Below are 57,671 nucleotides of genomic sequence, written 5' to 3' on the forward strand. Positions count from 1 at the left end.
CGATCAGCTATATGCTTTTTAACTATAAATTTCATGGTAGCACATCAGTAAGTAGCAATGCCAGTGCGGTAGATATGTCTTTTGCACCAGATACCCTGCGTCAGCCTACGTATTTCTCTGGTGTACTGGCAAAAAACATTAATTTTAGAGAGGCTATTTCTGCATTACATGATGTAGTAGTATCAGATCTTCGATTTAAGCCCAAAGACAAAACAGCTTACAAAGAATGGGCGGCCAGTCAGGAAGCCCTATGGATGGCAGAGTTTGGAACAGAGTATAAAGCCAATATAAAAGCCAAGCTAACAGAGTTACGCGAAGAGCTATCTTCTCTGCATCAGAATAGATCCAGGTTGATGGACCCTTTTTACAAAGCCCAGCGGAAATACTTTGATTACCTCTACCAGAAAGACCGTGACTTCTGGTTTGTGCTAGATCCTGTCATTACGGTTCACCCAGACGAGATCTTCTTTGAATGCTTCAGTCAGGATGAGTCCACGTATGGCAAGCTGGGATGTAACTATGAGGTATTCAAAAATATCAATGAGTTTGAATGTGGCACTACTAATATAGATTACTCTGCAGACCTGTATAATGAGTTCCAAAAAATACGTGATTATAAAGAAACCAACTTTACAGTTGATCCAGGGGGATTCCAGGTGCAAACAACCAACGAAGACGCTTACACAGAAGTAAAGATAGATTTACCAGACAGTTGGGTAAGAGGGTTTCTTCAGGTTAGTTCAGCCATGACCTTGCCTGCCCATACATTTGAGCTACATCCTATGGATGTGCACAATATCTGTTTCATACTACGCAGACAGAAAGAAAAGCTGGGACCACGTTCTATCCGATTTGTCCTTAAACCTGGTGAGCCTGTCAAACTAATCTTTGAACCCTGGAATCATGAGTTGGTTTGTCGTCGTTCGATTTACCTGGGTAATGAACCTGCTGAAATCCGGTTGTGGGGTCGCCGTCGCCTGCTGATTCTGGAACGGCTAATCCCCGTAACACAGAAATTCATTGTTCATATGTTAGGCAATGGTATGCCATCTTTCTTTATTGCAGATCTTGGCTACATGAATTTTACATTAGGTTTATCAGGATGGACAGCCAACGACTGGTCTCGTGCTGGTAACTTTGATCTGATGGCTCCACGTGCAGAAGTTGACAATTTTACCAAAGAACGTATCTTTAAAGCTCTTCGAGAGAATTGGCGGGAATCATCGACGTCTCTTTCTCAACGTCTGGGGCTGGATAAGAAAATAATTGAAGGAGCACTTTCTGCTTATACCCAGGCAGGACGTGCCATCTATGACCTGAATCAGAAGGTATACAGAGTAAGAGAATTGAGTCAGGAGCCACTTCCTATGGATAAACTTCGTTTTGATAATCCACGTGAGGCAATTGCAAACGAGTTTGTAGCCAATAAAGCGGTTAATGTACAAGCCACCCAAACACCAAACGGTTTAAAATTAAATGGTGTGGTAAAGGACAAAAATCAACAATATAAGCCAGAAGTGATTATTGATAAAGATGAACGCATGGTTCAGGCCACCTGTACCTGTAATTTCTTTGTACAGAACAAGCTATATAAAGGGCCATGTGAGCATATCCTGGCATTACGTATTGCACATAACAAACAAAGCTGGTGGACAAAGTTTTTGAACTAAAAACCTTGCTTTTTAATTTGTGTCTTTACATATTTGAGGCATAGACAGTAGACTAACAAAGTCATAAAGACCTTGCAACCCGATTGATGTATCGTCAATCATGTTTAGAGTTTACCCACGCATCATGAGCTTGCTCTTGACTAAGCGGATAATGCACTACTGTAGCTATTGCGGTTCTATTTCAGGAAATCAATGAGTCTACAGTAGTGCATATCCGCATCGAGTTGAGCAATCCCATCCTAAGTATTGTACGAAGGTACTTTGTAGCTACTGTCAAAATCTTTACAAAAACAAAGCCCTGATTATGAATCAGGGCTTTGTCATATAATAACATTATAGTTCTTGTCGTAAGTTGGAACACCTCTTGCTTTCACATTTCATCTACATACCACACTATCTGATACTATTTCAGATTACCAGATAGTATTTACTCTGGTAAAAACCTATGCATTGTCCAACATTTTCGTACTATGTATTGGATGTAGTAGCCTTTTACTCAATTTTTTCCAGTATATTTTTTGTTAGCTGAGGATCTTTGAACTCATAATCAGGATTAATAATATCGTCTACCTTACAGTTGAGAACCTCTGCCAGTGCAATTAACACATGTACATCATTATCTTTTTCCTGAATAACGCGATAATACTTACTTTGTGTGCAACTGGTTTTTTGCATTACTGATCGGCGTATAAGTCCAATCTGATCATAAGGTAAACGTTGCAATCTTTTTAAAATATTCCATTTTAACTCTTTTTCCGACTCTATTTGCATATTTGACAATATAATAACAGTATTAGAAATAATATAGGCAATTATTGTAATATATTCATTTTATACAATTTGATAAATATGGTTAGTAGGGTATTTCCGATAAAAGTAAATACGATTATTTACACTTTTTCATAAATACAATTCAGACTTTGATTATCAATATTTTGAAATATTTTCCCCAATAGTATAAACAAGTCCATAAAAGATAATTCACTCAGACAAACCTACAGCCAACAAATTGATAATCAAACACATATACTCACCTACAAATTTCCAGTGATACTACTTGCCGTAGGACAAAGCATTTTCGTATCTCTTCCCACTATTCACCTATTCCAAATATTTCTACTGGAGTATAGATAAAATAGGACTTCTCCCAGAAATTTCAAATCTCCTATAAGACATACATACGAAAAAAAGACAAATATGGTTTGGACTGTTTTAAACGGAATGAAAAATGTTCCTGCCTAATTATTAGGATATAACAGACATAAACGGAAAAAAAGAAATACATTTTAAATTATTGGAGCTAATTCTTATTGAGAAAACACTAGCTCCATAGTGACATTCAGAGAAGGTGTACAGGATAGAACTAATCAAACGCCAATTTTATCTTTTTTATTAATTGTGACATTCTTCTCTACATACTGAATAATCATATCTGCAATATCAATACCGGTTGCAGCCTCGATTCCTTCCAGGCCAGGTGATGAATTTACCTCTATAACTAAAGGCCCCCGATGTGAAGGAAGCATATCCACTCCCGCAATTCCTAATCCCATAGCCTCCGCTGCTGCAATAGCAGTTTCTTTTTCTGCTTTTGATAATTTAATTGGCTCTCCCTTTCCACCTCTGTGCAAATTAGATCGGAAGTCGCCCAGTTTACTCTGGCGTCGCATAGCTCCTATTACTTTGCCATTTACAACGAATGCCCTTATATCAGATCCATTTGCCTCACCTACAAACTCCTGTACCATGATATTAGTTTTCATATCATAGAAAGTTTCTATGATTGATTTAGCCGCTTTACGGGTTTCAGCCATCATCACTCCAATTCCCTGTGTCCCTTCCAGAAGTTTGATTACAACAGGCACCCCTCCTACCTGAGAAAGAATAGAGTCTATAGCAGATGAATCTGTTGCAAAGGCTGTTTTAGGTAGTCCAACACCTGCTTTTGACAGAATCTGAAGGCTACGTAGCTTATCACGTGAGCGTGTAATAGCCAATGATTTTACAGCACTAAATACCTGCATCATCTCAAACTGTCGCACAATAGCAGTGCCATATTGTGTTACAGAATGGCCAATACGGGGAATCACTGCATCTATACTTGTCAGAGGCTTACCTTCATAATGAACCATAGGGTTACCACGTTCAATAACAGCATAACACTTAAGATGGTCCAATACCAGTACCTCATGGTGACGTTTTCGGGCAGCCTGAACTAATCGTTTGGTTGAGTATAGATCCGCGTTACGGGACAATATAGCAATGCGCATAAAGGTTCTTTGTGATTAAATTAGCTGGTTAACAGATCTCTGCAATAGAGATTATCAGCAAGGCAAAACATGGATAGTATTTGCGTAATTGAGCTAAGAAAGATAAAATATTATCTTCAAAGAAAGAAAAACCTGAGGAGAAATGAATGAGAATTTTATGAAGGAATTGTTATGATTTTACCTACCTTTTACATCTATCGTACCATTCTACAAAATACTATTATTCATTCTTCTGCATCTATGTCTAGTCCCATAAAATCCGGATTATTTTTTTCAGAATCAGACTGTCCCATCTTTTGATGATAGGACACATCGATAAGAGCTACATCTACCAGAAACCTGTTTTTTAGCATTTTGCGTCCCAGTAAAACCGGAAATCGCATATTCTCACGATCGGACAAAGAAAACTCTACCAGTATCCTTTCGCCAAATAAAATGATGTATGTCTCTATAAAATACCGTTTCTCAACATGCCCGGAAGAACTTCTTACTTTCTTCTTACGAAATCGGGAAGTAATATATCTCCGATGCTCTATTACAGGTATATGAGAATCAAGAATATGAAAGCTGATATAACGCTTTCCTTTTTTTTTATATAGCTTAATCTTAGAACAATGGATAGCAGATGAATATGCTCCTGTATCTATCTTAGCACCAATGTTTATTGCACCAAAGTCTGGTAAATCTATCCTATCAAAACGCCCGATAATCTGCCGCAATCCTTCCATTCTGAAAAATAAGAGATTAATATAGTTGCTTGTGAACGTATTTTCAACTTAGTCTATCACAATTAGCTTTTTATACCGGATGCCACCTGTAAAGAAGTGTCTAAGAAAATAATACGTGGACTGGCATTACGTTCCAGGTGTAGAATAGCATCATTAAAATAACCAAACAAACGTTCGGCTCTTTCCGGTGTTATTACTTTGGCAAAGCCTTGTACAAATGTCATTTCCTCCCCTTCCAAACGGATTAATTGTGGTTCATTGTAGGTATAAACCAAAGACTCCCTCACCATATTTATACCATATTGCAATACATTCTTCTGAGCTTCCCGTGGCATTGCGGCCAGTTTATCAGCATTCTTTACAATGTCTGTCAGTCTCTTTTCCAGTTGAAAACACAAACGCATCCAGTCTCTGAAAAGCTCATGCTGATCATTTTTTACTTCATTGCTCAAACGTATCGCTTCATTGAGATTTCCATCGGCCAAATGAGCAATCTGACCAGCACGCTGAGGTTCTACCCGTAATTTAGCGATTAACACCTGACTAATCTCCTGATCTGTAAAAGATCGCACCCGAACCATCTGTGTACGAGAAATGATAGTGGTCAGCAACCTGGCAGGGTCCTGACAAACCAATAGAAATAATGTTTTTGGAGGAGGCTCTTCCAGTATCTTCAGCAAAGCATTGGCACTAGTTATATTGAGCATCTCCGGCAACCACATAAACAGGACTTTATAATCAGCCTCATAAGGTTTCAAACTGAGTCGTTGAATAATCTGACGGCTTTCCTCCGCAGAAATCTGAGGCTGGCGATTCTCTGTACCTATATAATTAAGCCAGTCCGTGAGAGAGGCATAAGGATTACCAGCCAAAAAGAGACGCCAATCCGGCAAAAAGTTTTCACTCAATGGATCTTTGGTTACTTTTTTAGTAGCCGCTACAGGAAAGATCTGGTGTAAATCCGGATGAGCTAGTTTACCAATTTTCCGGCATGAGGGACAAACCCCACAAGCATCATCCGGTTGCTTGTCTTCACAATTAACATACGTTGCATAAGCCCAAGCCAAAGCCAGATTTGCACTCCCTTCATTACCAAAAAATAACTGTGCATGATGTATATGCCCTGTCTGCACTGACTGGATAAGAGTTCTTTTTATATCTGCAAGTCCTGGAATCTCTTTAAAAAGCATTCGAATAGTTATTAATCATGCAAAAGTAAAAATTGTAGCGCCAGTCTGAAACGAAATACCTGTATTTATATACTACATCTTTGCCTTTTGCTCTTCTGTAAGATCTTCAAGTGTTACCTCCCTATACATATCCGGAGTATAAACTACCCTTGCAAAATTCTTTGTAACAAGGTCTGTTTCCAGAACCTTCCCACTTTTAAACTTAGCAATCTTATTCCGCCATATTTCATTCTTTCTGTAGAACTGATTATTCAACTTTATAAACTCATGTTCCCTCTCTTCTACATGATAGGCAAAGTCAAATTCTTCTGAGCATCGCAACTCTCCTTCCAAACATTTTTCACTAAGCCAGAGGTTTAGTTGAAAGGTGGCATTTGTAGTATTTTTAAAACAATAGTCCCGATAATTAAAAAATACAGTAGCTCCACTTCCAAAAGGTAATACCCGATTATGATCCGGAAATGGATCGAAGCTATGGTGATATCGTTCTGTCACTAGTAACGGACTATGAATAACCAGCCAATGCAACAGATTGGAGATCTGGCATAAGCCACCGCCAATCCCTGCTCTGGCCTCTCCAAAGGTTAGCTCCATTCCTAACTTGTATCCTTTGCGTTTGGTGGGTATTCCAACCAGATTACAGAAAGAAAATGTTTCGCCAGGCTTTATAAGGATATTATTGATCTCTTGTATTGCAATCTTAAGATTCTCTACTTTATTGTACTGAAGAACAAGATCTGCATCTCCTAGTTTCCGAATCAATACAGACTGGTGCTTTTTTACCCGAAATGGCAGCTTATCGTTCTGTTTCTGAAAAGCATAAGATTCCTTATTACATTTCCACCAGATGTATCTGCGTATCCTCTTTTCCCACACAGATAAGAAATACAAAGCAGGATGGTATTGGCTAAGCAGTTTTCTTCGGGCCATTATATAGACAATCGCTTCTGTATCCTGTTATTATTTTTCATGAGTAGCGTAAAACACATAGGTCAGTATTTCACGATCTTCTGGAGTAAGTTGTAGGGCTTTGCGTTCCAATACCCGTTGTGCAACATCTAAAGCCCTATCCAAACGATAGATATCCAGCCCCTCAGCACCACCCCAGGTAAAGGAAGGAACATGCTTTGGAGGAAAATTGCCGCCAAAAATATTTGCACTTACTCCTACTACTGTTCCTGTATTAAACATTGTATTGATTCCAGCTTTGGAGTGATCTCCCATTACCAGACCAACAAACTGTCGGCCTGTATCCATAAAGTCGTTCTCCACATAACTCCATTGCTTTACTATTCCATAATCGTTCTTCAGATTGGAAGTATTGGTATCAGCTCCCAGATTGCACCATTCCCCTAAGATTGAATTCCCCAGATAGCCATCATGACCTTTATTACTAAATCCAAACAATATACTGTTGCTTACCTCACCTCCTATTTTACAATGAGGACCAATAGTAATCTCTCCTCTCATTTTAGCGCCCAGTGCAACAATGCTACTCTCTCCTATAGCAAAAGGCCCCCGAATAATACTTCCCTCCTGAATGTCGGCATCTTTTCCTATATAAATAGGACCATTTTCTGCATTCAGGATGCAGGCCTTTGTTTTGGCTCCTTCTTCCAGAAATATGTGAGAAGGATTATACATAATTGTATGTGGGTCTGTTATTTCTCTGGAAATACGCCCTTCAGTAAGCCATGTATAATCTGCACGAATTTGAGAGCCGTTGAGCAGAAAAATATCTGACAGCTGACGTACCTGAGTTAGGGTACCAGTATATGGATGAACGGTAGTATTGCCGGCTGCAGTGATAACATCTCTACAATCTTTCAACGAATAAGGTATTCTCAGCGCTATCAGCACATTTCCACACTGTAGCGACTCTCCGGGAGCCAGTTGCCCAATAGCTGTAACCAAATTCTGATCGGGGCATAATGATCCATTTATCAGCAGGTTATCTTCGCCCCAATCACTTATATATTTTTTCTGCAGAAAATCTTTTGTAAGATAACTTACTTCACCTTGTAAGAAATGTAGCCATTTTTCAGCAATTGTGACAATTCCCAAGCGAATATGGCTGATTGGACGTGTAAACGTGAGTGGTAATAATGCCCCATGAACAAGTGGATCGTCAAAAAGTATATAACTCATACAACAAAAATAAAGGAAGAATTAGAGGAATAAGACTTAAATAATGGATTTTTCTAACTTTTTTAAAAAAGTTTTTATCCTCACTTTATCACTCATTTATGCCAATTCAGGCATATTTTTTTACTATTTAGGTTTACTTTCCATAAGGATCAAATACAAAATAAGTGTATATGAATAAAAGTGGCCTGAAAAACATCACAAAACACTCAAACAACTGATTTACAGAAAGTTTAACACGTTTTGTTTTTACGTTTTATGGCACGTTATTAGTGAAAAATCTATCACAGAGAAGGCTACTCTGATTACTTGATTCGTAACATTCACACGCAATAAATCGTTAAGGATTAAAGTTTTTTTTACAAATAAACGAGATAATTTTACCTACGTATTTACTCTAATGACATAATTGCTATGGAGATGACTCTTGATTACATATCGGTTTGTATATTTTGCATAATATGTGTAGTAGGAATGGTTTGGCATGTATTAACTGCTAAAAAAACCTCCAGACCTGACAATAACAGTGGTGATGGTGGTGGTGGCATTCCTTCCGGATTTGAATTTCCTCCCTTTGACCCACCCAGTGGACATGGTCTAAGCCTTGATGACTGGTTGGTCGACAGAATGCCCAAAGATATGGAAGAAGAAAAGTCTTTAACCCATTTCTTTGAGTTAATGGAAAATTAAAATCTCGGTACTGAATCTATACACCTCATTTTGCTAACAGCCAAGTGGGGTGTTTTTGTTTTGTATATTCTATAAAAACTTAGGAAACAAATCCTCAAAATTGGAAATCCGGTTTTATATTTGTCCTATGAAAAAAATTTCATTACTATTCTTACTCTTATGGGCTCTATTTCCTGCTTCAGCCCAAAAAAAATCTAAAAAAGACTATCTGATTACAATCTCTACAGAATTTGGCACAATGTACGCTATTCTGTATGACCAAACACCAAAACACAAAGCCAATTTCATCGCTCTGGCAGATACTGGATTTTATAATGGTACTCTGTTTCACCGTATCATCGAAAACTTCATGATTCAGGGTGGAGATCCTACCTCTAAAAAAGCCAAGCCCGGTGACATGTTGGGTGGTGGAGATGTAGGCTATAAAGTACCTGCAGAATTTAATGCTACCCTATTTCATAAGAAAGGTGCATTGGCGGCGGCTCGTGACAACAATCCTGAAAAAGCATCCAGTGGATGCCAGTTCTACATTGTCCAGGGAAAAAAATTCACAGATCAGGAACTAGCGACTCAGGAACGGCGGGCAGGTCGTACATTAACTGACTCACAAAAACAAGTGTATAAAACGCTGGGGGGCACCCCTCATCTGGATGGAAATTATACTGTCTTTGGTGAAGTTATCCAAGGGCTAGATGTACTTGATACCATTGCCAAACAACCCCGCAATGACAAGGACCGCCCTCAGAAAGACATTGCGATGCAGATAAAAGTAGAAAAACTCAAAAAGAAGAAAATTACGAAGAAGTTTGGGTATACATATGAATAATACAATGTGAGTCTTTTCTCATATAACTAAAGTAATTATTCAACCTTATCCAACTCTAAACTTCTTTCTATGCAATTTTACTTTATCGATACAAACAAACAAGTTACAGATGCCTGGAGTAAAGTATTCGAAGGCATACCTAATGTGTCTGTCCTTAATGATTCTATTTTCGAGCACCCATGTGATGCCATTGTCAGTCCCGCCAATAGCTTTGGCTATATGAATGGTGGGATTGACTTTGTAATCTCTAAAAATCTGGGATGGCACATTGAGAAAAGACTACAAAAGATCATTCGTGAGAAATATTATGGTGAACTACTGGTCGGACAAGCAGAGATTGTATCAACCGATCATGCCAGTTTTCCGTATCTGATTTCAGCACCAACTATGCGTCTCCCAATGACGATACTACGCACTCCTAATGTATATCTGTGCATGAAAGCCATAGTAACTCTGCTTCAATATGGAAAGTTTGCAGATGGGCAACAGATAAAAGATAAAGTTAACTCAGTAGCTATTCCAGGTCTTGGAACAGGTATAGGACAGTTTCCTCCTATATTATGTGCCAGACAAATGCGCATTGCATGGGAAGATGTCATGAATGAGAAACATACCACTGAAAAAGGCTGGGAAGAAATGCGATCTAACTACGCCTATTTTTATACAGGTGATCCAAAAGATCTGAAATACCCTATACCTTAAAAGGAAAACCAGACACTTATTTATATTCAAGCATACATTTATCCATGAAAAAGATCCTTCTTACCGGCTCCAATGGTTTATTAGGCCAAAAACTGGTTCAGTTAATACTGGATCAGGGGCAATATGAACTTATCGCAACAGCACGGGGTGAGAACCGCCTGCCTATTCTGGAATCAGGCAAAGGAACTTACCGCAATCTGGATGTTACCAATCGGGAAGAAGTGCTGCAGGTAATGACAGAGTTCAAACCTGACTATGTAATCCATACTGCAGCAATGACCAATGTAGACCAATGTGAATCAGAACGTGAAGGATGTTGGAAACTCAATGTTGATGCAGTACAATACCTTGCAGAGGCTTGTACTGCTCACAATGCATTTCTATTACACCTTTCTACTGACTTTATCTTCGATGGAGCAGCTGGCCCTTATGATGAAAATGCAGAAGCCAAACCATTAAGTTATTATGGAGAAAGTAAACTTGCTGCTGAGGAAATCCTGTTGCAAAGCACTAGTCTTCGCTGGGCTATTGCCCGTACAATCCTTGTATATGGCATTGCCCATGACATGAGTCGTAGCAATATTATTCTTTGGGTAAAAAACTCACTGGAAGGGCAGAAATCCATCAAGGTAGTAGACGACCAATGGCGTACTCCAACTCTGGCAGAAGATCTGGCAATGGGCTGTTACCTGATCGTAAAACATGAGGCAACAGGCCTATTTAATATATCAGGTAAGGATATGCTGACCCCTTGGGAAATGGCAAACCAGACTGCAGACTTCTTTAACCTGGATAAATCCTTTATGACTCGCGCTGACTCCAGTACATTTACACAGCCAGCCAAACGTCCGGCAAGAACTGGTTTTATCATTACAAAGGCTGAACAACAGCTAGGCTATCAACCACATTCTTTCACAGAAGGCATTGCGATTGTAGCTGAACAAGCCAAAGCTTTTAGTAAGTCTAACTGAATTAAAAGCATAGGCCACTCTGGATTGAGAGTGGCCTATGCTTATTATCTATCTAATCTGTTCTATTATTCCTAAAATTCTTCTTCTACTTCTACATTGGTTACATCTTCCACTCCATTAGAATCAGTTTTATGACTTCGGAGTTTTTCTTTATGCTTTCTGAGTTGCGATTTCATTGTTTCTAATGCCAGATCAGTAGCCGCTTCAAACGTACTGGCTTTTTCCTTGACAAAAAACTGATTGCCTGGCACATTTATGCGAAGTTCGAAAACTTTATTCTCTTTATTATCGCATTTTTCCAGCCTTAAAATCACTTCACCGTCAATAATTCGACCAAAGAACGTATCCAGTTTCTCTGCCTTTTTCTGAATGAAGGCCAACAGTTTGCTGTCAGCATCAAAGTGAAGAGATTGCATCTGCAGTTTCATACGCATAAATAATTAAAGTGAAACAATTAATTTAATCAATGTACAAATGCACAGGTATGCAAATGTGCAAATAATTGATTCATAGCTAATTTCTCATCAGTTTGTATGGTTAACTATGCAACGAGTTACTTACAAATTTGCGTTTGTACAAATTTGTACATTTCCTTATGCCTTGGGGTGCGCCTGCTCGTATACTTTTTTCAGCTTTTCGAGCGAGTTGTGCGTGTAAACCTGAGTCGCAGCAAGGCTACTATGACCCAGAAGATCTTTAATTGCGTTTAAGTCAGCTCCTTTATTTAGCAGGTGTGTTGCAAATGTATGCCGCAATACGTGTGGACTTCGTTTGTCCACAGTTGTTGCAGTCAGATACTTACGCACGATCCGATAGATTAACATAGGATATGCTTCTTTTCCTTCTGTTGTTACTATCAAATGTTTGTCTGCACTACCATTAAACTCACGTTCTTTCTCCTGTTGATACAGTTCTATGAGTGGAAGTAAGCTGGCATGTAATGGAATAATACGTTGTTTATTTCGTTTACCTGTAATTTTTATCGTACTTTCTACCTTGGAGATCATGCTATCATCCAAACTCAGCAACTCGCCAAGTCGTATACCCGTGCCATATAACATCTCCATTACCAATCGATCCCTAAGTCCCTCAAAACCATCAGGAAACGGAAAATAATCCAACAGCGTTACCAGTTGTTGCTCTTCCACAAAATGAGGTAGTTTTTTACTTTCTTTTAAGGAACGAACCTTAAGCATAGGGTTTTGGATAATAGTCCCTCTACGTAATAAAAATTTATAGAATGTACGAAGGGTAGCAATCTTTCGGTTTATAGAGGTAGCATTAATCTGTGCATCAACCAGACTTACAATCCAGGAACGAATGATAGGAAATGTAGCCAATTCCGGCTGTGAGTATTCATAAGATGACTGGAGAAATGTAGCAAATTGCTCAAGATCGGTCTGATAAGCTGTTATAGTATGCGGACTACACCTTTTCTCGTATTGTAGATATTTTAAAAATAATTCAATCATGCCAACTCTCAATTAGTAGCGTCTTCTTCGTAGCACCAACATACAAAAGAAAAAATAAAAATGCTATTCTTTGCGTTTTTATTTTCCACAAACACAAAAACCCCACCTTGGTCGGGTGAGGTTTCATTTGCAATAGTATCTTTGGTAATTCTATAGCTTAGATTTCTTCCTGAGATCTCATTCTCTCGCGATAAGCTGCACGAATTACTTCATTTCTTCTACGTACAGAATTTTTTTCAAAAGCAGTTCTAGAACGAAGTTCTTTCAGAACACCAGTTTTTTCAAATTTCTTTTTGAATCTTTTCAGCGCTTTGTCAATAGATTCGTTTTCTTTTACCTGAACAATGATCATAATATTTTATTTTATAAAAACTATATTTTGAATAGAAAACTCTTTTCCTAAAAAACGGGCTGCAAATCTAACTATTTACTATTAGAAACGCAAATATATGTGTCCAATATTTCATTAGTTAAAAAGCATTTTCTTCTCCCTGGAATATATTGGTCACAGTCTGTACTATGATTTTAATATCCAGCCACAAGCTCCAGTTCTCCATATACCAAGTATCATATTCTAAACGCTTGCGCATAAGTTTAGGATCTGACCCTGTTTCTCCACGAAAGCCATTTACCTGTGCATGTCCAGTAATTCCAGGAGTAACAAAGTGGCGAATCAGATACTTTTCAATCATTTGAGAGTATTCCTCCGTGTGCTTCAGCATGTGAGGACGTGGTCCTACTACTGACATATCACCCATTAACACATTAAAAAACTGAGGCATTTCATCCAGACTGGTCTTACGCAAAAATGCACCAACTTTGGTTATCCGTTTATCCCCCCGTGTTGCCTGTTTGCTATTTGATTCGTTGTTTACATACATAGTCCGAAACTTATAACAGTTAAACAGCTTATTCTTGCGACCAGACCGTGGTTGCTTGAAGAAAATAGGCCCTCTGGAATTTATCTTGATAGCAATACCAATTATTAAGAATAACCATGGGAACACCAGTAGTATAACAGCCAGCGAAAACACAATATCAAATATACGTTTTAACGTTCGGTTGCTCCATACTTGTAAAGGTTCCTGACGGAAGGTCATAATAGGTACAGTATCGTAAAAGTCGATATTTACTTTACGCTGCATCAACCCTCTGAAATCCGGAGCTATTTTAAAATAGATAAAATGCTCATCTGCAAAGTCTGCCAGATCTTTAATCAATTCTGTATCATTCAATGACTTGGCATAGTATATCTCAGTGATCTGATTTTCTTTACAATAATCCTTCAGATGTTCGAGTCTTCCTTTTATTACCAGACTAGGTAGTTCAGGTTGGTCATCAAAGAATCCCATAAACTTGGTTTCTTTTCCTTTATTACCAATAATATAATGGTATAGATCATTTCCTGCATACCCAGCTCCTACTATTACAACCCGGTTTTCATTCTCTCGTAATTTTATACCATATCTCAATATGATGGAAATGACTACCCGAAACAAAAATGTAGCCCCAAAACTAAAGAGATACGCAGCAGAAAGGAACGCCCGTGAAAGGTCATAATACTTATCCCGGAAACCTATAATAAAGACAAAAATAAGCAGTGCATGAAACGCGAAGGTATATACCAGTGTAGAAAAGAACTTACGTGTCTTTAATAAGCTTCTGTAAATATTTACATCACGCAGTAATACAACTCCAAGTGACGCAGGTATCCAGGCCAACTGGAATATTCTTAGAAAATCAATATAATAGTTAGAATAATCAATAGAATAATGATGCCGCCATTGATAAGCAGACCGGCAGGCCGCATCCAGTAAGAAGAAATCAACAATTAATAAAACGAGGCCAATGAACTTAGAATAAGGGGAGTTCCTTTGCATAGCTAGTAATAATTTTCAATCAATATCGTTTAGTGGTATCTTAGAAAAGGAAGTAATCATTCTATGAAATAAATCAGATACCAAAGTTAGTAAATTATTTATTACCAGACATTAACACAATATTATACAATTTCAACTTTTACTTGTTGTTTATGAAGTATTTATAAAAAAAGCCGCTTACAGTAAGCGGCTTTTTTATAAAAAGAAGACTTATATTATAATGTCCGTTTAGTCTCCTTATTTTCAAAGCTTTCTATTGTATCACCAGTCAGAAGATCATTAAAGTTTTTCACGCTCAAACCACATTCATAACCAAACTTCACTTCATTAACATCATCTTTGAAACGCTTCAAGGCATCAATCTCTCCTGTGTGAACAACGATACCATCCCTGATAACTCGTATCTTATTATTTCTCTTAATAAGACCTTCCTGTACATAACATCCGGCAACAGTACCTATTTTCGAAATTTTGAATACTTCTCTCACTTCGATTGTACCCATAATCACTTCTTCTACCTTCGGTGCCAGCATGCCTTCCATAGCATCTTTCACTTCATTGATGGCATCATAGATGATAGAATACAGACGAATTTCGATCTCTTCGTTTTCGGCAGCTTTACGTGCATTAACAGATGGACGCACCTGGAAACCAACAATTACAGCATCTGAAGCTGAAGCCAGCATAACGTCGGCCTCGGAAATTTGGCCCACACCTTTATGGATAATACGAACCTGCACTTCATCTGTAGATAATCGCAGTAAAGAGTCAGCCAAAGCTTCCACAGAACCATCCACGTCACCTTTCACAATCAGGTTTAATTCGCGGAACGAGTCGAGTGCCAGACGACGACCAATTTCATCCAGGGTAATATGGCGACGGGTCCGTATACTTTGCTCGCGTAAAATCTGCTCACGTTTGTTTGCGATCTCACGTGCATCACGCTCAGATTCCATCACATTAAATTTCTCACCAGCCTGTGGTGCACCATCCAAACCTAATATCTGTACAGGAGTAGATGGGCCAACTTCTTTCACACGTGCACCCTTGTGATTAAGCATTGCTTTTACACGGCCATAATGTGCACCTGCCAACAGAATATCCCCTATTTTCAAGGTTCCGGCCTGTACCATTACAGTAGCAACATATCCACGGCCCTTATCCAGAGCAGCTTCAATCACAGACCCTACAGCTTTCTTCTTCGGATTAGCTTTCAGATCAAGGAGTTCTGCTTCCAACAGCACTTTTTCCAACAGCTCATCAATACCTTTTCCACTTTTGGCAGATATTTCCTGGCTTTGGTATTTACCACCCCACTCTTCTACCAGAACGTTTTCTTTTGCCAGCTCCTCTCTGATTTTCTCAGGATTAGCATTAGGCTTATCAATCTTATTAATAGCAATTACAATAGGAACTCCGGCAGACTGCGCGTGGTTAATAGCCTCTTTGGTTTGAGGCATCACATTATCGTCAGCTGCTACTACAATAATAACAACGTCTGTGATTTTTGCACCACGGGCACGCATAGCAGTAAAGGCTTCGTGACCAGGTGTATCCAGAAACGTAATTTTCTTGCCAGATTCTGTAGTCACATCATATGCACCAATGTGCTGTGTAATTCCACCTGCTTCACCAGCAGCTACTTTTGCTTTCCGAATGTAATCCAGCAATGAGGTCTTACCATGGTCAACGTGACCCATAATGGTAACAATAGGTGCACGAGGCTTAAGATCGTCTTCAGCATCTTCTTCATTGCTGATCAGATTACCTTCAATCTCTTCCTCTGCCGAGATAAACTTAACATCATAGTTAAATTCATCCGCAATAATAGTAATAGCTTCAGCATCCAGACGCTGGTTGATGGAAACGAACATACCCAGATTTAAACAAACTGAGATTACATCGTTTACAGAAACATTCATCAGAGAAGCCATGTCATTTACAGATACGAACTCTGTTACACGCAGGATATTGGTTTCCTCTACCTCCTCAACCATTTCATCACGGTTATCACGGGAACGGTTCTTTCCTTTACCACGTAGAGGAGTACGTCCACCCATTTTAGCCAAGGTTGCTTTCAGCTGATCTTGTACTTCCCGATCTGAAACTTCCTCTCTCTTGTTCTTATTCCGCTTATTTCCCTGCTGTCTGTTATTGTTGCTATTGTTGTTATTACTGTTATTGTTGTTACTGTTATTACCAACAGGTTTATTTTTTGATTGTCCTGTATTGGTGTTATTATTATTGGTGTTGGTATTTGTATTGTTATTGGTATTTGCAGGTTGGCCTTTTGGTTTTCCTGTATCTGCAGTATTTGCGGTATTCTCAGGATGCCCTGATTTTAACCGTTTACGCTTGCGTTTCTTTTTCTTCTTATCATCATCACTTGCAGCGCCTGCGGGGTTATTGTTGCCAACAGGGCCACCTTTTTTACGCTTATCTTTGTCCAAAGGAAGTTCTATCTTACCTAATACAGATAAACCTCTCAAGGTTTCCCCTCTTGCCTTTACCAACTCAACTCTTTCTTCAGGCTGAGATTGTTCTACAGGATTGCTCTTTGGTTGAGGAGGTACTGACTTCTCAATAGGCGTTTCAGTCTTTGGTTCGATTTTAGGCAAGGGAACTTCTTTAGGCTTTTGTTGTTGAGGAACTTCCTGAGCCACTACAACAGGTGTTGCCTCTACAGGTGGTACTACTTCTTTTACAGGCTCTTCAACCTTAACAGGTTCTACTTTCTGAACTTCTGGTTCCACTTCTTTTACTTCAGGCACTTTCTCCACTACAGGTTGTGATACAGGAGTCTCTATCACTTTTTCTTCTACAACAGGAGGTTTTACTTCCTCTACTTTGGCCTCCACTATTGGTTCTGGCTCCACTTGTGGTTGTGGCTGAGTTTTGGGAGGAATAGGATTTCCTTTTTTATCTAATTCTATTTTTCCTAGTATTTTCACCCCAGGCAAAGTGATACGTCCTGTATCAGGGCGCACAGTAGAAGGCTCCTGAATGGCAGGGGTTTCTTTGGGCACTTCTTTGCTAACAGGTGTTTCTTTTTCTGAAACATGAAGTGGAATAAAAAACTCTTCTTCTTCTGTCTTGTCACGACGTTCCGGACGGTTGGCATCCAGAATCAGATTTTCATTATGTTTCTTACCAATAGTAAGTTCAGAAGCTTCTTTTTTCTCTAAAGCTGATCCTTTGAATTCTTTTGCCAGTATTTCAAATTGCTCAGAAGTAATTTTTGCATTCGGTGAATTTTCTACTTTAAAGCCACGCTGCCCCAGCACATCCAGTATAGTGGAAGTTCCTACGTTGAGTTGTCTGGCAACCTGACTTAATCGCATCATTTTTTCTTCTCCCATGAGTTATGAATAAATGTCTTGTCTTGTTTTAAGGTAATGTGAATAAAAATGAATGTTACAATGACCGCGTATCGCTGAAAAGCAGAAAGTTTCACACTGCTTCTCCTAACAAAATACTATCCCTGAACGCATAAAAACTGGGCAACTTTACTGGTTAAGAAACAAAAATCAGAAATACCCTCTGAATTATGGAAACGCCTCCTTGCCAAAGAGGAGAATAATGAGCGGATATTTTATTAACTATTCAGATGATTGCAATGAGGGATAACTTTCATCTTGAAAAGATACTATATTTTTCCCTCATTACAATCAATTATTTCTATTATTAGCTTTCCTCTTCAAATTCCTGTCTTAATATCTGAAGTACATCATCAATTGTTTCTTCTTCCAGATCTGTTCTGCGAATCAGGTCTTCTTTGCTAAGAGCCAGCACGCTACGGGCTGTATCCAAACCTACACGACGAAGTTCGTCGATAACCCAACGTTCAATTTCGTCGTCAAACTCCTGAAGATCAATATCTTCATCTCCTTCCTCATCTGTATCACGATATACATCAATCTCCATGCCTACCAGTTTACCAGCCAGTCTGATATTTTGTCCACTCTTACCAATTGCCAGAGAAACCTGATCCGGACGCATATACACAGCCACCCGACCTTCTTCTTCATCAATAGTAATACGACTGATTTTTGCTGGGCTTAAAGCACGGGAGATATATAGTTCAATGTTATCTGTGTAATTAATAACATCAATATTTTCATTGTCCAGTTCCCGAACAATAGTATGAATACGAGATCCTTTCATTCCTACACATGCGCCAACCGGATCTATCCGGTCATCGAAGCTTTCGACAGCAACTTTTGCTCTTTCTCCTGGCTCACGCACAATCTTTTTAATGGCTATAACCCCATCAAACACCTCAGGAACTTCACTTTCAAATAATCTTTCTAAGAATACAGGAGAAGTACGAGACAGAATAATCTTAGGAGTGCCATTCACCATTTCAACACGGTGTACAATAGCTTTTACAGAATCCCCTTTCCGAAACCGGTCTTTAGGAATCTGTTCTGTACGAGGCAAGGCTAGTTCATGACCTTCTGCATCCAGCAGAATAATTTCTTTGCCTAATATCTGGTATACTTCTGCAACAATTATTTCGCCAACAAGTTCCTTATATTTCTGAAAAAGTAAATCTTTTTCCAGATCCTTTACTTTTTGGATTAGTGTCTGGCGTGCTGTTTGTACTACACGACGTCCGAAATCTTCCAGCTTAATAGACTCAGCCACTTCCTCATCCACCTCAAAATCAGGCTCTATCTTCCGGGCATCTGACAGTGATATTTTATCATGATCCCAGATATCCTCTGAGTTATCGTCTACAATTTTGCGAAAACGCCAGATCTCCAAATCACCATTGTCTGCATTTATAATGATATCAAAGTTCTCATCGGCGCCATATCTCTTGCGGATCATTGTCCGAAAAACATCTTCCAGAATGCGGATCATTGTCGGACGGTCAATGTTTTTGAGTCTCGCAAACTCCGCAAATGACTCAATCAGTTCTTTACTTTCTTTGCTCATTGTATGTTAGTCTTGGGTCATGAATCTTGGATGTATAATACAATCTCTTTCTATTTGAAAGATACCAGCACAAATGCTTTATCAATATCCAGAATGGCAACTGTTGCCGTGACAAGTTCTTTTTTCTTTTTATTAGCTTTATTTACAATTTCTTCCTGAAAAGTAATATTCTCATTATCAACAGCCTCTAACTTTCCTTCTCTTGTAACTCCATCCTTGAGGTGAATACGCACCTGACGTCCTATATGTTTGGGATACTGACGCACCAATTTTAATGGCTGATCAATACCTGGTGAAGAAACTTCCAGTACATATCCTTTAGGAAATAATCCCTCCTCTTCTATTTTCTTGTCAACATCACGACTTATATCGGCACAGGTATCAATTCCTATTCCATTGTCTCCATCTAGTGTAATTGTTACTTTAGGAGTAGTTCTTGAACCACTTACATAAACATCAACAACAAAGTACGGAGATTCACTTAGTTGTGTTTCTACTAATTGGCGTATGTGTTCCTGGTCTTTCATGCCCTTTGATCTGGTACTGGCTATATTTATAGCTTATCATTCCACGAAGCAAAAGAGGGGACACATGCCCCCTCTTGCTTAATATTTCTGCAAATATAAACTAAATATTAGCTATTAGCAAATATTTTCTATACAATACATGGAAAATAACATATCAATAATAACTTAATGCCTTATCATTCAATATCTATACTAGTAAAAGTAACGAAAATATAAGCATTAACATACGTTGTGTAAACTATTGATAGTATTGACATATAAACGTCAGATTGGCTAATACTTTGTCACTACCAATAATTCTTCCGTATTTTTAATTTTATTCTTCAGCAGCAAAGGAGACGCGTTTTACCTTCCATCCCTTTCGGGTTTTGGTCATGTAAAAGGCTACAGATAACAGTTCATCTTCACTGTCTCCATATACACAGTAATACAGGCCCTTTTCGGTATCTGAAGCATCATGACATTCTGTTAATTTCCGTTGCTTACGAAAAATAGTTCCCATCAACTTATCAACGGACTCTTCATTGGCTACTTGTAAAGCCTTGGCTCTGTTTTTAGTGCGCCATGCATCAAAGAGTGCTTTGGCTGCAGCCTGTGGTGTGGCATATGTTGTCTGAGCTTTTACAGGTAACGCACATAAAATCAACAGACTATATACAACTATTTGCCAACGCAGGTTGTGTATCCATAAAACACCCATAGCCTGACAGAATTTGACCAATTCCTTTGGCGTTACCATGCTGTCTAGATAAATTAAAGAATTCATAGTATATCTCTACTCTTATTTAGCTGTGTAAGTAATCTCATTGGTTACGGGAGCAAACTTTCCGCTGATATAACCATCTGTGCCTTGAAATCGCAGGCGAAGAGTAGTTTCGGTAAGCTCCAGGATTTCAGCATCATTTCCCAGCAAAAAACCTATCATAGCATTGCTATTATCTTCTTTCAGCACAGGCAGTCCGGTTAATGTGAGTTTCTTACCATCAGCACTGATTTGCCAGTGCAAGTTTGGCAAATTCTGCATCGATTTTACACACATTTTTGTTCCCTCAGAGTAAGAAGCATTCCAGTCACTGCTTAAGATAAGTTCGTTATCTGCATAACACGAACCTGGTTCTACAGGAATCTTATAACCTGATCGATTGATAGCTGTCACTACCCAACGTTTACGTCCAGTTCCTGATAACTTCTGAAAGGCAAGATTCACCCTAAGCTTAGGATCTATCTTCAGATTGGCATTGGCTGAAGGCTGTATTTTAGTAGCCGTTCCAGATGTTGGAGTCTGTGCATAGAGCACACCGGGTGCAATTAAAACGAGGATAAGTAGTAAAAAATGTCTGGTGTACATGGTTGTATCTTGTAGGTGCTACAATTTAATAAAGGCAGATTAGCCTGAGATGTATACAAATGTAGAGACCAACCCTATCTCACTCAAGACATGAATATGTGTGTTTTAAGAGTTCTTTCAGAAGGACAAAGAAGAGAGTTGTTCTTCTACGAGGTGCTTTTCCTTTTATTTACAGGCTTCCTTGAGAGGTCCATAATTACTTCTTCTCTTTCAGTTGTTTGAGCATTTGTTTGCCTTGTTCAAAGTCAGGATTCAACTCAATAGCTTTTTCAAGGTTTTGTATACACAATTCCATCTTCTCCATATTGCCATAGGTATCCGCCAAGGCTACATAGTTTTTCCAATAGGAAGGATATTCTTTTGTATTAAACTGAAACACTTCAATGGCTTCCGGATATTTCTTCTCGTAATAGAATTTGTACCCAAGCTTATACAGTATGTTCTCATCTGGTTTTATGATTGCAGTTTCCTTGAACTTACGGTATTGATCCAGACCTGCTTGCACACCTTTTACATGGGCGGTTTCCCATAACAGTGTTTGTGGGGAATTATACTGATCATAGCCTAACCAATCGTAGAGGGTATACTTCCCTCCTAATGTAACATCAACCAGTCGATCCCGAATGTTCAAGCCATTGTCACTATTGGTAAAATAAACGAGTGCCATTTCTTTTTCAGGCACTAGTAGTGTATACGCTTTATAGCCTGGATTATCACCCCAATGAAAGCCTACGATACCTTGCGACGTTTTTTCCAGTCCCCATCCTAATCCCCAGGATAAAGCGGGTTGGGCATCTGACAGGGAGATTTGCGGGGTAAGCATGGCGGTAATGGATGACGACTGCAAAACAGCAGGTTTGAGAATCGCAATCAATAACCGGGAGTAATCTTCTGCTGTTGTATAAAGTGAGTAGGCAGCATTAGCTTCTTTGGATTGATTTCCCATTACTGATTTTCCACTCCTATCGTATGCAGTTGCTATCCGTGGTTGTATAACGGAAGTCCAAACCATGTAGCTATTTTTCATTAAAAGAGGTGTAAAAACTTTAGTCTGAATGAGTTTATCCAGAGGCATTTGGGTGATGTGCTCAACTACTTTTTGCAGAAATACATATCCTTCACCTGAGTAACTAAACTTCTCTCCAGGTGTAAAACCAATTGTTAACTTATCATCCCGCCAGTTAGGGAAACCTGTAGTGTGACTAAGTACCATACGGGCAGTAATGGCATTGTACCGTTTGTCTGTTAACCCTTCATACGGTTTGTCAAGATATTCATGCAAGGGTTTATCCAGGGAGATTTTTCCTTCTTCTACAAGTTTTAAAATGGCAAACGCAAAAACAGGTTTTGTCAGAGAGGCGGCTTCAAACAGGGTGTTTGTTGTTACAGGAGCTTTGGTTGCTTTATCCTTGAAACCAAATGTATGTGAGTATACAGTTGTAGAGTGATTCACAATGGCGAGAGATAGTCCCGGAATGTGTGCACTGTCGAGAAGTGGTGTTATTTGCTGTGTTATATTTTGAGCAGAGAGTATGGTCCCATTCAGAGTTTGAATGTCTTTGTTGGCTGTCTGGGAAAAAGATAGATGAGTCAGGCAAAGCAGCAAAAAGCTTTGCGACAAAAGTGAAAGTTTTTTCATAGTAGTGGAGTTGTAGGTATTGTCTTACAGCAAGATGCATATAATCTTATAGAGGTTGCATACAGGTAGACAGAAAGTAAACTATGCTGTCTTCTTACTACTAAAAATGCCATTTCATTTCTGATTTTTACCAGAAAAAAGTATTTTCAGATGAATTTACACCCTCAAGATTTCTTCCTGAAAAACACCTATGGTATACACCCTTGTGGTATATTACAAAAGTTGGAATGTCCAGTTACTGGACGAGTATGGAATGACTATCACTGTACTCACAAAAGAAAAAGCACCTAACCAAACGTCATTCTGGTCTTTTCTATTTCCCAGCATGTGTTATCAAACTGCCTTTCTGGAGAAGAACTTAACCATTCAGAAAGAAGAAGGCCAAACAAGTGTGTTATATGATGAGCATCCTGTTGGCTATATCAGCTTCCCGACCTTGTCCTTATCAGGTTATATATGCACTATTTATCTGGAAGATCAGGAATACCGTCTGATCAGAAAAATATTTTCTACCGAAGAATTCCGAATTGTAAAACACAAATCAGATCTGGTTATAACGTTTACACACATACAATTTCAGGAAGATACTAGTGTACTATCAGGATTGTTTAATTTTTCGGATACATTTAATCTGGCTCTGGGTGTATATGATCCGTCTCTGAGTCAGGAGAGTATCCTACAACTCACCTTGCTAGCTGGGTATTGTATAAAATCCGTGTATAGCTCAACCTGATGTAAATTTTCGCCAAAGCAAAACAGGTTCGAACTATTGTTTGAACCTGTTTTGCTTTGTTATTATTTTTTGTCCTTCTGAAAGAATCTTGTGACAAATAGAGCCTTCTATGGTTTATGAGAGCGAAATACACTCCAGTTGGAAAGGCCGCCTATCCTTCACAGGATTCTTTCAGAAGTCCAGAAAGAACGTTTTTCTTTTAGAATAAACAGTATAAGAAGGAAGTACTCTTACGTTGGCAATATTGAACAGTTGCTCGGACCTGTCATATATATTTTACTATATGCCGGTTCCTATTTTGCTTTGGCAGTAACTCCCAATTGACTTAGAATCTCAGTTGCTACCAGTTCGGATGAGGCAGGATTTTGCCCTGTGATCAGTCGGCCATCAGTTACCAGAAAAGGTTTCCAGTCTCCACCACTTTCATAGTTACCTCCTTTTTCTTTTAGCATGTCTTCCAGTGGGAACGGACATTCCTGAGTAGAATTTCCGGCTACTTCTTCACTATTGGAATAACCTGTCACTTTCTTGCCTTTAATTAAAGGGGCGCCATCTTTGCCCTTCACATTTTTTAGCGCTGCCGGAGCATGACATACCAGAGCTACAGGTTTGTTAGCTGCATAAAATGATTCGATGAGTTGGATAGACTGTGTGTTCTCAGGCAGATCCCACATAGGACCATGTCCACCCGGATAGAAGATAGCATCATAATCACTGGCTTTAACCTGTGTGAGGGCAAGCGTGTTATCCAGTTTCTTCTGGGCATCTGCATCCTGCTGGAATCGCTTCACAGAGGCTGTTACATAGTCGGGAGCAAGGCTTTTAGGGTCTATTGGGGCTTTACCTCCTTTAGGTGAGGCAATCACCACTTCGATATCCTGTCCAGATAAAAGGTAATACGGAGAGGCCAATTCTTCAAGCCATATTCCAGTTTTGTGTCCTGTGGCTTGTATTTCACCATAGGATGTAACAACAAAAAGTACTTTCCTGGTTTTCATATGTGTTGAGGTATGTTTTGTGTGTTTTGTTTTACGTTGGCTATATCCCTGTAAGGCTATAAACAGAGACAAGACGATACATAAAAAAGCTGTACTACGTTTCATATTCTGGTAACTAAGTTTGTTTTACTGGGGCAAAGTTGGTAGATCTATATGTGTCTGCGAAGGAGCCAGATCACAATTTTTCTGTGACGTAGATCACATGAATAGTATAAGAAATAGTAATCTGTATGTGGTAAAATGTACTTTTGCAGATCAGATATTTAGCAAGTCCTCTTTTAATATCCATGAGTATAGTATTAAGGCAACATATTGAAGAAATTGTAGCAGTGACAGATTCCGAATTTGAGTATACACAGTCACTCTTTACACATAAAAAGTTAAAGAAACACCAATATCTGGTACAGGAAGGCACCCTGGTTACACATGAGTACTTTGTGCTGAATGGCCTGCTAAAGGCTTCCTATACTAATGAGGCAGGCAAAGAACATATTATACAGTTTGCTATGGAAAACTGGTGGGTTACCGATTATCAGGCGTATATCACTCAAAGACAGGCCACACTGAATATTGACTGTATTGAAGCGTCCGAACTACTCAGCATATCATTTGAGAACAAAAAACTGCTTTGCGCTGAACTACATAAAATGGAGTATTTTTTCCGAATGAAAGCTTCTTTGGGATATGTGGCTATGCAACAGCGTATTTTATCTTTGCTCAACAACGATGCCCGATTGCGCTATGAGCAACTGATGCAACAATATCCTACACTCCTTCAACGGGTACCTAAGTTGCTGATTGCCTCCTATCTCGGAGTATCACGCGAAACATTAAGCCGGTTTTCAGCATCCTGAGCGCTATACAGACTACTTCAACTAATCACAGATATATAATATGCAAACACAACAAAAGCATTTTGTGTGGTATGGCAGTGCGGGAAGTGAAGGCGGACCTTTTATGATTTCTTCTGTTGAAGACTATGCTCAATGGAAAGGTAGCGACGAACTGTTAAGCGAACGATTCCGGATTAGATACGATGGCCCACTGGTAAATGAGCTTTCACCGGATTTTGAGATGGTACAGCCTATTTACTTTTATAGTGAAGCCTCTTGTAAAGAGTTTGTACTGTCATTACTCAAAGAGTTGTATGAGAAGCAACCTCAACTCGTGATGCAGGTGAAAAAGACTGCCTGGGACGAGGTAATGAACAGAGAGTATAACACGCTGCCACCGCATGCCACACCTGATGTTATAGAAAAATGGATGGCTGCATGGCTGGAACATATTGGGCTGCAATACAACTTTCTGCTGGAGGATAAAACCAGCTTTCGTCTTATTATGGAAGCGTATACCGATTACACACAGATCTGTGAAATGTATCTGAATCAGGATGAGATCGCTATTGCTCCATTTGGGAATGATGCCCAGGCTCTCTTTTGGGATCTACGGCCTAACATAGTCACACTGGCTCTTGAACCCACAGGCAGTGAAGTGTTATTTGTAACTACGCAAGACATACACAAAGCCAAAGCGCTGGAAGTGATTGCCTCCAGTGATAAATCATATGAAGTAGGTACTCTAAACTTTCCTACAGGACGGGGTGTGCTGGCATGGTCACCGATGACACAAGGAGACCTTGGAGCTGCGGCAGGACTGGAGCCGATTGCAGACTTGAATCCACCTGTGCAACTCAATTCTCTGAACATTCTGGGTGTAGGTACTGTCTTTAAAGTAAAAGCAGGCAAGTATGCTGTCACCTGGGGCTGGGACAATGTGGACGAGAAGGAGTTTGCCTGGATAAGAATTTCATTGAAGGAATAGTTTTGCCTAGGGTGAGTACATATTGCTAGCCGAACTGAATTATATGCAGAACACGTTTTGCGGTACGTTCAACGCAAGTGACATGGAGAAGAGGTTATTTGATTTGTTTGGAGGAAAATAGTTTTTGCCTAGAGTTCACCGCAAAATTGTTAATGCGTTGAATTAACCGCACGAAATTCTTTTGAACAGAATAAACCGCAAGCATTCACTTTGACCTGAACTCACCGCAAAAAATTTCATACGCATAATTCAAGTCAAATCCGGAGCGAATGCTGAATTACGTTGAGCCAATGTAGATAGGGACGACCACGCCGAGTCGTGACAGGCTGGCGGTTGGATTTGGAAAGCATAACCTCAGATTGATTCCTAACAGAATTTGTGGGAAACAAGGCTACATCTACATTTTCAATGATGGTTTGTTACCTCAATCACAATCTGTGGGAATGTGGGCGATCTGCCAATCGCCCCTACATTGTCGAATTAATTCAATCATTGTCTGCATTATCCAAGATAACTCATCTCTATAACTCAGGCATATTAGAAGTACTAAAGCTGCCACTAGTGAATTTTAAGCGATGTTGATGGCATTTTGAGAGGTATCACTATGTATGTAAAATAAGCCTTTAACATAGGCCTTGATTGGCTATATATCTTATTGGTATAGTTAAAACAGTAAATACCTGATAATAAGTCCTGTTACACTTGGTTACACAGAGTTACACCGTTAGTTACACATCTAAGTAATTGTAAGATAGGCTAGTAACACTGGTTACACTTGTCTCTCATATACGCATATTTAGTATAATATAATACTATATATAAAAGGAAGTATAGCTGTTGCTCTATTGTTACCAGGAACTTTGGCAAAAAATAGCAAAACTCCGTAACCAGTGTTACCTGTTTGATTTTCAGTGTATTAATATGTAACCTTGTCTGTAACCATGTGTATCCTGTGTAACTTATCGGAAGCCCTATCGGACATTGATGCGTTCCCGAATCGTTGTCAGGCTTTCTTCATAGGAAGCGCCAATGGGGATTTCATGGTCAGCTATCCAAAGCTGATGACGGGAAATTTTTTCAATTTTAGAAATAGCAATAATATAGGATCGGTGTACCCGAATAAATGTCCCTTCCGGCAGCATCTGAAGAATATCTGTCATAGTTTGCCGGCTTAACAGCTTTCGGCCTTTCAGTGTAAAGATCAGATAGTTTCCATCTGACTCAATGTAGAATATATCATCCAGCAACACTTTTTCTTCTTCATACCCTGTTTTGACAAAAATAAACTTCTCTGAATCGCCTTCCCGAAGTGTCTTTATTTCCAGGGCTTTTGTACACGACTTGGTAAATCGTACCAATGAAAAAGGTTTAAGCAGGTAATCAATAGCATCCAGTTCAAAACCCTGCACGGCATATTCGGAATAAGCGGTAGTAAATACAACCATCGGCACTCTTGACAACGTCTGCACAAACTCAATTCCTGAGATATCAGGCATTTTAATGTCTACAAACAAAAGATCTATTCGGTTTTGCCGGAGAAAAGGAATAGCATCGAAGGCGTCTGTAAACGTGGCAACAAGTTCCAGGAAAGGCACCTTTGAGGCATGTCTGGATACAACTTCCAAAGCACTGGGTTCGTCGTCAATAGCAATAGCGGTAAGTTTCATCAATTATTTTATCTTGGAAAGTTTCCATTCCTGATCTTCTCTTTGTCCCTGTATACCATCAATGCTGCCATTCGCATCTCTCGAAAATGTATACTCGTTTTGAGGAAGCTCATACAAAAAGAATGTAGTATCATCTGTAAAATGCATCTCCCAGGTATTGCGGGAAGTACTATTGTGGTATAGAAGCTTTTCACCCTGTTTATATACTGTAATAGTCTGATCAGGTGCTTCACTCCAGGTATAGCTTCCAATATAAGCATCTGTAGTAGCAGAAGCCACTTTTATCTCTTTTTTCACTACCGGATTATAAAAATCTTTCCAGGTATATACAGAAGCTACACTGTTTACCAATTCCCGGATTAGTCCGAAGTTATCGGAATTACACATAATTACGACTCCATTCCCTCCCTCTACAGAACCATAATATACAGACGAAAAGCCTTCATTCAAACCAGTATGCTGAAAATAGGCAGCCTCCTTTCCTTCCCTCATAAAAATGAATGTACCCAAAGCCGCATCGTAACGAGGCAAATAAGGTGTAAGCATACGACGTGTCATTTTGGGCGACAATACCTTACTGGATTTGCCTTGCAAGGATAACTGCATCTCCAGCACAAACGTAGCAATATCCGTTGGGGTAGTCCATAAACCCGCTGCGGCTTGTTCAGGATAGATATGGAACAAACTTCCTATTGGCTTACCATCATACCGATAGCCTGTAGCCAGTTCATGTTGTAATTTTACAGCAGGGGGCTGAGCAAAGGTACTGTGTACCATCCCTAAGGGGTTCAGAACCTCTGTCTGCATGTACTGAGCATACATCTTTTGGGCCACATCTTCTACCAGAAGTTGTGTAAGGGTAGTGCCTCCTCCTGAGTACTCCATTGTGGTGCCGGGCTCTGCCATTAACCGTATGGCTGGAGAGTTGGCAGGTGGTAGTCCGTCCAGTACCTGTAGCAATGAAGGACGAGGCTCCTTGTCTGTGTAACCAGCAAATCCATGTACTGAGAGCCCGGCAGTATGGCTTAGCAGATTGCCAAGAGTAATTACTTTTCCGTGTGCCAGGGAATCATACGGAAACTTCCAGCATTTGAGGTACTGATTAATATCTTTGTCCAGTGCTACCTGCTGATTCTGTACCAGCTTCAGGCATCCTACGGCATTCAGCGACTTGCTGATTGAGGCTGCCTGAAACAGTGTATTTTCTGAAACAGGTCTTTTATCCGTGGTATCTGCCCAGCCATATCCTTTTGCCCATTCGATCTGGTAGTTATGGATTACGGCTATACTTACTCCCTTTACCTTGTAAAAACGCATCCGTTCAGCCAGTGTCCAGTTGGGTCTTCCATCAATCTGCATCCAGGTGCATAGACTCTGCTCTACCTGTTTGATCCGTTTTTCGATCTCAGGAGTATAGCGCCTGGCAGACTGGGCTCTGACTGTTGAAAGCCCTCCTATGAGGAGAAATGACCAAAGGGAGAATAGCGTTAAGTATGTTTTCATAGTTGTAGTTACTAAATAGCTGTAAGTGATCTGATAGTCTGGTATCACTGGATTACCAGTAACGTAAAACCAGAGAAGCAAAATAATCTTGTCCTGACTGTTCTATAGTGAGTGTATATCGATCCGGATAAAGTAAATCCAGTCGCTTACGTACATTTTCCAGGCCGACTCCCGATTTATTTTCTTCCGGATCATTCTCCAGCTTGGCGTGCATCGAATTATGTACTTTAAAATATAGGTGAGTAGCATCTAGTGTCAGCGTGATATAAATCCAGGACGGTTGCCGGAAGCTGATACCATGTTTGAAGGCATTCTCAACAAAGGGGTTCAACAACATAGGAGCAATGTATATTTCTTTGTCTGGCTGTTGAATGTTTATTCGTATTTCGATAGGGTGCGATTCATCCAGACGCATACGCTGTATAGCAATGTAATTATACAAGTATTCTGTTTCCTTACTTAGAGGTATGCGTTCCTGGTTATTTTCATGGAGCATAAACCGCATCATATCACCTAGCTTCTGAATGCCATCGGATGTTTTTTCGGCATTCTCACGCAGGGCAGCAGCATATAGCGTATTGAGAGCATTGAACAAAAAATGCGGATTAATCTGTAAACGCAGTGCAACTAACTCAGCTGATTTATGTGAAATCTGTGTCTGTAACTGGATCTTTTCTTTGGTAAAGACTTGCCGCAGATACATAATCACCAGAGGTGCAATCAGCAATATAGCCAGAATAGCTACGACCCTCTTGTTGCGGCTTATTTCCAGATCAAAATCATTGGCGGCAATCCAAGTCATGGCTGTACCCGCCAAACAGATAATAAAGTAAATAACCAAATGCTGAATAACCAGATTCCAGGCCGAATGTTGAATGGCAGGAAGTAATCGGTCATAGCAGAACTTTTGCAGAATAAAAACCAATAACCCCAGCACCAGCATATAAAAGAAATACCGGAATGTGCCATCAGCCAGGTTTGCCATAGGCATATCAAACAAAAACTCAGGAACTTCACCTGTTAATGAAAAACCTAGTATTAGTGAAGCCAGACAAATTAGTAGGAAATACCCAATGTATACCTGATTGCCTTTCTGGTCTTCGCTGAGCTTGATATGAATATAATAATAGAGCTGGGCTACACATTCGTAATATCCAATGATGGTGAGCATCGCCACTGTAGAGGATATGACATTGCGTTGGCGATACAGAGAGTAAGCTCCTGCTCCAATAATATTCCCATTATCATCATGATAATATTGCGGAAATTGCCGAAGGTACAGATAAACAAAAACCCCTGCTCCCGCTAATATCAGCGTAATAACCAGAGAAATGAAGGTTTTGTCATCCTGCTGTGCCTCTTTGATTTTTGGGAAGGTATGGTAATGAAGTACATACCAGGCTGCAACAAAAAAAATAGTGCATCCGGCAATAGGCACACACGTATTTACCCCAAAGTTATACCCTTCAATATCTGCCAGTTGGTAGGCAGATCCGCCTTGTGATTCAGGCTCAGACAGAAACTGAAGCAGATTCTGGTATTCCTCAAAATAACGGCGTACCAGATAAATGATAGTGGCAATAAAAATAAAGAGGGCTTCATAAAACCTGACCTTGTTGAGCGTGTGCATAGTACCATTGATTTTTCATCAAAACTATATGCGGAGAAGGGATCTGTGGCAAAAATGGGATGAAACTTTAGAAAAATGGGATGAATGCATCTGTAGAAAGGGTAATGGATAAAATTTTTGGGATGACTCATGTTTTCTTTTCTTTCCAAACACGGAACCTCCTGTTTGATCGCACATTTTTGATAAATTATTATCTTGGCATTACAAATCTCAACCCAACCTCTATGCATCAAACCTTACTCTTATGTATTTCTTTATTACTGGCAGTTTCGTTATTTGTAATGCTTGGGCAGCGCCTCCGCATTCCTGTTCCGATCTTTCTGGTATTGAGTGGTCTTGTCGTAAGCTGGATTCCGGGAGTACCACGTATATCAATTGATCCGGACCTAATCTTTCTGATCTTTCTGCCACCCTTATTGTATGAAGCCGCCTGGTATACGTCCTGGAAAGAATTCTGGCGGTGGAGACGTATCATTGTTGTACTGGCTTTTGGTCTCGTTGTATTTACTGCCTTTGCGGTTGCCTATGTTTCACAGGCTCTGATTCCGGGTTTTACCATGGCACTGGGATTTCTATTGGGAGGCATCATTTCGCCACCGGATGCTGTTGCAGCTTCTTCCGTCTTGAAAGAGATTAAAGTTCCCAAGAGGGTTATTAACATTCTGGAAGGAGAAAGTTTGGTCAATGATGCAGCCAGCTTAGTTGTATTTCGGTTTGCCCTTGCAGCTATAGTATCTGGCTCGTTTATCTGGAAAGATGCAGCAACAGGCTTTTTTTCAGTTACAATTTTTGGCATTGGCGTTGGATTAGGCGTTGCAGGTATATTTTATGTGGTTCATCGCTGGCTTCCGGCTACTACACGTATCAATATTCTAATGACCTTTATGGCTCCTTATGTCATGTATCTGGCAGCAGAGGAACTCCATGTGTCGGGTGTAATGGCAGTGGTAAGTGGAGGGTTATTCCTGTCCTATCACAGACATCAGATTTTTAATCATACAGTTCGCATTCAGGGAGCAGGCATGTGGGCTACTGTAGTATTTGCGTTGAATGGGTTAGTTTTTATCCTTATCGGTTTAGAGCTGCCTGTCATTGTCAATGGGCTGGATGGCTATTCCAAAGGAGAGGTGATATGGTATGCGATTGTTATCACATTGCTGGTTATTGTTACACGTATGGTAGTGGTGATGTTCACCTCTATTTTTACACGAATAGTAGGGGGCGTGATTCCGGTAGCCGAACGAAGACCAGGCTGGCGTGGACCTATCATTGTAGGTTGGGCAGGTATGCGAGGAGTGGTTTCTCTTGCGTCCGCTTTATCCATTCCGCTTACACTGGATACAGGAGCAGCATTTCCACACCGAAATCTGATTCTGTTTATCACGTTCATAGTTATTCTGGTTACACTGGTATTCCAGGGGTTAACTTTACCCTATATTATCCGAAAGGTCAATTACGCGGATCCGGATCATCTGGCTTCTGAACACGAACAGATTGCAGCCATCCGAAAAAAACTGCTTCAGGTAGCCCTGATACAATTGGAAGAAAATCATTCAGACAAAGTCATTACCAATGAACTGATTGCCAACCTAAAAAACCGGATGGAGGATGATCTGTACCTGCAAAGTAACCATTTGGAAGCGGTAGTACTTGATGAAGAGAAAATGGCGGAATATAATGAAGTCTTTGCGGATATAGTAGCCGCTAAACGAAAGGAGTTGTATCAGTTACGCCACAGAAATGAGTTTGATGACGAGGTAATCCGAAAAGAAGAAGCCTGGATTGATCTGGAACAGGAAAAGATTAATCATTCTGTACACTAAGCTGTTATCTCCAGGATAACGTATTGATAATGGTAGGAAAACAAAAATTCCCCGATGGAAACCTTCGGGGAATTTCAGTAACAAACCACTTACAACCTAAATTTTATTTTTATATCTAAACCAGACGTTTCGTCTGAGGATATGTCTGCTTGACTAACACTACAAAGGTACTACATTTACACCCCCTTTGTAAAGTCATAATTTACTGATTATCATACATGAATGCTTTCCTGCCAGAATTTTGAAAGCCTACCTTGAAAAGCAGGTAAATAACTGATAAATAAGCAGATATAGTATCATAAGGACATACAGAAAATAATCTGTAGCAGAAAAGTCATACAGTTTTTATGTATTTCCCCTGTATTTCTTTCATTTACCACCTCTAACATACTGATAATAAACCAACTAACTGAGTACATTTTCTTTTCAATGCAAGCATTTTACTTTGCTCTTTTTTCTTCATCTGTCGTTCTGTTGTCCTTACTGGTATAGTTGCCTGTTCCGAAATTATATACAAGTGTAAATACCAGCCGACGGGTAGCATAACGATGTGCCAATTGGTTATCTATGATTTCTTTTTCCCGAAATACCAGTTTGTATGCATGTGTATAGAAAATATCATAGAAGGTTAGTCGGGTATTTAGCTTATCCTTTAGCCAGCTTTTCTGTAATCCAATATCTGCTGAGCCGAAGGCTTTGCGTACATACAGGCTACTACCTCCCTTTGACTGATACCGATAGGTAAGATCTGCCGTAACTCCCTTAGGTAAAGTAAAAACATGGCTTCCATTGATACTAAAATCTGTGACTCCTATCGCATACACCTTTCCCAGATAAGGCATCTGTTGTTTTAAATAATAAATACCCAGGTTATGTGTCATCTTCCACCACTGAGTAAGGTTAGAGCCATAGCTGGTTTCCAGATTGGCAAAATCTGCATAAGGCAGGTTGGTGCCCAGATACAGCAACTCATTAGTGGTTCGGTTGTATTCCGGATAGCGAACCATATAATCTTTTTCTCTACCGGCTGTTATACCAACTGTAAAAGCATGATAGGCATACGACAGATTTGCCGATGTTGTAACCGAAGGACGCAGGTATGGGTTGCCTACCCAGTAATTGAGAGGGCTATAGTAGAAACGAAAAGGATTTAACTGACTAAAATCCGGACGTGTAATACGTCGGTTTGCATTCAGACTAATGCGGTGATCCTGTCCTAGTTGATAGCTGGCATTTATTCCGGGTAGCCAGGTAATATACTCTCGTTTTCGTACAGTATTTTGTAAGACAGAGTTCGCGATGGTACGTGTATATTCTGTACGGAGACTTACTCTTATGTCAAGTTTATTACGTTTATGCCCATAGGAAATATACCCAGCGTGAATGTATTCGTCATATGTAAACCGATTGGTACGTCCGGCATCAGGCACAAATTGTTGCTCTGTATTCAATGTATCATAACGCAGATCATTGTTTGTACGCACTATAGCCAATTTAGCTCCTGCCTGCAAATTACCAGATTGCATATTTCGGGAATAATCGGCCTGTATATTCCGAATCGCTATGGTATTTTTTAAAGTTGTTTTCCAGTAGTTTGTTCGTTCATTCGAAAACTGATTCCGAATCTGGATGTCTTCATTTTGTCGATTCTGGATATTTGTCAGTGAGCCAAATAAATTCAAACGGCTGTTTTTCGAAAAGGTGAGAGTATAAGCTGCATTCAAGGCGTCATTGAGCTGTACTGGCACTGATTTATTAGTGGTTTGGCGGATATCCAGGAGCTCATACTGTACAGGTTCCCGAAACGAAAGCTGATTAACTGTAGTCGCATTTCGATTGGCTCTATATGTTTTAAGAGAGAGTTCAATAGTATGATGAGGATTTATTGTATAATCAACAGTTGCCTGAAGGTTCCGGTTATTATTGGTAGTACGTGTGTGGGTATGAGTAGCCATGATGTTTGTGTTAGCCAGATGTTGCAGGGCAGTATACAGATAGTAGTCGTCGCCTGCTACATAGCCCGTTCTGAGCGTATAGGTAGCTTCTTTGGAACGGTAAGCAACATTCAGTGTATTGTCTGAGGACGAGTACATATTCTGACGAAATGCGGAATTGAGGAGGCCTTTCCAGCCCAGCGACTGATTTTGTCTTAACTTAATATCAATAATGGCTTTGTATTGACCATCGTATTGGGCAGACGGATTGGCGATAAGGTCAATGGACTCAATCATATCAGGGGATAAGGCTTTCAGGTAAGCCAGAGATTCCTCCGCACTCATCGGTACAGGTTTGCCGTTGATAAAAATAGCTGGCGTGTTTCTCCCTGATACCAGAATGGAACCATCCGGGTCAACAGTGACTCCAGGAGCTTTACGTAAAATATCCAGGATGTTGGTGGAAGACTTAAACAGACTATTGCCAGCTACCTGAAGTACTGTTTTCATGGGTTCATAGCTAATAGCATTTCTTTCCCCTTTCACAATTACTTCCTCCAGTTGTTTGGCATCTTCTGCCAGAATGATAGTTTCGAGCTCTATCGTTGTCTGTTCGGGATGGATATTAAACTGACCTACATATGCCTGATGACCCAGCAAAGACACCTGAAATCTATAATGGCCAGTCTGTAGCCCTCTAAACTCAAACATACCTGTAGAATCTGTTTGTACACCTGTCAGAAACAACGAATCTGCCGCTGTAGATAGTCTCACTGTAGCAAGATAGACAGGAGTATGATTGCTGTCCATGACCTGTCCACGAACAATAACCTGGGCATGAAGTAAAATGGTGCTCAATAATAGCACAACAACTAGAGAAAGGAATTTAAGCATACGTCACATTTGTTACATTCGAAATTGAATGCCCAAATATGTAGTGAATGCCTACTCTCTATGTCCTGATCTTAGATTCCGGGCGTACGGATTTATAAATCTGTACTGTTTCAGGCGTATTAACGTACCAAAGAGGCATCCGATCGTTTTGCCAGATCCTCTTTATACATAAGTGGTGTGGTAGCTTTGATCTTCTTAAATGCAGTATAGAAAGTGGATTTGGAATTAAAGCCTACTTCATAGCCTATAGCTTCTAAGGAAAACGGATGCCCCTGGGCTATCATCCGACAGGCTTCTTCAATCCGATACTCATTCACATAGGATGTAAAGTTCTTTCCCAGATTGTCGTTCAGTAATTGTGACAACTGATGAGCAGGTATGTTTATCGATTTAGCCAGTTCACTTAGTGTGAGGTTGGAATTTTTGAATAATCCCCCTTTAACCATTTGCTGCTCCAATGTTGTTACTAAATTCATAACTGTAGCATCATCTACCTTCCTGACCGGATTTTTTGCCGGAACCACATAAAATTGTTCGGCAGTCCGGCTGTGATACAGGTGTATAAAAATCATTGCATATAATACCAATGAGAATATAATAGCTCCACCATAGTAGGTTTCACAAATATCTCGGATTAAATAGGCCATCATAAACGATAGAAATATAGCCACGTTTACTGAATAAATAGCCAGCAACCACTTCTCAGAAGGTTTAAGTGCATCACTTGTACTACGAATACGGGCAAAAAGACCGCTTACAACTACTCCAGATGCAATGATATACAACGTCCATACAGCATACACAACCTGAATACTAGATTTCCTCCAGAATTCGGGATTGGGAGCATAACGGTACACTACTCCCATAAAAACAATAGCTGCAAGCAAGGCTCCTATCTGGTATTTCCAACTACGGGGGACTTGTGTTAACTGATCAATAGACGATTTAAGAAAGAAAAATAACGCTGGCCCGATCAACAGGCAGGATGAAATTCCAATCTGCCGATAAATTTCAGGTAGATCAGAATCAAAATATATTAATACAGCCTTACCAATACGCAGACTCAGTGCAGCCAGCAAACATCCCAGGAAAAAACTGGAAAGATTTCTTCGTTTAGCCAGAAACATAAAATAAATGGCCAGCAGAATACCATTAAAAGCTCCCAGAGCTCCAATAAAGAACAGGATATATTTACCATCATGCATATACTTGAGGCAGGTTACTTATAACAAAAAGTAACCCAATATACTAAGCTGAATAATGGCAAAAAAGCAATTATGGATGTACGGATAAAAAACATACTTTTAGTAAAACAGACTAGATTGTTCCTACTCAGTAATCAGGAAAGTAAAATCAACAGGATTTCTTCTTACTCTTCTACACTAAAAACCATTTCTCAATCCTGTCATTTATGTAGTTGATCATGTTGATTCATAAACAGGATCAAACCCGTTTTAGACGACTTCCATTGCTGATCCAGATAATCTGGTACACCACCCGGTGTCTGTGCAAACAAACCCAATAATATATCCATATCTCCATCCTGATCAATATCCCCTTTTTCGAGGGTAAGAGATTTAACAGGCAGATCACTTTGATGGGTGAAGGAGGTAAATTGTATATGATCTCCTCTGCTCGTATTTTCCAGATACACAAATGATTCATTCAGTAACTCATTATAATCAGGAAAAAAGGCCGTTAAAGCAATATCGATATCTCTATCTTTATCAAAATCATCCGCAATGACTTTTGTTGATCCATATACGGGATAAAAGTATTTCTCATCAAACTTTCCATTGCCTCTGTTTAAATGGATACGAATGCCATGAAAAGCTTTCAGAATAGGTGAGTGATCTGCATTATCTCCATGCGCAGTGATCATATCAGTAAGTCCATCCTTATTAAAATCTATCAGCACCATATCTGTTGTGCCAAAATGTGGAGGAAAACGCAGTACTCGTTTGGCTTTAAACTGAAAATCCTCTTTCTGCTGAAAAATGTAGACAGACTCATCCCCTTGGGCAAACATAGCAACGATATCTTTTTCACCATCTCCATCCATATCCTGTACAAAACACTTTATAGCACCAGGCATATTCAATAGTACTTGCTCAGTATAAGCTTCAGCAGAAGTACGCCGGGTATAGACAGATAGTGAGCCTATCTTATTCCCAAATTTGCAGACTATAATTTCCGGAATACCATCATTATTCAGATCTTCAATCTGTGTATGAACAGGTCTATGAAGAGATGGTAGCCATATACTGTCTTTATCTCTGGCAAGCAGATTAATCGAACCAGTATTTAGTTCGGTAGGAAATAGCTTTCCTATTTCTGTCAGATAGGTAGCATCCTGATAAAAAGTAAAATCTACTACGGGACTCTGGGTTGTCAGACTCTGGGTAATACCTTGATTCCATTGCCAGTTATAGACCTTCTGATAGTTATCTCCTATCCATACTGTATGGGTTTCGCTATTATATTTCAACCCGGTTATCAAAGAAGGGGAATTGTCCTGAAGGGCAATATCTTTTCGTACAAATTGTTCCAATGGCGCATTACGGGTAAGCCGACTTCTATCTATTGCTATTTCATCCGGGGCATTGCGAATGATGTATTGAGACAATTGATTCCACTCTTCCTTAGTTAAAACAGGTTGTTTTGGAATAATGTTATTTTTTGCGACTATCTCTTTTTCTTCAGGTGTTAGTCCTTTAAGTGGATCAAAACCCGGATAGGTAATGCCCATACGACTTGCCATTATGGGTAAGACCCGTGATTCCCATACTTGCTTAGTTAAACTGGAAGGCTTAGGTAGCATATGACAACTCCCACAATGGCTAAAATACAGAGTCTGGCCATTATCAAGCGCTTTGTCTTGAATAGTCCGAAAAGAGCTGGCACTTACACTTATTAGTATAACAATACAAGCAAAAACAGTAATCTTTATAAATCTCATAGCAGGTAGGCTTTTTGAATACTTATTACAAATATTAGCTGTAATATAGCTAATACTGGATAAACATTGCTACCTACGTATCATATTTTGGTGAAAACACCTTACTATCAATTTACACCAAATAGAGAAAATTATCTTTACAAAAAATTGACAAGAGCTATAACATCAACCTATCTGTCCATTCACTTCTTTTTGATAAATTCTGCCAAGAATGGCAACACTCATCTCTTTATAGTATAGCCTATCGCTTATACGGGATTTCCAAACCAAGGATAGTTCAAAAAAACATGTATTTTTTTATATTTACTGGACAGATATCTTTACATTTGTTGAAAATCACTTTATGAGCTGCCAATGAGAAACTTTACTGATGCATACCTTTTGGAAAAATTGTGTCAAAATGACACAACAGCATTTGAAGAGATCTATCGCCGATATAGCTCCAAGGTATATCGGATTGCTTATAAGAAATTATATTCTAAAGAAACAGCAGAAGAACTGGTACAGGATCTGTTTACCAAACTTTGGCTAAAACGTCATGAGTTGCATATCACTGGCTCTATTGAGAGTTATCTGGCAATTGCTATTCTCAATGCTGTAACTACCCATATCCGAGCCTGCTTGGTGCGAGAAAAATATGCCTCACAAATACAATGGGATCATTATTTACAGGAAACCAATACGGAAGATATAGTATGCGTTAACGAGTTAGAAGAAGCCTTACAGAGAGCAATTTCTAGTATGCCTGAAAAATCCAAAGAAGTATTTTTATTAAGCCGTAATGAAAGTCAGTCTGCCAACCAGATAGCAGAACATCTTAATATTTCTCATAAAACGGTAGAGTATCATATGGGAAAGGCACTAAAATATCTTCGGGTTTATCTTCGTGACTTTGTAACACTGATTATATTCTGGTTTACTTTCTGAAAAGGATATTATCAGTCTCCTTCCTGTGGTTTCTAAAATAGGTTACGCCAACCAACACTAACTAGCACCTTCTGGCAGTTTGCTCTTAGCCCAATAGGTTATGTACAACTATTTATTATGGAATTTTATCTGCCAGTCAGAGATACTAATCACTAATCAATATTTTTTTTGCCTTGCCACTAGGGATACTCTATCGATAGGCGTCTCTAGTTATAAAAGCAGATAATTTTGAATAAATCCATTATAAAATTAGACAAAATACATCTTTTCGAATCATTGCCAGCGTCCGTATGAATCAAGAAAAACTTAGTAAGCTATTAGATAAATATAAGAAGGGGGAACTTAGCCAGGAAGAAAAGATTGTTTTTGCACAATGGTTTCATACACTGGGAAAGGACATTGCTGATCCATTGCCGACTGAGGATGAAGAAAAGGAATGGACTAAAACAAACTGGAATAAACTGCTAACGAATCTGGATGTACAGGATATACAAACTGTACCAACTCAAACACCCTCTTATTTCCGTTGGTGGGCTGCTGCGTCTATCCTATTGATAGCAGGACTAACACTATGGTATTATATATCGTCTACCACGAAAAATACATCTACCATTAGCCACATAGAAAGTACACATTTAATTGAAAAAATAAACAATACAACTCAGGTTATATCTCTTGCATTGGAAGACGGCAGTTCTGTTTTACTCCAACCGGGAAGCACACTAAAGTATCCTACAAATTTTGAGTCAACACAACGGGAAGTCTTTTTAACTGGAGAGGCATTCTTTCAGGTAGCACGCAATCCGGAAAAACCATTTCTGGTATATACGGGTGATATCATTACCAAAGTGTTGGGCACAAGCTTTACGATCAAAGCATATGAAAAGTCTTTAAGTATCCAGGTGAGTGTAAAAACGGGAAAAGTTTCAGTATATAAAACCGTTGATCAACAAAAGAAATCGGATTCTGAAAATGTACAGACCAATGCACTAGTATTAACACCTAATCAACAAGCAGTATACCATCTCGAAAGCAAAGAACTTACGAAAGGTCTGGTACATAATCCACAAGTAATGGATACAAAAGAAGCAACACATCAGTTAGTTTTTCAGAACAAGCCACTTACTGAAGTATTTGACGCCTTAGAAGAAGCATATGGAGTCGAGATATTGTATGACCAGCATGTATTGGCAGGCTGTACCTTCACAGCTGACCTATCAGACAACTCGACCCTACAGGATAAGTTAACTATTATTTGTAAGACTATGTCGGGAAGCTTTCAGGTAACTAATACAACCATTGTGATTACTTCAAAAGGATGTAACTAAAAATAGTCTATAAAACCATCTCTTATATATTCGATTACCACTAAAAATACAGCATACATGAATAAATACAGACTCAGCTAACAACATTCTTGCGGAAAGGTAAGAGTCAGCGATGTGCCAGCATCACTGACTCTGAATTGTCCCTTCTCTCATCTATAAAGGCAAGTGAGAGTACCACATGTAGCATGTGACAGGGATTGTATTGCCTTTTGTTGACACACAAAAGCAAAGTAAAAATATGCAAACAAAACGACAACTTCCTAAAATTGTTTGGAAAATCATGAAGATCTCAGCCCTCCAAATAAGTATAGTTCTTCTATTCGGGGGTATTGCTCTTGCTAACCATTCCTATTCATATGCACAGGCGGATCTCAGTAAAAAAGTGACTCTACAGTTTGATAATCAACAACTACATGTTGTACTGAGTCAGATTGAGAAAATGACGAATATCAAATTTTCTTATATACCACAGGCCATCTTACCTGAGCGTAAAGTAAGTGTTCATGCTGATAATAAGGCGGTCGAAGATATTTTACAAACCATTCTCCATCCTTTAAATATAAATTATGAAGTAGTAGGCAGCCAGGTAGTTTTAAGTAAAAGGATAGCTGACGATTCTTCAAATGGAAAGATGGATGCCAATACCTCGACTAGTGTAAATGCCTATGCAATCACTATTACAGGCACTGTAACAGACGAAAACGGCAATGGACTCCCTGGGGTGAGCGTGAGTTTGAAAGGTACAACTACTGGTACCTCTACCGATAAAGATGGAAAATACTCGCTGGCAATACCTAGTGAAAATGGTACTCTGGTATTTTCATTTATAGGGTATACCACTGAAGAAATTGCCATTAACAACCGCAATGTCGTAGATATCAAACTGGTTCCAGACATCAAAGCACTATCAGAAGTAGTAGTTGTCGGATATGGAACCCAGCGTCGGGTCGAAGTAACCAGTGCTGTGCAAACAGTGAAAGCCGAAAATTTTGTCAAAGGCCCCGTACTGGATGCAGGTCAGTTGCTGCAAGGGAAAGTAGCCGGCCTTAGTATTACCGCTCCCAGTGGCGATCCTACCAGTGGTTCTCAGATTTTACTTCGTGGTAATACAACCTTATTAGGTGCAAATTCTAACCCACTGGTAATCATTGATGGCATACCCGGTGATTTGAAAACAGTGTCTCCCGAGGATATCGAAAGCATTGATGTATTAAAGGATGGGTCGGCCGCAGCTATCTATGGAACACGTGGTACCAATGGGGTTATCCTGGTGACTACCCGCAGAGCAGGAGCTAACTTTACCAACAGCGTGGAATATAGTGGTTATGTAAGTACACAAACAATTGCCAGAAAGCTGGATATGCTGACAGCCGCAGATTATCGCAGTCAGATCGCATCTGGTCAACGGGACGCTTCCTGGAATCTGGGTAGTTCTACAGACTGGCTCAAAGAGAGTACACAAACGCCTATCTCTCATGTGCACAATATCACTTTCAGAGGAGGAAACAATGCCACTAATTATCTGGCAAATGTAAACTATCGTTCGCTTCAGGGGATATTCAAGAAATCAAACAATGAAACGTTCACAGGCAGAATAGACATCAATCACTCTATGTTCAATGACAAGGTGAAGCTGAATATGGGTATTCTGAATGCAAACAACAAATATACAACTACAGGTGATGGATTTAGTTTTAGTGGATATACCTATCGTCAAACCTTGATCCAGAATCCAACGGCTCCGGTTAAAGACTCAACAGGTCGCTGGTTTGAACAACCCAGCTTATTTAATTATGAAAACCCACTGGGGCGGATTTATGAAAGTGATGGAGAAAACTCTTCTCAAAATACAAGGTTAAATGCCTCTCTTACATTTAATCCTATCAAAGATCTGAAGTTATCAGCATTGGTTTCGTATACCAAATACAATGAAAACAGAGGATATGCTGAAACAAAAAATCATATTTCTACACTTCGGGATGGCAGAAATGGATATGCATCAGTAGGCGCCAAAGGCAATGTAAACAAGTTGATGGAATTAACTGCCCAGTATTCTAAAGAAATCAATAATCATAAGTTTACACTTCTGGGTGGCTATAGTTACCAGGATAATACCGAGACTGAATTTTGGATGCAGAACTGGGATTTCCCAACTGATCGATTTAGCTATAACAATATTGGTATTGGAAATGCCCTGAAAACTGGTCTAGCCCCCGAGTTTAGTACAAAAAGACTTACCAATCTGATTGGATTCTTTGGTAGATTAACCTACAACTACAATGAGAAATACCTATTGATGGTTAGCTTACGTCATGAAGCTGCCAGTCAGTTGTATGGCACCAAACAGCCTTGGGGTAACTTCCCAGCAATATCTGCGGGCTGGCGTATCAGTAGTGAGCCATTTATGCGAAATCAGAACGTGATAGATGAGTTAAAGCTTCGTGCAGGCTATGGAGTTACAGGTACACAACCTACCAATTTATTTCTGGGGGTAGCCATTCTGAGTTATGGAAATTATATATATTCTGATGGTAAATGGATTCAAACACTTGCGCCTTCTCAAAACCCAAATCCAAACTTACGCTGGGAAGAAAAACATGAGAGCAACATTGGTATTGATTACTCCTTGTTGAAAGGTAAAATAACAGGTAGCGTAGACTACTATATCCGTCGCATCAATGGGTTATTGTATGACTTTCAGGTACCTAGCCCACCAAACTTATACCCTTCGACTCGTGCAAACGTAGGAATTATGGAAAACAAAGGTCTGGAAGTAATGCTTAACATTACCCCGGTTCAGACACAGGATTTCCAATGGACAACCAGCTTTAATTTCTCTACCAATACCAACAAGCTGGTGAGTCTTTCCAACGACATCTATAAAACCACCAACAATTACTTCACTACAGGATCTACGGGTGAACCTATTCAAACTTTTACCAACATTGTCACTGTAGGCAAAAACATTGGGGACTTCTATGGATTTAAAGTAGTAGACATTTCAGAAGACGGAAAATGGATATATGAAGGCCGTGATGGCAAACCTGTGGCTTATGATGATTTTCAGCACGCCTTTGAAGATAAGAAAGTATTGGGCAATGGACTTCCTAAATTTTATGCAGGATGGAATAACAACTTCCGATACAAAAATTTCGATCTGAGTGTCACTATGCGGGGCGCCTTCAAATATCAGATATTGAACTTCCAACGTATGTATTATGAAAATACAGGCTTGCAACAATACAATCGTCTGAAATCAGCCTACGACAAAGTGTATGGCAAGGCAGTTCTAAGTACAAGTATGCCACTAGAGTTCAATAGTCATTATGTTGAAAACGGCGATTTCTGGAAGATAGATAACATCATTCTGGGCTACAATATTCGTAACCTGAGCAACAAATATATTCACTCTGCCCGTGTGTATGTGTCTACATTAAACACATTCATAATTACAGGTTATAAGGGAATAGACCCTGAAGTAAACCGCCTCGGACTAAACCCCGGCAACGATGACCGGGATAAATATCCAACGACGCGCACATTTACGGTAGGTGTTAATCTAAACTTCTAAGTCTATCTCCTTTACTTAATTCTCTTACACATATGAAATTTTCGACTCTACATAAATATTTTATTGTTGGCATTATGGGCATTTCTGCCTGTACCAGATTAGATGATGTAAGTTACAATCAGATTATTGCTGGTCAGTTTAATCCTACCACTAGTGACATAGCAGCATTGGTAGGTGCAGCCTATACAAACTGGCGGGATGTACTACAACAATGGAATGGCCTGTTTCGAATACAGGAAGTATCTGCTGACCAATTAGTGATCCCATCACGTCCTAATGGATGGGTAGATGGAGGTATTTATCGACGGATACACGAACACAAGTGGACACCAGATGATGATGTTACTATCCAGACCTGGGGCAGATCCTTTGCGGGGATTACCAACTGCAATCGTATTATTTACCAAATTGAATCAGGAGGTATACCTATCACAGATGCCAAAGAGGCTACATTGGCGGAATTGAAGGTGCTTCGGGCCTCTTATTATTATGTGCTTTGTGATCTGTATGGCAATGTCCCCATCATTACGAAATTTGATCTTCCGGAAGGTCAGCTACCCGAACAAAATACACGCAAAGAGGTCTATGAGTTTATTGTAAAAGAAATTACAGACAACCTGCCTCTGCTGAGTGAAGACAACAATCAGTCTACGTATGGGCGGTTTAACAAATGGGCTGCCCATGCTCTGCTGGCAAAGGTTTATCTGAATGCAGAAGTTTATAGTGGCACAGCAGCCTGGAATAAATGCATTGAGCAATGTGATGCTGTCATTAATTCGGGGGCGGGCTTTGCCTTAGAAGCCAATCAGAAAGATGTATTCAAAACGGAAAATGAAACATCTAAAGAGATAATTTTCGCGCTTCCCTTTGATGAAAAATATGTAACTGCCTGGAATTCGTTTTCCATACATATGGAAACACTGCAACCGTCCAGTCAGGCTACCTATAATCTTCAATTTACTCCCTGGGGTGGTATCTGTGCTATTCCTCAGTTTATTGACACTTTTGATCCGGATGATAGCCGCCTGAAAAACAACTGGATACAGGGACAACAATACTCTTCTAGTGGGGTAGCTTTAAAGTCGACACTGGGTGCCTATGCAGGGAAGCCACTAAGCTTTATCAATGAACTTCCGGGAGTAGACCAGTCCGAAGAAGTGCATGGATTCCGGTTAGGCAAGTTTGAGATAGCCGATAACTCTACTGTTAATCTTAGTAACGATTGGCCATTGCTACGTTATGCCGATGTGTTGATGATGAAAGCAGAATCTTTATTACGCACTGGAAAAGCGGATGAAGCAGCGATACTGGTTACTCAGGTAAGAGCACGTAATTTTACTTCTAATCCTACAAAAGCCACTGTAACAGGTGCAGATCTGATGAAAGGTAGCAGATATGACTATGGCTTACGCAATCACCTGACCAGCACGGATGAGGGTGGTGCAGATATTCAATATGGTCGATTCCTGGATGAGTTGGGCTGGGAATTTGCACAGGAAGGCCGTCGTCGTCAGGACCTGATACGTTTTGGAGTATTTACAACCAAATCTTGGTTATCACATAGCCCTAATGGCGATTATCGGACGTTACTACCTATACCTCGACCAGAAATAGCTAAAAATGGAAATTTAAGTCAGAACTCTGGTTATTAACTAGTAAACCCTTTCTGATAAAACAGGAAGGGTTTTTGCTTCCCTTTATGAAATTATATTAGTCACATGAAAAAAATCCTTTTCTCATCTGCCTGTTTGCTTATCTCAATAGGCTCTGCTTTATCTCAGATCAAACCGGTTGAGCCCAGTAAAGCTGCCCGGTTTCCATTACAGGATGTAAAATTGCTTGATAGCCCCTTCCTGAAGGCAGAGCAGACCGATCTGAACTATATACTTTCTCTTGATCCGGACAGACTACTTGCGCCTTTCTTACGGGAAGCTGGAATTACTCCCAAAGCGAGCAGTTATACCAATTGGGAAAATACAGGTTTGGATGGTCATGTAGGAGGACATTATCTTACGGCTCTGGCACTGATGTGTGCGTCTACAGGCAATCCGAAAGTACAGGAACGTCTGAATTATATGATCAGCGAACTAAAACGTTGTCAGGATAAAAATGGCAATGGGTATATAGGTGGCACTCCTGGCGGACTGGAAATGTGGAAGCAAATAGCACAGGGTAAGATAGAGGTAAGTAACTTTTCACTTAATAATAAATGGGTTCCCTGGTATAATATTCATAAGCTGTATGCTGGTTTACGGGATGCATACTGGTATGCGAACAATCAGGATGCAAAGGAAATGCTGATTAAGTTATCAGACTGGGCAGTGAAGCTGGTAGCCAATCTGGATGAAGCACAGATTCAGAAAATGCTTACAGCTGAACATGGAGGAATGAATGAGATCTTTGCCGACGTAGCATCCATTACTGGTGATAAAAAATACCTGGAGCTAGCCCGAAAGTTTTCACACCAGATTATTCTGACACCTCTGGCCACAGATCAGGATAAACTCAATGGACTACATGCCAATACACAAATTCCCAAGGTAATCGGATTTAAACGTATTGCAGAACTGGATGGAGATAAGAGCTATGAAGAAGCTGCTCGTTTCTTCTGGGAAACAGTAGTTACTCACCGGTCAGTTGCGATTGGAGGCAATAGTGTACGGGAGCATTTTCATCCCGCCTCTGACTTTACTTCTATGATTACGGATGTCGAAGGACCGGAAACCTGTAATACATATAATATGCTGAAACTTACGGAAAGCCTGTATCAGACTTCTGCAGAGGTGAAGTATATAGATTATTATGAGAAGGGATTGTATAACCATATCTTATCTTCCCAACATCCGGATCGGGGTGGCTTTGTGTATTTTACCCCAATGCGTCCCAGACATTATCGGGTATACTCTCAGCCACAATCCAGCTTCTGGTGCTGTGTAGGATCAGGTCTGGAAAACCATGCCAAGTATGGGGAGATGATTTATGCCCATTCTACCAATGAACTATTTGTCAATTTGTTTATTCCTTCATCTGTATCCTGGAAAGAAAAGAATCTGACACTCACCCAACAAACCCGCTTTCCAGATAGTGAAGATGTTACTCTTCTGATTGAGGCAAAGAAACCAACTACATTCGAATTAAAAGTACGCTATCCATCCTGGGTATCAGCAGGAACCTTGACAGTCAGCATTAATGGCAAAGCAGAAAAGATAACAACTACTCCTGGAACATATATCTCTCTAAACCGAAAATGGAAAACAGGAGATAAAATAGAACTGCATATCCCCATGGCAAACCGTCTGGAACAGATTGCCGACCATACGAATTATTATGCAGTGTTTCATGGTCCGATTCTGCTGGCAGCTAAAACAGATACAACTGACCTGACAGGATTATTTGCTGATGACAGCCGGATGGGTCATGTCGCCAAAGGTAAACTATATCCACTATCAGAATCACCCTTATTGGTTGGAGAGGAAAAGAATTTACTTGCCAGCCTCACACCTGTAACAGGCAAATCACTGACATTTACAGCTTCAGATGTGATCTATCCCAAAAAGTACCAACAGGTAGAGCTTATCCCATTTTTCCGTTTACATGATGCCCGTTATGTTGTTTACTGGCCGCAGACTACCCAGGCGCAAATTGCTCAGACACAGGAAATGCTGGCAAAAAAAGAATATACAAATCTGAAAGATGAGCAACGCACAGTAGATAAGGTTTTTCCAGGAGAGCAACAACCTGAATCTGACCACTTCTTCACAGGAGAAAATACCCAGACAGGCATACACAAAAATCGTCACTGGCGCGATGCCCGTGGCTGGTTTAGTTATGTACTAAACAATAAAGAGAAGAAGGCTACCCTTCTACAGGTTACATACTATGGCCTGGATAAAGATCGCACGTTTGATATATTTCTGAATGATGTGAAAGTTACCAGTGTCACATTGGATGGCAGCCGTGGAGATCAGTTTTTCACAGCCGAATATCCTATCTCTGCTCAGGTTATACAAAAAAGCAAAGACGATAAGATTGTCGTAAAGTTTGCTGCAACTGGTGGTTCTGTAGCAGGTGGAGTATATGATGTACGCTTGCTGAAAAACTAGCAGTAAGATCGTCAAAAACAAAAGGCTTGTGGAAACTGACATTCCGCAAGCCTTTTCGTTTTGTAACATAGGAGGGGTTAGTCTTTAGCAACCTCTGGAAAATTTTCATTCAGATAGTCTGAAAGCTTTTCAAACTCAACCTGATTGTATTTATCAATCAACTCAATACGTTTCCCATCGTGTAGATTTATATGTATGGCTCTTCGATCTTTAGCGAATCCCAAAGAGGTGTAATTAAGCTCCTTCCAGCTTTGTATATTATGCAACAGATATCTTTTTTCCTTCTTAAATAACAGTTTAATTACCAGAACGTCCTCTTCCAAGAACAATTGCTTATGGTGAGAAATGCTTCTTTGGACTGTAAGAAAAGTTAGAACTAGCCATAAGATAGTCAACACCATTCGCTCTCCAACAGGTATTCTATCAGAGACAATAAATAAAATTATTCCGCAACCAATGCTCAGAATCGAATTAATAAGTAAAGACAAGACATTCTTTTTCATGGTGTAATTATGGAAAGCGGCATATGTAAAATCAAAAAATATTCGGAAAGGTATGAAGTTTTAAAACGAAAAGAATTATGATCAGAACTCTGATCAATTCTCAATGAAAAATGATTTTCTTTAAATAGTATTCGAAAATGTTTTTGACTTGTATTCCGATCATTTTTGCGTTTGACCAGAATACCGATCATATCTAAAAAATATTCGAATAATGGTCAGATTGACGTTTGACCTAAACTCTGTTCAAACTCACCAATGACTGGAACTCCGGTCATTTTCTCAAAATATAGGAATAGCGATTATATTTCAGAAATATCAGAATTCTGATCATTTCCCAAAACTATCAAAACTCTGGTAATTGCTGATCCTAACCAGAATAGTGATAATTGTAAAACAGGATCAATATTTTAATCACATACCAACACAATCATCTGAGGCCATCCACTCTTCCCCTCTATTTCTACTCAGAATTTTTGTACCTTTGCAAAAATTCACCTACTCATTCAAGGTTAACTCCCTTGCTCTATCTATGAAAAAGACACTGGAATGGGTACTTCCCCCGGAAGTAGCCTATGATGATATTCGTTTTGAACAGGAGGTTCGCAATCAATTACACCTCACACCGGATACACCCGCCTTTATTCGTAAAATACGTCGTTCTATAGACGCCCGCAGCCGACAGATTAAAGTAAATCTGGCAGCAGATGTCTATATCAATGAACCAGTCCCTCCGCTTTTGTCTTTTGAAAAATCCTATACAGATGTCAGCAAAAAAGATCAGGCAGTTATCGTTGGGTTTGGTCCGGCAGGCATGTTTGCGGCATTGCGTCTGATTGAAATGGGGATCAAACCGATTGTGCTGGAACGGGGTAAAGACGTTCGTAATCGTCGTCGGGATCTGGCAGCTATCACCAAAGATCATGTTGTAAATCCAGATTCCAACTATTGTTTTGGTGAAGGAGGTGCAGGAACCTATTCAGACGGAAAGCTCTATACCCGTTCCAAAAAACGGGGCGATGTGCGTCGTATTCTGGAAATACTGGTAGCCCATGGAGCCACCTCTGAAATTCTGGTAGATGCTCATCCTCACATCGGGACCAATAAACTACCTCAGGTCGTAACAGCCATTCGCGAAAGTATTCTGGAAGCAGGTGGCGAAATCCGATTTGATACCAAAGTCACAGACTTTATTTTAAAAAATGGTGAGATGCGCGGTGTTGTCACACACCACGGAGAGAAAATAGAAGGACTTGGTGTTATTCTGGCGACAGGCCATTCCGCAAGAGATATCTTTGAATTACTGCATACCCGAAATATCCTCATTGAGGCCAAACCATTTGCCATGGGTGTTCGTGTAGAACACCAGCAACAATTTATTGACAGTGTTCAATACCACTGTGCTGTTCGTGGGAACTATCTGCCTGCTGCTTCCTATTCACTGGTAGCACAAGCCCGATACAAGGGAGTTGAGAAAGGTGTTTTTTCGTTTTGTATGTGTCCGGGGGGGTATATTGTGCCTGCAGCCACAGCACCCGGCGAGATTGTAGTCAATGGAATGTCTCCATCCCGACGCGACGGCCAATTTGCTAACTCAGGGATGGTGGTATCTGTAGATGAAGCAGACTGGAAACCATATGAAAAGCTAGGCCCACTGGCAGGACTACAAATACAAAAAGTATTGGAACAAACGGCATTTCAGCTAGCAGGACAAACACAAACTGCACCAGCACAACGTCTGCAGGATTATGTAAATGGTAAGATATCCTCTTCCTTACTCCCTACCTCCTATCAGCCGGGACTGGTCTCTGTAGATATGACTACTATTCTTCCACCTTCTATTGCTGTTCGTTTGCGGGAAGGTTTAAAGGTATTTGGCAAACAGATGAAAGGCTATCTCACCAATGAGGCTCAGATGGTAGGTGTAGAGAGCCGGACGTCATCGCCTGTGCGTATTCCAAGAGACAAAGAGACCTTGGAACATCCACAAATCAAGCGGTTATTTCCATGTGGTGAAGGAGCCGGCTATGCTGGAGGTATTGTTTCAGCAGCTATGGATGGTGAACGCTGTGCTGAACAACTGGTGGCACACTATCAAAACAAAAAATGAGTAGTCAATCTTAACGCACTCAGGAACCTCCCTGAAAAATAAAGAGTTATATCTACAAGGATGCACTTTTACCTATAGAAAATTGACTCCCTGCTCAAGAAATGGTAACTTGCTTAAAAAATCAGAAACTGCTGTGAATTCTTCTGTCAAACTACTAAAAGATCATAAACTGCGGAATACTTCCTGTCGGGAAGAGGTGTTGGATTTCTTTTTGGAAAAAGATGCAGCCCTTTCACATTCCGATCTGGAATCTCAGTTAAGTGATTCCTTTGATCGTGTAACGTTGTATCGTACATTAAAGACGTTTCTCGATGCAGGCCTAATTCACAAAGTGCTTGACGATGAAGGAGGAGCTAAATATGCATTGTGTAAAAGCCATTGTACCGATCATCACCATCTGGATAATCACGTGCACTTTAAATGTATGAACTGTGGCAAAACCAGTTGCTTGGATAGTATAACCATTCCTTCTGTTAACCTACCCAAAGGGTATGAAGGAACAGATGTTTATTTGCTAGTACAGGGAGTTTGCCGGATTTGTGGCGAAAAAAATTAATAAGGCATCACATTCATTATTTATATACTTGCAAAAACCTCGTAGGCGTTAGAAACCTGTGAGGTTTTTGTGTTTTGGTAGTTACTATTTTTTACTTTGCAGGGATTGTTTGTTTTAACACCACTTTTACACCCATGGAAATTTATCAGCAACGAAAAGAAAACTATGCAGCAGAAGCTCGTCAATGGCACAAAAAATTCAATCAGGTTTCATGGTTACGAGTAGTTGTATTTTTAGCAGGAGTGGGTCTGACCTGGTTTGTGTATCAGCTTAGTGAGAGTGGTCTGATTGCTACAGGCGTTGCCCTGTTTTCGCTTATTGCATTTATCACAACACTAAAATGGCACAATCGAATTGAATACCAACGAAACCATTTCCGTTATCTAAGTCATATTAACAATGAAGAATGGCTTCGGCTGGAAGGTAAATACCTGCCAGAGAATACAGGTTCCCAATTTACCAATCCTCTTCATCCCTATTCAGGGGATCTGGACATTTTCGGCCCTCATTCATTGTTTGTGTTACTCAACAGAACTCAAACTACTGTTGGAAATGAGCTACTAGCTCAATGGATACAAGTTGCTGGCACAGAAGCAGAAATCAGACAACGACAGGAAGCTGTAGCTGAACTTGGCAAAAACCTGGAATGGCAGCAAAACTTTCAGGCCAGAGGGCGGCACCATACCGATGGTCCATCGTCGGCAACTATTATCCGGGAATGGTTACAAACACCAGCCTCTTTACATAAAAAAACGGGTCTGATAGTTGTGTCCTATCTGATGCCTGCCATTATGGTTTTTGCGATCATACTTGCAGCACTAACCGATGTAAGCTACCATTTTCCCTTTGTATTAGGACTCATTAATATTGGTATTGTAGGACTCGTTAATAAACAGATTCAGCATCTGACAGATCAGGCATACGAAACCAGTAAACCCTTGCAGTTATATGCAGACTTGCTCAAAGATATTGAGAGACATCCTTTTCAATCATCCAGAATGGTGTACCTCAAAAATGAATTGATCAGTGAAGGTCACTCTTCTTCTGAGAAAATTGAACAACTAGCTGGAATTTCCGCTAATCTTTTGTCAGCCCACAATCCTTTCTTCGGGCTTTTCGCCAATGGACTTGTACTATGGAATATCTTTTGGGCCATCCGGCTGGAAAGATGGAAAGCCAATACCCATACTGATTTATCGCGTTGGCTCAATGCCCTGGCAGAAACCGAAGCTTTGAACAGCCTGGCGGGATTCTATCATGCCAATTCAGACTATGTATTTCCTGTACTTGTCAAAAAAGGCGAAGAACCCGGCTTTTGTTTGATCAGTAAATCACTGGGGCACCCTCTGCTACTGGCCAGAAAACGGGTAATCAATGATTTTCAGTTGATAGGAAAAGGCAAAACCATTATCATTACAGGATCCAATATGTCTGGAAAGAGTACATTTTTACGTACAGTAGGTATCAATGCAGTATTGGCTATGACAGGCGCCCCTGTATGTGCTTCGGAAATGAAACTATCCTTATTTCAGGTATTTACATCCATGCGCACACAAGATAACCTGGAAGAAAGTGTATCCTCTTTTTATGCAGAGCTACAGCGTCTAAAACAACTGATTGACTATCTGCCTCAGGGAAACCCAATCTTTTATCTGCTGGATGAAATCCTTAAAGGCACCAACTCTCAGGACCGACATGAAGGTGCCAAGGCATTGATCCGGCAACTCCATCGTTACAATGCATCCGGCCTGATTTCTACCCACGACCTCACATTAAGTGAAATGGTAGATGAATTGCCTGCTTCTGTAGAAAATTATAGTTTCAACAGCGAAATTATCAATGATCAGTTGTACTTTGATTATAAACTTCAGACAGGTGTATGCAGAAGCTTTAATGCCAGTAAATTAATGCAGCAAATTGGCATTGAAATGTATACAAATGAGCATCCGCCTCTGAATACACATGAATAATATTTTTGTCAGTCATAGAAGTATTATTATATACCAAAAATGGCTTTAAAAGTGGGTATATCATATAAAGTTCTATTTTTGCGTTCATTTTCACCAATGCTGATTCTTGATTGTGTATCAGAATGTTGTTTCAGGCATTAGTACATTCCTATTTTTTAGTCACTAGAATACATTAAACGTATGATCCAACGGGTTCAATCTATTTTTCTTCTTTTGATAGCAGCTTGTATGATTATCACCATCTTTTTGCCTAACTGGCAGGAAGTGTCTGGTCAGGATGCGGTAACGACAACAGCGCTAAAAATGGTGCATTCAAAAGCAGGAGCAGAAGTTAGCAGTCGCGGTATCTGGTATATAGCTGCTCTGGCAGCAGTTGCTACAGGTTTGGCGTTGTTTTCTCTATTCAGTTTTAAGAATCGGGTATTGCAGATGGGTCTGGGTGCTATCAATGCATTGATAATGGCAGGAGTGTTAGGGTTAATGGTTTACTTCACACGTGAAGCTGAGACCATTATTCCAAATCATGAAGGTAGTTTCCAAACAGGTACTTATCTGCCAATGGCGGCCATGATTTGCAATATTATTGCCAATCGATTTATCCGTAAGGATGAGAAGCTGGTCAGATCTGCTGACAGAATGCGATAAAATCAAAAATCCAGGTTTAGATAGAAATGCTGAACCCGGATTTTTGCAATGGCTATTGACTGTATCTAACTGTTTCATTATTCATGAAGAAAAAACAACTCATTCGTTTTTTTATTGGAATTGGAGCTATCGTGCTTCTTAACTTTTTAGCCAATCAGTTCTTTTTTCGGATTGACTTAACAGAAGATCAGCGCTATACAATTGCACCTGCCACTGAACGTTTACTGGAAAAACTGGAAGAGCCAGTATTTATCACTGTTTATCTGGAAGGGAATGATATTCCTCCAGCGTTTAAACGTTTACGTACTACTGTAAAGGAAAAGCTGGAAGAATTTACAGCGTATGCAGGCAACAACATTCGATTTCGATTTGAAGACATTACACAGGAAACGGATAAGAAAAAACTAAATGAACGTATCTATAACCTGATTAAGAAAGGAATTCAACCTACAAATCTAGTAGATAAGGAAGGTGGAAGCACTGTAGAGCGTCTTATTATTCCAGGTGCTATGGTAAGTTATGAAGGCAAAGAAGCTCCAGTAATGCTATTAAGAGGCAATCAACGTACCAAAGGATTGAGTTCAGAACAGATTCTGAATCAATCCGTAGAGAATGTAGAATACGAACTTGCCTCTGCGATCCGCCAATTGACCAACAAAGAAAGAAAACGGATTGGTATCATTCAGGGTTATGGCAATCTGCGTCCAATACAAATGGCGGATATGATTACTTCGCTTCAGAAGTTCTATGATGTATTTCTGGTTCCTATGCAAAAACAACCAGAGCTCAAAGGTTTGGACGCCATCATTGTAGCCAAGCCTGATTCAGCCTTTTCAGAAGAAGATAAGTATAAAATTGATCAGTTTATTGTAAATGGAGGAAAAGCACTATTCTTTGTAGATGCCCTTAAATCAGATACTATATTGCGGGGAGAAAGCACACTACTTATTAAAAATGACTTAAATCTGGATGATTTATTTTTCAGGTATGGTGTGCGCCTGAATGACAATGTGATTCAGGACCTGACGAGCAGTGGAGCTATACCTATGACTGTTGGCAATATGGGTTCGCAGCCACAGGTTAAGTTAATGCCCTGGCGCTTTTTCCCATTGGTGAATACATTTTCCAAACATCCTATTGTCCGAAACCTGGATGCTGTTTATCTGCATTATGTAGGTACAATTGATACTGTAAAAGCAGTAGGGATACAAAAAACACCTTTGATGTTCACATCTCCTTACTCAAAGGTAAATGCAGTACCTGCTCAAATTGATTTTAATGAAGCACGACTCAACCCAGATCCCAGACAATATCGTGCAGGGCCACAGTCGGTAGCTTATCTCCTAGAAGGTAAGTTTCATTCGTTATATGCCAACCGTATTACCCAAGTCGATCCTCGCTTTAAAATGTTCAAAGAATACGGTAATCCGTCAAAAATCATTATTTGCTCTGATGGAGATCTGCCAGCGAATGAAATAGATCCCAAAACAGGTAAACCCGCGGCATTAGGATATGATCAGTTTATGAATACTACCTTTGCCAACAAAGACTTTATCTTACATGCAGTTGATTATCTTATCGATGAAAACGGAGTTATCGCTGCCAGAGCCAAAGAAGTAGTATTACGACCTTTAGATAAGTTGAAAGTACAGGAAGAAAGACTCCAGTGGCAACTTATTAATCTTGTATTACCTATTGTAGTTATTGTAATATTAGGGTTGATCAGAGCCTACTGGCGCAAAAGGAAGTATGCAGTATGAGAAAGCCACAGCAGTTTCTTGGTAGCAAATTGATGAGATAGAGGTCAGGTGTCTGATGAACAGGAGAATAAAACCTGGTGTAAGTTAGTAAAGTATTCAGAAAGTAAAGTATATTGAGAGAAGAGGTTATTAGTGGCTTTACTTCTTTTGAAAAATATTTTCATAGGATTTCAAGCGCATTGTTGATTTTCTTACATTTGTCCAATAGATTCAAAAAATATATCCCAATATGAAGTTTATCGTTTCTTCTTCGGCTTTGCTCAAGCAGTTGTCTGCTATTAGTGGGGTTATTGCCAGCAACCCGATTGTACCAATTCTCGAAAACTTTCTCTTTCAAATCAATAATACTCAACTGACTATTACTGCTTCTGATCTGCAAACAACTATGATTGCAGACATGGATATTGATTCGGGAGATGTGGGAAGTATTGCGGTTCCTGCTAAAATATTATTAGATACACTGAAAGGTCTTCCGGAACAACCTATCGTGTTTGAGATAGATGCCAACACATACGGTATTGAAATTCTTTCTGATAATGGACGTTATAAATTGTCAGGTGAAAATGCGGCTGATTTCCCGCGTGTTCCTGTAGTACAAAAAGCGTATTCAGTAGACTTTCCTTCAGACATACTGGAACGAGCTATTGGCAATACCATTTTTGCTACCAGCACCGATGAGTTACGCCCTGCTATGACGGGAGTATTCTTTGAGTTGAATGGTGACAGTGTAACGTTTGTAGCTACTGATGGACACCGTCTTATCCGATATCGTCGTACAGATATCGGCTCTGGAGATGAAAACACACTGATCGTTCCAAGAAAAGCATTGAACCTGTTAAAATCTTCTTTGCCAACAGAAAAAACAGTTGTCAGAGCAGAATTTAATCAATCTAATGCATTTTTCACATTTGACAATATTCGCATGATCTGTCGTCTGATTGACGAAAGATTCCCTGACTATATCAATGCAATTCCTAAAAACAATCCTAACCATTTGGGAATAAGCCGCCTTGAATTGCTGGCTTCTCTGCGACGTATTGCTATCTACGCCAACAGAGCAACGAACCAAGTGCGTCTTCGGATTACGCCTAAGGAAGTAAAAATTTCTGCAGAGGATCTGGATTTCTCTAATGAGGCAGTAGAAAAGCTTCCTTGTGAATACAATGGAGAAGAAATGGAAATTGGTTTCAATGCCCGTTTCCTGATAGAGATGTTAAGCAACCTTACAGCTAAAGATGTT

General features: G+C 39.8%; 44 protein-coding genes (1 of these 44 cut by a window edge). 20 read left to right on the forward strand and 24 right to left on the reverse strand.

Features of this window, described 5'->3' with window-relative positions:
- Positions 1 to 11: 11 nt before the first annotated feature.
- Positions 12 to 1,670 carry an SWIM zinc finger family protein gene (locus tag QNI15_RS25650; RefSeq protein WP_313983225.1) on the forward strand — a complete coding sequence of 553 codons (1,659 nt, stop codon included), beginning with the start codon at positions 12 to 14 and terminating at the stop codon, positions 1,668 to 1,670.
- A 492-nt stretch (positions 1,671 to 2,162) separates the two neighbouring features.
- On the opposite strand, the gene QNI15_RS25655 is transcribed toward QNI15_RS25650, so the two are convergent.
- The 6 genes from QNI15_RS25655 to QNI15_RS25680 all read right to left on the reverse strand — a co-directional run bounded on the left by QNI15_RS25655 (position 2,163) and on the right by QNI15_RS25680 (position 8,006).
- Entirely contained in the window at positions 2,163 to 2,441 is a 279-nt protein-coding gene (locus QNI15_RS25655; protein ID WP_313983223.1) for a helix-turn-helix domain-containing protein, read from the reverse strand.
- Positions 2,442 to 3,037: 596 nt separating this feature from the next.
- Positions 3,038 to 3,940 (reverse strand): 30S ribosomal protein S6--L-glutamate ligase, encoded by a 903-nt coding sequence (rimK, locus tag QNI15_RS25660; protein WP_313983220.1) that lies wholly within the window; start codon positions 3,938 to 3,940, stop codon positions 3,038 to 3,040.
- 224 nt (positions 3,941 to 4,164) lie between these two features.
- A complete protein-coding gene (locus QNI15_RS25665) occupies positions 4,165 to 4,668 on the reverse strand; it encodes an ATP-dependent zinc protease family protein (RefSeq protein WP_314034443.1) in 504 nt (167 codons plus the stop codon).
- Between the two features lie 62 nt (positions 4,669 to 4,730).
- Positions 4,731 to 5,858 carry a DNA polymerase III subunit gene (locus QNI15_RS25670; RefSeq protein WP_314034446.1) on the reverse strand — a complete coding sequence of 376 codons (1,128 nt, stop codon included), beginning with the start codon at positions 5,856 to 5,858 and terminating at the stop codon, positions 4,731 to 4,733.
- A gap of 72 nt (positions 5,859 to 5,930) precedes the next feature.
- Positions 5,931 to 6,788, reverse strand: a complete 858-nt coding sequence (locus QNI15_RS25675; RefSeq protein ID WP_314034448.1) for a VanW family protein — start codon at positions 6,786 to 6,788, stop codon at positions 5,931 to 5,933.
- A 30-nt stretch (positions 6,789 to 6,818) separates the two neighbouring features.
- Entirely contained in the window at positions 6,819 to 8,006 is a 1,188-nt protein-coding gene (locus QNI15_RS25680) for a GlmU family protein (RefSeq protein ID WP_314000036.1), read from the reverse strand.
- A 411-nt stretch (positions 8,007 to 8,417) separates the two neighbouring features.
- On the opposite strand from QNI15_RS25680, the gene QNI15_RS25685 reads away from it, so the two are divergent.
- The 4 genes from QNI15_RS25685 (at position 8,418) to QNI15_RS25700 (ending at position 11,192) form a co-directional block, all read left to right on the forward strand.
- Positions 8,418 to 8,693, forward strand: a complete 276-nt coding sequence (locus tag QNI15_RS25685; protein WP_314034449.1) for a hypothetical protein — start codon at positions 8,418 to 8,420, stop codon at positions 8,691 to 8,693.
- Positions 8,694 to 8,820: 127 nt separating this feature from the next.
- Positions 8,821 to 9,519, forward strand: a complete 699-nt coding sequence (locus QNI15_RS25690) for a peptidylprolyl isomerase (RefSeq protein ID WP_314034451.1) — start codon at positions 8,821 to 8,823, stop codon at positions 9,517 to 9,519.
- 69 nt (positions 9,520 to 9,588) lie between these two features.
- On the forward strand, positions 9,589 to 10,221 hold the full coding sequence (locus tag QNI15_RS25695) for a macro domain-containing protein (protein ID WP_314034453.1): 633 nt from the start codon (positions 9,589 to 9,591) through the stop codon (positions 10,219 to 10,221).
- Positions 10,222 to 10,265: 44 nt separating this feature from the next.
- Positions 10,266 to 11,192, forward strand: a complete 927-nt coding sequence (locus tag QNI15_RS25700; protein ID WP_314000028.1) for an SDR family oxidoreductase — start codon at positions 10,266 to 10,268, stop codon at positions 11,190 to 11,192.
- Positions 11,193 to 11,263: 71 nt separating this feature from the next.
- Here the strand turns inward: QNI15_RS25700 and hpf are convergent, their stop codons facing one another.
- The 10 genes from hpf to QNI15_RS25750 all read right to left on the reverse strand — a co-directional run bounded on the left by hpf (position 11,264) and on the right by QNI15_RS25750 (position 22,999).
- Positions 11,264 to 11,626, reverse strand: coding sequence for a ribosome hibernation-promoting factor, HPF/YfiA family (hpf, locus tag QNI15_RS25705; RefSeq protein WP_314034456.1), 363 nt, complete (start codon positions 11,624 to 11,626; stop codon positions 11,264 to 11,266).
- Positions 11,627 to 11,785: 159 nt separating this feature from the next.
- Positions 11,786 to 12,664, reverse strand: coding sequence for a tyrosine-type recombinase/integrase (locus QNI15_RS25710; protein ID WP_314034458.1), 879 nt, complete (start codon positions 12,662 to 12,664; stop codon positions 11,786 to 11,788).
- A gap of 157 nt (positions 12,665 to 12,821) precedes the next feature.
- Complete coding sequence (gene rpsU, locus QNI15_RS25715) at positions 12,822 to 13,016, reverse strand: 30S ribosomal protein S21 (RefSeq protein WP_313983194.1); 195 nt, start codon at positions 13,014 to 13,016, stop codon at positions 12,822 to 12,824.
- A gap of 118 nt (positions 13,017 to 13,134) precedes the next feature.
- The gene (locus QNI15_RS25720) at positions 13,135 to 14,544 is read right to left on the reverse strand and encodes an undecaprenyl-phosphate glucose phosphotransferase (protein WP_314000025.1); all 1,410 of its coding nucleotides are present in this window, start codon (positions 14,542 to 14,544) and stop codon (positions 13,135 to 13,137) included.
- Positions 14,545 to 14,759: 215 nt separating this feature from the next.
- Positions 14,760 to 17,903 carry a translation initiation factor IF-2 gene (gene infB, locus QNI15_RS25725; RefSeq protein ID WP_314034460.1) on the reverse strand — a complete coding sequence of 1,048 codons (3,144 nt, stop codon included), beginning with the start codon at positions 17,901 to 17,903 and terminating at the stop codon, positions 14,760 to 14,762.
- Between the two features lie 325 nt (positions 17,904 to 18,228).
- Positions 18,229 to 19,485 carry a transcription termination factor NusA gene (nusA, locus tag QNI15_RS25730; protein WP_313983189.1) on the reverse strand — a complete coding sequence of 419 codons (1,257 nt, stop codon included), beginning with the start codon at positions 19,483 to 19,485 and terminating at the stop codon, positions 18,229 to 18,231.
- A 50-nt stretch (positions 19,486 to 19,535) separates the two neighbouring features.
- Positions 19,536 to 20,012 carry a ribosome maturation factor RimP gene (locus tag QNI15_RS25735; RefSeq protein ID WP_313983187.1) on the reverse strand — a complete coding sequence of 159 codons (477 nt, stop codon included), beginning with the start codon at positions 20,010 to 20,012 and terminating at the stop codon, positions 19,536 to 19,538.
- Between the two features lie 316 nt (positions 20,013 to 20,328).
- Positions 20,329 to 20,778 carry a hypothetical protein gene (locus tag QNI15_RS25740; RefSeq protein ID WP_314034462.1) on the reverse strand — a complete coding sequence of 150 codons (450 nt, stop codon included), beginning with the start codon at positions 20,776 to 20,778 and terminating at the stop codon, positions 20,329 to 20,331.
- Between the two features lie 15 nt (positions 20,779 to 20,793).
- A complete protein-coding gene (locus QNI15_RS25745; RefSeq protein ID WP_314000018.1) occupies positions 20,794 to 21,360 on the reverse strand; it encodes a hypothetical protein in 567 nt (188 codons plus the stop codon).
- A 196-nt stretch (positions 21,361 to 21,556) separates the two neighbouring features.
- Positions 21,557 to 22,999 (reverse strand): serine hydrolase, encoded by a 1,443-nt coding sequence (locus tag QNI15_RS25750; RefSeq protein WP_314000016.1) that lies wholly within the window; start codon positions 22,997 to 22,999, stop codon positions 21,557 to 21,559.
- Between the two features lie 190 nt (positions 23,000 to 23,189).
- On the opposite strand from QNI15_RS25750, the gene QNI15_RS25755 reads away from it, so the two are divergent.
- A complete protein-coding gene (locus QNI15_RS25755) occupies positions 23,190 to 23,732 on the forward strand; it encodes a hypothetical protein (protein WP_314000014.1) in 543 nt (180 codons plus the stop codon).
- A gap of 293 nt (positions 23,733 to 24,025) precedes the next feature.
- On the opposite strand, the gene QNI15_RS25760 is transcribed toward QNI15_RS25755, so the two are convergent.
- Positions 24,026 to 24,835 carry a type 1 glutamine amidotransferase domain-containing protein gene (locus QNI15_RS25760; RefSeq protein ID WP_314000011.1) on the reverse strand — a complete coding sequence of 270 codons (810 nt, stop codon included), beginning with the start codon at positions 24,833 to 24,835 and terminating at the stop codon, positions 24,026 to 24,028.
- Between the two features lie 182 nt (positions 24,836 to 25,017).
- Between QNI15_RS25760 and QNI15_RS25765 the strand changes: the two genes are divergently transcribed.
- Positions 25,018 to 25,584 (forward strand): Crp/Fnr family transcriptional regulator, encoded by a 567-nt coding sequence (locus tag QNI15_RS25765; protein ID WP_314000009.1) that lies wholly within the window; start codon positions 25,018 to 25,020, stop codon positions 25,582 to 25,584.
- Positions 25,585 to 25,624: 40 nt separating this feature from the next.
- Positions 25,625 to 26,551, forward strand: coding sequence for a hypothetical protein (locus QNI15_RS25770; RefSeq protein WP_314000006.1), 927 nt, complete (start codon positions 25,625 to 25,627; stop codon positions 26,549 to 26,551).
- Between the two features lie 971 nt (positions 26,552 to 27,522).
- On the opposite strand, the gene QNI15_RS25775 is transcribed toward QNI15_RS25770, so the two are convergent.
- The 3 genes from QNI15_RS25775 to QNI15_RS25785 are packed head-to-tail and all read right to left on the reverse strand — an operon-like array spanning position 27,523 to position 31,351.
- The gene (locus tag QNI15_RS25775; RefSeq protein ID WP_314000003.1) at positions 27,523 to 28,218 is read right to left on the reverse strand and encodes a LytR/AlgR family response regulator transcription factor; all 696 of its coding nucleotides are present in this window, start codon (positions 28,216 to 28,218) and stop codon (positions 27,523 to 27,525) included.
- A 3-nt stretch (positions 28,219 to 28,221) separates the two neighbouring features.
- On the reverse strand, positions 28,222 to 29,721 hold the full coding sequence (locus QNI15_RS25780; protein ID WP_314000001.1) for a serine hydrolase domain-containing protein: 1,500 nt from the start codon (positions 29,719 to 29,721) through the stop codon (positions 28,222 to 28,224).
- Between the two features lie 52 nt (positions 29,722 to 29,773).
- Positions 29,774 to 31,351 (reverse strand): sensor histidine kinase, encoded by a 1,578-nt coding sequence (locus tag QNI15_RS25785; RefSeq protein WP_314034464.1) that lies wholly within the window; start codon positions 31,349 to 31,351, stop codon positions 29,774 to 29,776.
- Positions 31,352 to 31,575: 224 nt separating this feature from the next.
- On the opposite strand from QNI15_RS25785, the gene QNI15_RS25790 reads away from it, so the two are divergent.
- Positions 31,576 to 33,174 (forward strand): Na+/H+ antiporter, encoded by a 1,599-nt coding sequence (locus QNI15_RS25790; protein WP_314034466.1) that lies wholly within the window; start codon positions 31,576 to 31,578, stop codon positions 33,172 to 33,174.
- 440 nt (positions 33,175 to 33,614) lie between these two features.
- On the opposite strand, the gene QNI15_RS25795 is transcribed toward QNI15_RS25790, so the two are convergent.
- The 3 genes from QNI15_RS25795 to QNI15_RS25805 all read right to left on the reverse strand — a co-directional run bounded on the left by QNI15_RS25795 (position 33,615) and on the right by QNI15_RS25805 (position 38,961).
- The gene (locus QNI15_RS25795) at positions 33,615 to 36,002 is read right to left on the reverse strand and encodes an outer membrane beta-barrel protein (RefSeq protein ID WP_314034469.1); all 2,388 of its coding nucleotides are present in this window, start codon (positions 36,000 to 36,002) and stop codon (positions 33,615 to 33,617) included.
- A gap of 119 nt (positions 36,003 to 36,121) precedes the next feature.
- Positions 36,122 to 37,207 carry a helix-turn-helix domain-containing protein gene (locus QNI15_RS25800; protein WP_314034471.1) on the reverse strand — a complete coding sequence of 362 codons (1,086 nt, stop codon included), beginning with the start codon at positions 37,205 to 37,207 and terminating at the stop codon, positions 36,122 to 36,124.
- Between the two features lie 200 nt (positions 37,208 to 37,407).
- Positions 37,408 to 38,961, reverse strand: coding sequence for an FG-GAP repeat domain-containing protein (locus tag QNI15_RS25805; RefSeq protein WP_314034473.1), 1,554 nt, complete (start codon positions 38,959 to 38,961; stop codon positions 37,408 to 37,410).
- Positions 38,962 to 39,315: 354 nt separating this feature from the next.
- Here QNI15_RS25805 and QNI15_RS25810 point away from each other — a divergent pair, with 354 nt between their 5' ends.
- The 5 genes from QNI15_RS25810 to QNI15_RS25830 all read left to right on the forward strand — a co-directional run bounded on the left by QNI15_RS25810 (position 39,316) and on the right by QNI15_RS25830 (position 48,890).
- Entirely contained in the window at positions 39,316 to 39,888 is a 573-nt protein-coding gene (locus QNI15_RS25810) for an RNA polymerase sigma-70 factor (protein WP_314034475.1), read from the forward strand.
- A gap of 290 nt (positions 39,889 to 40,178) precedes the next feature.
- Positions 40,179 to 41,216 (forward strand): FecR family protein, encoded by a 1,038-nt coding sequence (locus QNI15_RS25815; RefSeq protein ID WP_313999979.1) that lies wholly within the window; start codon positions 40,179 to 40,181, stop codon positions 41,214 to 41,216.
- Positions 41,217 to 41,454: 238 nt separating this feature from the next.
- Positions 41,455 to 44,787 carry a TonB-dependent receptor gene (locus QNI15_RS25820; protein ID WP_314034477.1) on the forward strand — a complete coding sequence of 1,111 codons (3,333 nt, stop codon included), beginning with the start codon at positions 41,455 to 41,457 and terminating at the stop codon, positions 44,785 to 44,787.
- A 32-nt stretch (positions 44,788 to 44,819) separates the two neighbouring features.
- The gene (locus QNI15_RS25825; RefSeq protein WP_313999974.1) at positions 44,820 to 46,439 is read left to right on the forward strand and encodes a RagB/SusD family nutrient uptake outer membrane protein; all 1,620 of its coding nucleotides are present in this window, start codon (positions 44,820 to 44,822) and stop codon (positions 46,437 to 46,439) included.
- 66 nt (positions 46,440 to 46,505) lie between these two features.
- Entirely contained in the window at positions 46,506 to 48,890 is a 2,385-nt protein-coding gene (locus tag QNI15_RS25830) for a glycoside hydrolase family 127 protein (protein WP_314034479.1), read from the forward strand.
- 77 nt (positions 48,891 to 48,967) lie between these two features.
- Here the strand turns inward: QNI15_RS25830 and QNI15_RS25835 are convergent, their stop codons facing one another.
- On the reverse strand, positions 48,968 to 49,393 hold the full coding sequence (locus QNI15_RS25835; protein WP_314034481.1) for a hypothetical protein: 426 nt from the start codon (positions 49,391 to 49,393) through the stop codon (positions 48,968 to 48,970).
- 529 nt (positions 49,394 to 49,922) lie between these two features.
- On the opposite strand from QNI15_RS25835, the gene QNI15_RS25840 reads away from it, so the two are divergent.
- The 6 genes from QNI15_RS25840 to dnaN all read left to right on the forward strand — a co-directional run.
- Positions 49,923 to 51,500 (forward strand): NAD(P)/FAD-dependent oxidoreductase, encoded by a 1,578-nt coding sequence (locus QNI15_RS25840; protein ID WP_313999968.1) that lies wholly within the window; start codon positions 49,923 to 49,925, stop codon positions 51,498 to 51,500.
- A gap of 133 nt (positions 51,501 to 51,633) precedes the next feature.
- Entirely contained in the window at positions 51,634 to 52,056 is a 423-nt protein-coding gene (locus QNI15_RS25845) for a Fur family transcriptional regulator (RefSeq protein ID WP_313999965.1), read from the forward strand.
- A 134-nt stretch (positions 52,057 to 52,190) separates the two neighbouring features.
- Positions 52,191 to 54,026, forward strand: coding sequence for a MutS family DNA mismatch repair protein (locus tag QNI15_RS25850; protein ID WP_314034483.1), 1,836 nt, complete (start codon positions 52,191 to 52,193; stop codon positions 54,024 to 54,026).
- A gap of 180 nt (positions 54,027 to 54,206) precedes the next feature.
- Entirely contained in the window at positions 54,207 to 54,671 is a 465-nt protein-coding gene (locus tag QNI15_RS25855; RefSeq protein ID WP_313999961.1) for a DUF4293 domain-containing protein, read from the forward strand.
- Positions 54,672 to 54,754: 83 nt separating this feature from the next.
- Positions 54,755 to 56,431: a gliding motility-associated ABC transporter substrate-binding protein GldG gene (gene gldG, locus QNI15_RS25860; protein ID WP_314034486.1), complete on the forward strand. Its 1,677-nt coding sequence runs from the start codon at positions 54,755 to 54,757 to the stop codon at positions 56,429 to 56,431.
- A 229-nt stretch (positions 56,432 to 56,660) separates the two neighbouring features.
- Positions 56,661 to 57,671: the 5' portion of a DNA polymerase III subunit beta gene (gene dnaN / locus QNI15_RS25865; RefSeq protein WP_313983138.1), read on the forward strand. The gene runs 114 nt beyond the window's last position; the window shows 1,011 of its 1,125 coding nt (coding positions 1-1,011); the start codon lies at positions 56,661 to 56,663; the stop codon falls past the right edge of the window.

This window comes from Xanthocytophaga flava (assembly GCF_030068545.1).
GTDB lineage: Bacteria > Bacteroidota > Bacteroidia > Cytophagales > 172606-1 > Xanthocytophaga > Xanthocytophaga flava.

Bases quoted from the DNA above. Each gene is read 5' to 3' on its own strand.
- QNI15_RS25785 (WP_314034464.1), bottom strand. From the start codon at position 31,351: ATGCACACGCTCAACAAGGTCAGGTTTTATGAAGCCCTCTTTATTTTT.
- QNI15_RS25775 (WP_314000003.1), bottom strand. From the start codon at position 28,218: ATGAAACTTACCGCTATTGCTATTGACGACGAACCCAGTGCTTTGGAA.
- QNI15_RS25820 (WP_314034477.1), top strand. From the start codon at position 41,455: ATGCAAACAAAACGACAACTTCCTAAAATTGTTTGGAAAATCATGAAG.
- QNI15_RS25710 (WP_314034458.1), bottom strand. From the start codon at position 12,664: ATGATTGAATTATTTTTAAAATATCTACAATACGAGAAAAGGTGTAGT.
- QNI15_RS25815 (WP_313999979.1), top strand. From the start codon at position 40,179: ATGAATCAAGAAAAACTTAGTAAGCTATTAGATAAATATAAGAAGGGG.
- QNI15_RS25835 (WP_314034481.1), bottom strand. From the start codon at position 49,393: ATGAAAAAGAATGTCTTGTCTTTACTTATTAATTCGATTCTGAGCATT.
- QNI15_RS25830 (WP_314034479.1), top strand. From the start codon at position 46,506: ATGAAAAAAATCCTTTTCTCATCTGCCTGTTTGCTTATCTCAATAGGC.
- QNI15_RS25810 (WP_314034475.1), top strand. From the start codon at position 39,316: ATGAGAAACTTTACTGATGCATACCTTTTGGAAAAATTGTGTCAAAAT.
- QNI15_RS25680 (WP_314000036.1), bottom strand. From the start codon at position 8,006: ATGAGTTATATACTTTTTGACGATCCACTTGTTCATGGGGCATTATTA.
- QNI15_RS25650 (WP_313983225.1), top strand. From the start codon at position 12: ATGCTTTTTAACTATAAATTTCATGGTAGCACATCAGTAAGTAGCAAT.
- QNI15_RS25800 (WP_314034471.1), bottom strand. From the start codon at position 37,207: ATGCATGATGGTAAATATATCCTGTTCTTTATTGGAGCTCTGGGAGCT.
- hpf (WP_314034456.1), bottom strand. From the start codon at position 11,626: ATGCGTATGAAACTGCAGATGCAATCTCTTCACTTTGATGCTGACAGC.
- rpsU (WP_313983194.1), bottom strand. From the start codon at position 13,016: ATGATCATTGTTCAGGTAAAAGAAAACGAATCTATTGACAAAGCGCTG.
- QNI15_RS25700 (WP_314000028.1), top strand. From the start codon at position 10,266: ATGAAAAAGATCCTTCTTACCGGCTCCAATGGTTTATTAGGCCAAAAA.
- QNI15_RS25670 (WP_314034446.1), bottom strand. From the start codon at position 5,858: ATGCTTTTTAAAGAGATTCCAGGACTTGCAGATATAAAAAGAACTCTT.
- QNI15_RS25780 (WP_314000001.1), bottom strand. From the start codon at position 29,721: ATGAAAACATACTTAACGCTATTCTCCCTTTGGTCATTTCTCCTCATA.
- QNI15_RS25665 (WP_314034443.1), bottom strand. From the start codon at position 4,668: ATGGAAGGATTGCGGCAGATTATCGGGCGTTTTGATAGGATAGATTTA.
- QNI15_RS25740 (WP_314034462.1), bottom strand. From the start codon at position 20,778: ATGAATTCTTTAATTTATCTAGACAGCATGGTAACGCCAAAGGAATTG.
- QNI15_RS25795 (WP_314034469.1), bottom strand. From the start codon at position 36,002: ATGCTTAAATTCCTTTCTCTAGTTGTTGTGCTATTATTGAGCACCATT.
- QNI15_RS25750 (WP_314000016.1), bottom strand. From the start codon at position 22,999: ATGAAAAAACTTTCACTTTTGTCGCAAAGCTTTTTGCTGCTTTGCCTG.
- QNI15_RS25765 (WP_314000009.1), top strand. From the start codon at position 25,018: ATGAGTATAGTATTAAGGCAACATATTGAAGAAATTGTAGCAGTGACA.
- QNI15_RS25745 (WP_314000018.1), bottom strand. From the start codon at position 21,360: ATGTACACCAGACATTTTTTACTACTTATCCTCGTTTTAATTGCACCC.
- rimK (WP_313983220.1), bottom strand. From the start codon at position 3,940: ATGCGCATTGCTATATTGTCCCGTAACGCGGATCTATACTCAACCAAA.
- QNI15_RS25805 (WP_314034473.1), bottom strand. From the start codon at position 38,961: ATGAGATTTATAAAGATTACTGTTTTTGCTTGTATTGTTATACTAATA.
- QNI15_RS25655 (WP_313983223.1), bottom strand. From the start codon at position 2,441: ATGCAAATAGAGTCGGAAAAAGAGTTAAAATGGAATATTTTAAAAAGA.
- QNI15_RS25735 (WP_313983187.1), bottom strand. From the start codon at position 20,012: ATGAAAGACCAGGAACACATACGCCAATTAGTAGAAACACAACTAAGT.
- QNI15_RS25850 (WP_314034483.1), top strand. From the start codon at position 52,191: ATGGAAATTTATCAGCAACGAAAAGAAAACTATGCAGCAGAAGCTCGT.
- QNI15_RS25720 (WP_314000025.1), bottom strand. From the start codon at position 14,544: ATGCAAAGGAACTCCCCTTATTCTAAGTTCATTGGCCTCGTTTTATTA.
- QNI15_RS25695 (WP_314034453.1), top strand. From the start codon at position 9,589: ATGCAATTTTACTTTATCGATACAAACAAACAAGTTACAGATGCCTGG.
- QNI15_RS25855 (WP_313999961.1), top strand. From the start codon at position 54,207: ATGATCCAACGGGTTCAATCTATTTTTCTTCTTTTGATAGCAGCTTGT.
- QNI15_RS25690 (WP_314034451.1), top strand. From the start codon at position 8,821: ATGAAAAAAATTTCATTACTATTCTTACTCTTATGGGCTCTATTTCCT.
- QNI15_RS25675 (WP_314034448.1), bottom strand. From the start codon at position 6,788: ATGGCCCGAAGAAAACTGCTTAGCCAATACCATCCTGCTTTGTATTTC.
- QNI15_RS25825 (WP_313999974.1), top strand. From the start codon at position 44,820: ATGAAATTTTCGACTCTACATAAATATTTTATTGTTGGCATTATGGGC.
- gldG (WP_314034486.1), top strand. From the start codon at position 54,755: ATGAAGAAAAAACAACTCATTCGTTTTTTTATTGGAATTGGAGCTATC.
- infB (WP_314034460.1), bottom strand. From the start codon at position 17,903: ATGGGAGAAGAAAAAATGATGCGATTAAGTCAGGTTGCCAGACAACTC.
- nusA (WP_313983189.1), bottom strand. From the start codon at position 19,485: ATGAGCAAAGAAAGTAAAGAACTGATTGAGTCATTTGCGGAGTTTGCG.
- QNI15_RS25790 (WP_314034466.1), top strand. From the start codon at position 31,576: ATGCATCAAACCTTACTCTTATGTATTTCTTTATTACTGGCAGTTTCG.
- QNI15_RS25840 (WP_313999968.1), top strand. From the start codon at position 49,923: ATGAAAAAGACACTGGAATGGGTACTTCCCCCGGAAGTAGCCTATGAT.
- QNI15_RS25755 (WP_314000014.1), top strand. From the start codon at position 23,190: ATGGTATACACCCTTGTGGTATATTACAAAAGTTGGAATGTCCAGTTA.
- QNI15_RS25685 (WP_314034449.1), top strand. From the start codon at position 8,418: ATGGAGATGACTCTTGATTACATATCGGTTTGTATATTTTGCATAATA.
- QNI15_RS25770 (WP_314000006.1), top strand. From the start codon at position 25,625: ATGCAAACACAACAAAAGCATTTTGTGTGGTATGGCAGTGCGGGAAGT.
- QNI15_RS25760 (WP_314000011.1), bottom strand. From the start codon at position 24,835: ATGAAACGTAGTACAGCTTTTTTATGTATCGTCTTGTCTCTGTTTATA.